This is a genomic window from Deltaproteobacteria bacterium IMCC39524, assembly GCA_029667085.1.
Taxonomy (GTDB): Bacteria; Desulfobacterota; Desulfuromonadia; order Desulfuromonadales; family BM103; genus M0040.
Window position 1 is genome coordinate 457,921 of sequence record JARUHJ010000003.1, and the last position, 50,851, is coordinate 508,771.

At 48.5% G+C, this 50,851-nt stretch carries 41 protein-coding genes, 1 pseudogene and 2 riboswitches; of the genes and pseudogenes, 20 read left to right on the forward strand and 22 right to left on the reverse strand.

Features of this window, described 5'->3' with window-relative positions; translation table 11 throughout:
* Positions 1-31: 31 nt before the first annotated feature.
* Entirely contained in the window at positions 32-655 is a 624-nt protein-coding gene (locus tag P9J64_10270; GenBank protein ID MDG5468700.1) for a LysE/ArgO family amino acid transporter, read from the forward strand.
* Positions 656-774: 119 nt separating this feature from the next.
* Here P9J64_10270 and P9J64_10275 read toward each other — a convergent pair whose 3' ends face one another.
* Entirely contained in the window at positions 775-1,827 is a 1,053-nt protein-coding gene (locus P9J64_10275; GenBank protein ID MDG5468701.1) for a TRAP transporter substrate-binding protein, read from the reverse strand.
* 156 nt (positions 1,828-1,983) lie between these two features.
* On the opposite strand from P9J64_10275, the gene P9J64_10280 reads away from it, so the two are divergent.
* A complete protein-coding gene (locus P9J64_10280) occupies positions 1,984-3,321 on the forward strand; it encodes a multiheme c-type cytochrome (GenBank protein ID MDG5468702.1) in 1,338 nt (445 codons plus the stop codon).
* Positions 3,322-3,475: 154 nt separating this feature from the next.
* On the opposite strand, the gene P9J64_10285 is transcribed toward P9J64_10280, so the two are convergent.
* From P9J64_10285 to P9J64_10310, 6 genes are all read right to left on the reverse strand, one after another.
* A complete protein-coding gene (locus tag P9J64_10285; protein ID MDG5468703.1) occupies positions 3,476-4,657 on the reverse strand; it encodes a HAMP domain-containing sensor histidine kinase in 1,182 nt (393 codons plus the stop codon).
* Positions 4,658-4,827: 170 nt separating this feature from the next.
* Positions 4,828-5,868, reverse strand: coding sequence for an ethylbenzene dehydrogenase-related protein (locus P9J64_10290; GenBank protein ID MDG5468704.1), 1,041 nt, complete (start codon positions 5,866-5,868; stop codon positions 4,828-4,830).
* Between the two features lie 369 nt (positions 5,869-6,237).
* Positions 6,238-6,828 carry a flavodoxin family protein gene (locus P9J64_10295; protein MDG5468705.1) on the reverse strand — a complete coding sequence of 197 codons (591 nt, stop codon included), beginning with the start codon at positions 6,826-6,828 and terminating at the stop codon, positions 6,238-6,240.
* A 43-nt stretch (positions 6,829-6,871) separates the two neighbouring features.
* On the reverse strand, positions 6,872-8,677 hold the full coding sequence (locus tag P9J64_10300) for an ATP-binding protein (protein MDG5468706.1): 1,806 nt from the start codon (positions 8,675-8,677) through the stop codon (positions 6,872-6,874).
* 4 nt (positions 8,678-8,681) lie between these two features.
* Entirely contained in the window at positions 8,682-9,431 is a 750-nt protein-coding gene (locus P9J64_10305; GenBank protein MDG5468707.1) for a transporter substrate-binding domain-containing protein, read from the reverse strand.
* A gap of 315 nt (positions 9,432-9,746) precedes the next feature.
* Positions 9,747-11,027 carry a hypothetical protein gene (locus tag P9J64_10310; protein MDG5468708.1) on the reverse strand — a complete coding sequence of 427 codons (1,281 nt, stop codon included), beginning with the start codon at positions 11,025-11,027 and terminating at the stop codon, positions 9,747-9,749.
* Between the two features lie 225 nt (positions 11,028-11,252).
* Here P9J64_10310 and ettA point away from each other — a divergent pair, with 225 nt between their 5' ends.
* Entirely contained in the window at positions 11,253-12,929 is a 1,677-nt protein-coding gene (gene ettA / locus P9J64_10315; protein MDG5468709.1) for an energy-dependent translational throttle protein EttA, read from the forward strand.
* Between the two features lie 493 nt (positions 12,930-13,422).
* Here the strand turns inward: ettA and P9J64_10320 are convergent, their stop codons facing one another.
* The 6 genes from P9J64_10320 to P9J64_10345 form a co-directional block, all read right to left on the reverse strand.
* A complete protein-coding gene (locus P9J64_10320; GenBank protein ID MDG5468710.1) occupies positions 13,423-13,929 on the reverse strand; it encodes a cytochrome C in 507 nt (168 codons plus the stop codon).
* Between the two features lie 247 nt (positions 13,930-14,176).
* The gene (locus tag P9J64_10325; protein MDG5468711.1) at positions 14,177-14,443 is read right to left on the reverse strand and encodes a hypothetical protein; all 267 of its coding nucleotides are present in this window, start codon (positions 14,441-14,443) and stop codon (positions 14,177-14,179) included.
* 284 nt (positions 14,444-14,727) lie between these two features.
* Positions 14,728-14,958, reverse strand: a complete 231-nt coding sequence (locus P9J64_10330; GenBank protein MDG5468712.1) for a hypothetical protein — start codon at positions 14,956-14,958, stop codon at positions 14,728-14,730.
* Between the two features lie 103 nt (positions 14,959-15,061).
* Complete coding sequence (locus tag P9J64_10335) at positions 15,062-15,526, reverse strand: thermonuclease family protein (GenBank protein MDG5468713.1); 465 nt, start codon at positions 15,524-15,526, stop codon at positions 15,062-15,064.
* 100 nt (positions 15,527-15,626) lie between these two features.
* Positions 15,627-15,714, reverse strand: a riboswitch (cyclic di-GMP riboswitch).
* Between the two features lie 655 nt (positions 15,715-16,369).
* The gene (locus P9J64_10340) at positions 16,370-18,997 is read right to left on the reverse strand and encodes a hypothetical protein (GenBank protein ID MDG5468714.1); all 2,628 of its coding nucleotides are present in this window, start codon (positions 18,995-18,997) and stop codon (positions 16,370-16,372) included.
* A gap of 246 nt (positions 18,998-19,243) precedes the next feature.
* A complete protein-coding gene (locus P9J64_10345; GenBank protein ID MDG5468715.1) occupies positions 19,244-20,008 on the reverse strand; it encodes a helix-turn-helix domain-containing protein in 765 nt (254 codons plus the stop codon).
* Positions 20,009-20,471: 463 nt separating this feature from the next.
* Between P9J64_10345 and P9J64_10350 the strand changes: the two are divergent.
* Positions 20,472-20,759 (forward strand): annotated as a pseudogene (locus P9J64_10350) (ArsC family (seleno)protein).
* On the opposite strand, the gene P9J64_10355 reads toward P9J64_10350, so the two are convergent.
* Together P9J64_10355 and P9J64_10360 are read right to left on the reverse strand one after the other, a co-directional pair.
* Complete coding sequence (locus P9J64_10355; GenBank protein ID MDG5468716.1) at positions 20,752-21,801, reverse strand: SO_0444 family Cu/Zn efflux transporter; 1,050 nt, start codon at positions 21,799-21,801, stop codon at positions 20,752-20,754. The pseudogene P9J64_10350 and the gene P9J64_10355 sit on opposite strands and share 8 nt — an antisense overlap.
* 10 nt (positions 21,802-21,811) lie before the next feature.
* The gene (locus P9J64_10360; GenBank protein ID MDG5468717.1) at positions 21,812-22,051 is read right to left on the reverse strand and encodes an RND transporter; all 240 of its coding nucleotides are present in this window, start codon (positions 22,049-22,051) and stop codon (positions 21,812-21,814) included.
* Between the two features lie 126 nt (positions 22,052-22,177).
* Here P9J64_10360 and sixA point away from each other — a divergent pair, with 126 nt between their 5' ends.
* The 8 genes from sixA to P9J64_10400 all read left to right on the forward strand — a co-directional run bounded on the left by sixA (position 22,178) and on the right by P9J64_10400 (position 32,948).
* Entirely contained in the window at positions 22,178-22,642 is a 465-nt protein-coding gene (sixA, locus tag P9J64_10365) for a phosphohistidine phosphatase SixA (protein MDG5468718.1), read from the forward strand.
* 30 nt (positions 22,643-22,672) lie between these two features.
* The gene (locus tag P9J64_10370; protein MDG5468719.1) at positions 22,673-23,245 is read left to right on the forward strand and encodes a hypothetical protein; all 573 of its coding nucleotides are present in this window, start codon (positions 22,673-22,675) and stop codon (positions 23,243-23,245) included.
* A gap of 178 nt (positions 23,246-23,423) precedes the next feature.
* Positions 23,424-25,463, forward strand: a complete 2,040-nt coding sequence (locus tag P9J64_10375; protein ID MDG5468720.1) for a DUF1302 domain-containing protein — start codon at positions 23,424-23,426, stop codon at positions 25,461-25,463.
* 18 nt (positions 25,464-25,481) lie between these two features.
* Positions 25,482-26,843, forward strand: coding sequence for a DUF1329 domain-containing protein (locus tag P9J64_10380; protein MDG5468721.1), 1,362 nt, complete (start codon positions 25,482-25,484; stop codon positions 26,841-26,843).
* Between the two features lie 120 nt (positions 26,844-26,963).
* Positions 26,964-27,980 (forward strand): YCF48-related protein, encoded by a 1,017-nt coding sequence (locus P9J64_10385; GenBank protein ID MDG5468722.1) that lies wholly within the window; start codon positions 26,964-26,966, stop codon positions 27,978-27,980.
* The gene (locus P9J64_10390) at positions 27,977-30,295 is read left to right on the forward strand and encodes an MMPL family transporter (protein MDG5468723.1); all 2,319 of its coding nucleotides are present in this window, start codon (positions 27,977-27,979) and stop codon (positions 30,293-30,295) included. The genes P9J64_10385 and P9J64_10390 overlap by 4 nt, the downstream gene beginning before the upstream one ends.
* A gap of 39 nt (positions 30,296-30,334) precedes the next feature.
* Positions 30,335-32,248, forward strand: coding sequence for a long-chain fatty acid--CoA ligase (locus P9J64_10395; protein MDG5468724.1), 1,914 nt, complete (start codon positions 30,335-30,337; stop codon positions 32,246-32,248).
* 346 nt (positions 32,249-32,594) lie between these two features.
* Positions 32,595-32,948, forward strand: coding sequence for a hypothetical protein (locus P9J64_10400; GenBank protein MDG5468725.1), 354 nt, complete (start codon positions 32,595-32,597; stop codon positions 32,946-32,948).
* 386 nt (positions 32,949-33,334) lie between these two features.
* Here the strand turns inward: P9J64_10400 and P9J64_10405 are convergent, their stop codons facing one another.
* On the reverse strand, positions 33,335-34,237 hold the full coding sequence (locus P9J64_10405) for an IPT/TIG domain-containing protein (protein MDG5468726.1): 903 nt from the start codon (positions 34,235-34,237) through the stop codon (positions 33,335-33,337).
* A 1,301-nt stretch (positions 34,238-35,538) separates the two neighbouring features.
* Here P9J64_10405 and P9J64_10410 point away from each other — a divergent pair.
* Together P9J64_10410 and P9J64_10415 are read left to right on the forward strand one after the other, a co-directional pair.
* Positions 35,539-36,981: a PAS domain-containing protein gene (locus tag P9J64_10410; GenBank protein MDG5468727.1), complete on the forward strand. Its 1,443-nt coding sequence runs from the start codon at positions 35,539-35,541 to the stop codon at positions 36,979-36,981.
* Positions 36,982-37,583: 602 nt separating this feature from the next.
* Positions 37,584-37,874 carry a GYD domain-containing protein gene (locus P9J64_10415; protein ID MDG5468728.1) on the forward strand — a complete coding sequence of 97 codons (291 nt, stop codon included), beginning with the start codon at positions 37,584-37,586 and terminating at the stop codon, positions 37,872-37,874.
* 226 nt (positions 37,875-38,100) lie between these two features.
* Here the strand turns inward: P9J64_10415 and P9J64_10420 are convergent, their stop codons facing one another.
* Positions 38,101-38,322, reverse strand: a complete 222-nt coding sequence (locus P9J64_10420) for a hypothetical protein (GenBank protein MDG5468729.1) — start codon at positions 38,320-38,322, stop codon at positions 38,101-38,103.
* 533 nt (positions 38,323-38,855) lie between these two features.
* On the opposite strand from P9J64_10420, the gene P9J64_10425 reads away from it, so the two are divergent.
* Positions 38,856-39,134, forward strand: coding sequence for a hypothetical protein (locus P9J64_10425; protein MDG5468730.1), 279 nt, complete (start codon positions 38,856-38,858; stop codon positions 39,132-39,134).
* 107 nt (positions 39,135-39,241) lie between these two features.
* Here P9J64_10425 and P9J64_10430 read toward each other — a convergent pair whose 3' ends face one another.
* On the reverse strand, positions 39,242-39,487 hold the full coding sequence (locus P9J64_10430; GenBank protein ID MDG5468731.1) for a hypothetical protein: 246 nt from the start codon (positions 39,485-39,487) through the stop codon (positions 39,242-39,244).
* Between the two features lie 301 nt (positions 39,488-39,788).
* Here P9J64_10430 and P9J64_10435 point away from each other — a divergent pair, with 301 nt between their 5' ends.
* Positions 39,789-41,498, forward strand: a complete 1,710-nt coding sequence (locus P9J64_10435) for a PocR ligand-binding domain-containing protein (protein ID MDG5468732.1) — start codon at positions 39,789-39,791, stop codon at positions 41,496-41,498.
* Positions 41,499-41,886: 388 nt separating this feature from the next.
* On the opposite strand, the gene P9J64_10440 is transcribed toward P9J64_10435, so the two are convergent.
* Positions 41,887-42,489, reverse strand: coding sequence for an outer membrane beta-barrel protein (locus P9J64_10440; GenBank protein ID MDG5468733.1), 603 nt, complete (start codon positions 42,487-42,489; stop codon positions 41,887-41,889).
* Positions 42,490-43,144: 655 nt separating this feature from the next.
* Between P9J64_10440 and P9J64_10445 the strand changes: the two genes are divergently transcribed.
* From P9J64_10445 to P9J64_10455, 3 genes are all read left to right on the forward strand, one after another.
* Positions 43,145-44,305 (forward strand): tetratricopeptide repeat protein, encoded by a 1,161-nt coding sequence (locus P9J64_10445; GenBank protein MDG5468734.1) that lies wholly within the window; start codon positions 43,145-43,147, stop codon positions 44,303-44,305.
* A gap of 660 nt (positions 44,306-44,965) precedes the next feature.
* Complete coding sequence (locus P9J64_10450) at positions 44,966-47,164, forward strand: hypothetical protein (protein MDG5468735.1); 2,199 nt, start codon at positions 44,966-44,968, stop codon at positions 47,162-47,164.
* Positions 47,165-47,796: 632 nt separating this feature from the next.
* Positions 47,797-48,165 carry a response regulator gene (locus tag P9J64_10455; protein MDG5468736.1) on the forward strand — a complete coding sequence of 123 codons (369 nt, stop codon included), beginning with the start codon at positions 47,797-47,799 and terminating at the stop codon, positions 48,163-48,165.
* A 171-nt stretch (positions 48,166-48,336) separates the two neighbouring features.
* Here the strand turns inward: P9J64_10455 and P9J64_10460 are convergent, their stop codons facing one another.
* The 3 genes from P9J64_10460 to P9J64_10470 form a co-directional block, all read right to left on the reverse strand.
* Complete coding sequence (locus P9J64_10460) at positions 48,337-48,900, reverse strand: hypothetical protein (GenBank protein ID MDG5468737.1); 564 nt, start codon at positions 48,898-48,900, stop codon at positions 48,337-48,339.
* 67 nt (positions 48,901-48,967) lie between these two features.
* Positions 48,968-49,054, reverse strand: a riboswitch (cyclic di-GMP riboswitch).
* A 248-nt stretch (positions 49,055-49,302) separates the two neighbouring features.
* A complete protein-coding gene (locus P9J64_10465; protein ID MDG5468738.1) occupies positions 49,303-49,857 on the reverse strand; it encodes an OsmC family protein in 555 nt (184 codons plus the stop codon).
* Between the two features lie 60 nt (positions 49,858-49,917).
* Positions 49,918-50,511: a TetR/AcrR family transcriptional regulator gene (locus P9J64_10470; GenBank protein MDG5468739.1), complete on the reverse strand. Its 594-nt coding sequence runs from the start codon at positions 50,509-50,511 to the stop codon at positions 49,918-49,920.
* Between the two features lie 206 nt (positions 50,512-50,717).
* Between P9J64_10470 and P9J64_10475 the strand changes: the two genes are divergently transcribed.
* Positions 50,718-50,851: IS1595 family transposase (locus tag P9J64_10475; protein MDG5468740.1), on the forward strand; the 134-nt coding region annotated here is incomplete at its 3' end.

Sequence of the window (50,851 nt, forward strand, 5' to 3'; positions counted from 1 at the left end):
TTAAATTGGCCTCTGCAGCTTTGCGAAACCTATGCTAACCCCAATCATACAAGGCTTCACCCTTGGTGCCAGCCTGATCATTGCGATTGGCAGTCAGAACGCATTTGTCCTGCGCCAGGGTTTGAGGAAGGAATACGTATTCACCATCTGCAGTATCTGTTTTTTGTGTGATGCGTTGCTTATTCTCCTCGGGGTCGGCGGCTTTGGAGCTTTGGTCGCATCGTCAGAAGGTCTTATGCTGACTGCCCGCTGGGGGGGAGCCCTCTTTCTGTTCGTCTACGGAGTGAAGTCTTTCCGATCAGCGCTTAAAGCGGAGGCCATGGAGGTTGATCCGTCAGATCAGCCGGCCTCAGGGTTAACCTGGGCCATTGCGACAACTCTCGCTCTGACCCTGCTAAACCCACACGTCTACCTCGATACGGTCATTCTTCTCGGCAGTATCGCGGGCCAGTTTCCTGAAAACCAAAGGACCTCTTTCGCCATCGGTGCTGTCTGTGCCTCAATGCTTTGGTTTTACGGCTTGGGCTACGGTTCCCGTATTCTGACGCCTCTCTTTCGTAAAAAGAGTGCCTGGAAAATCCTCGATGTATTGATTGGCGGGATCATGTGGGCGATTGCGGGAAGCCTGCTCTGGCCGATTCTGTTTGCGGCATAATCCATCATTTTGCAGTAATCAAAGGCTCAAAAGTTGGATCCTAGTACAAAGACAAGGAGCGACCCTGTAGGGTCTCTCTCATGGCGTTTATGGTTGTGACGAAGCTATGTTCTCCCGCCTTATTGCTTAGCCAGTTCGTCCCGCACCACTTTCAAATAATCGGCACCAATTTTCTCTCCCCATTTTTCGTACATCGGCTTGGCCTGTTCTATGAGCTGATCCCTGTCTTGCAAAGAGAGTGAATAGAAGGAGACGCCGCTGGCCTTGGCAGCCTCAATCTGCTCGGCCTGTTGCTTTTGAGTCAGAGAGCGGGCAACGGCACTTTCCTCTTTAATTGTATCGAGGAGGATCTGGCGAAGGTCTTGCGGGAGTTTGTTCAGCCAGCGTGTGTTGGTTAGGTGAATATAAAGGCCCTGTGCATAGTCGAGTTGGGTATAATTCTTCGCTACATTGAATTTGCCACTGATGTTGCAAACGATAGGCGTGTGGTCAAGGCCGGTAATGACGCCCGTCTGTAACGCTTGAGGGACATCAGGCCAAGGCATTACGGTAAATTTGAGCCCCCAGGCTTTGTAGAAGTCAATGTTGACCGGAGCTTGGGCGATTCGGAAGTTGATCGATTTTGCCTCAACGATGTTCTTGACGGGGGAATTGGTTGCCCAGCCATATGAGCCATAACCGGTGACGTCTGTGACGACGATGTTTTGTTCCAGCGCAGCATCCTGAAAGGGTTGCCAGAGTTTCGGAGTTTCCCGAAAATGGTCCAGCTTCTCAAAGGTGTCAACGACATAGGGAAGATTTACGATGCCGAGTGTGTCCGCTACATTGGCCGCGGCAACGGAAGAGCTCATCATGCCGTGAACAGCTCCCATCTGCAGTTTGCGAATGACGTCCTTCTCTCCACCCAGTTGTGAAAGGGGTCTGAAGTCAACGAAGAGACGACCATCACTTTTTTCCCAGACCTTGTCACGGATACGGTAGCCAACGCCGACACCTTCGATCGCCGGGTGTCCAACGCATGACAACAGGTAGGTGTGTTGCGCGCCGCTCGGATCGAACTTGGGTTTCCAGTTCGCTGTCGGGTCCTTGCCTTTGGCGGCGAAAGCTGAAGTACCCGTTAAGGTGGAGAGTGCGAAGAACAGAATGAAGAATGACATTTTCAGGGCATGCATCTGTGGGACTCCTTAAATTGAGAGGTTTTTCTAGTAGCGGCCTGATGCTAGTTCATTTATGAGAAAAAATCAATGGTGAGGTGGACAGGTGGCAAGCCTTCGGGATATTCTTTCTTGGTCTTCTCTAATGGTGTCTCTCGGTAAGGAGTTTAAGGTATGAAACATTTGGTCTTGTTTGTCATGTCCGTTTTCCTTTTGGTTCTATTCTGTGGAGGAGAAGGGTTGCACGCTTCGAGTGGCGCGGCACAGGCAGAGGCCGTTGCCACAGCCGATGAAACCAAAGCAGCAACACCCCAATTGTTTAAGCCTGGCGCATTTGAGGACCCCAAAGTCTGCTCTACCTGTCATCGTGATATCTATAATGAATGGTCGAAGTCCATGCATGCTTACGCATGGGAGGACAAGTGGTATCAGCCTGATTTTCTTCTGGCTCATCAGCAGACCGACGGTGCTACTGATGTCCTCTGTGGCGCCTGTCATGCTCCCATTGCGGCGCGCACAGGGTTGTTGCCTCCAGCAGATGGAAGCAAGTTCGATGCTGCCTCGCTTCGTGGTATCTCCTGTGACTTTTGCCACACGGTGTCAGGTGTGAGTAATATGTACAACATGGGGCATGTCTCGGCACCCGGTAACGTGAAAATAGGGCCCCGTGGAGATGGCAAATCACTTTATCACAAGGTGAAAAACACGAAAATTCATACTCAAGCAGATTTCTGCGGCTCCTGTCATATGGTCATCCATCCTGCCACCGGTACGCATATTATTGATACTTGGGACGACTGGAAGAACAACGAATATGGCAAGCAAGGTATCCGTTGCCAGGATTGTCACATGACACCCACACCCGGGATCACCAAATCGCCAGGTCGTGCGGCCTTGATGGGTAAACCACGCGAAAACCTCGCTTTTCACGGATTTATCGGTGGCAGCTCTTATGCTCAGGATGAGATGGGCAACCACGAGCAGGCGGAACTATCCCGGGAGTTCCTGCGTGCCGCCGCCGAGGTCAAACTTGCTGAGAAGATCACGGATGACGGAACTCTTGAGCTGACAGTGGATGTTCACAATGTTGGTGCCGGCCACAAGATTCCCACCGGAACCACATATATCCGCATCATGTGGCTGCAGATTGAGGTGGTCGATAGCGAGGGCAAATTGGTCTACAGCTCAGGAATGGTTGATGACAAAAATTACGTCGACCCGAACGCAGTCTTCTTCCGGGTTCTTTTCAAAGATGCAGAGGGCAATTTGACGGGTAAGAGCTGGCAAGCCCATGGTATTGGCTACGACAGGCGCATTCCCGCAAAGGGCAAGGACTGCGAAACCTATCGCATCGCGTTACCGGGTAAAGGTGATTACAAGGTCACCTCACGCCTCATGTATCGATCGATGACACAAGCTTCTCTGGATGCAATTTTTGAACAGACGGGTGAAGCTTTGCCGCCGGTTGTTAGTGTTGAGATGGCCGCGGCGCAAGCGAAGGTTAAATTCTAGCCGAATCGCTGCGATGTCGGGGGAAAGAGAAAAAGAGCAAACTTGGGCAGGCCGTTTGGATTAATGACAAGGTTCGGCAGAGTGTTAACTGTTCGAGTTGCCGTGCAGAGAGCAACAGATTGTTTATCTGTTGCTCTTTTTTTGTTTTGAACGGCTAAAGAAAATCGTCGGTGCGCTTACCGGCAGAGGCCAAACTTTTGCCCGGCCGGAGATCAGTGCAAGGGGGGGCGTCCTCGCAATCATGACCGTCGATGGTCACCGGGAGGCGAAGTGTAATGGTTGTGCCTTCCCCTTGTTGGCTCTCCACATAGACTTTACCCCGATGTTGTTTGACCAAGTTGCTAACGATGACCATCCCGAGCCCTATACCGAAATCTTTGGTTGAAAAAAGCGGGTTGAAAATCCTTTCTTTAACTTCTTCGGGCATGCCAATGCCATTATCCTTGATTTGTATCTCATACATGTCCTGCAGGGGCTTTAAAGAAATGCTCATGACCTTTTGGTCTGATGTTTTCGATTCAAGAGCATGTATGGCGTTGCTGATGAGGTTGACTATAGCCTGGCGAAGCTTGTCCTGGTCAAACTGCGCTTGCAGATTCACTCCCATGTCACGTTCGACAATGATAGTTTCCGGGATCTGCTGCTCTTCTATGACATTATTCAGCCAGAGATCAACAGAAGCTTTAGAAAGACTCAGTTTCTTAACTCGGGCATAACTCGTCAACTCTTCGATAATCTTGACACATCTATTGATGCTGCGCTCAGCTAACTCAATAGGGCGGGTTACACGTTGGCGGTCTTTGCTCTCAAGGCTTTCTTCTATAGAAAATAAGGCGGACTGGATCGTGCCTAATGGATTGCGAAGCTCGTGGCTGACCGTAGCCGTCAACTGGCCCAGGGTGGCCAGTCGCTCTTGTTGAAGTAACTCCGCTTGCGCCCCTTCAAGTTCTTGAGTGCGGTTCTTGACAAGTTGCTCAAGGTGTTCCCTATGTTCTGCCAATTCCTTTTCGGCCTCCTGTGCTTTTAACAGAGAGGGGATCATCTTATAAAAACCGACCAGAACCATGATAAACCCTAGGAGGTAGCCAGGGAGTTTTTCTAGGAACGCTTCAATGATTGTGTCGCCTATGATGACGAACCTTTCAAGCCCCGGGATCTCATCGGTTATATCCAGAATCGTTGCAAAAGTGATCAGGGTAAAACCTATAAGGATCTGCTTCCACCCCGGGTGGCCAGCAAGTGAAGTGAGCTTGCCCCTGTAAAAGAGAATTAACAGTAATGCGATCAGAACAAAGGCTCTGATGCATTCAAGGATTAAATCGTTTGTGCTCATCATGTCCATGTTTGAAGCCCACCCCAAAAGAATTTATCTTGTAAGCAAAGGCCTTAACCTACAGCAAGTTAGTATTGCCGGTCAAAGAAAGATGGGTCAGACTTTTTTTACAACAAAGCCCGCCAGAGAAATTCCCTCTGACGGGCTTTGTTGTTCTTCAATGTACGTGAGTTTTACTTGAACTTTAGAATTAAAGTGTCGTCGTGGTACAGGTGGTTGATCTGACTGTTGTCAAAAACCGAGATGCCAAAATGGTAGAGTTTGCTCAAGTCGTCAAACTGAACGTCCTGAACATCGGCTTTATCCCCACTGGTAACCAACTTTCTGCGAATTTCCACGCTCCATAAGCCGTTGTCCCACTTGCCGCGCATCTCGATATCACCACGCGGCCCCTGGAAGGCATCGATGATTATCCCGGGGACCACGTCGCCAGGCTTGAAAATGTCGACGAACGGAGTTTTCAGGCTCGGTAGAATATAGTACTGAGCTTGCGCACTGGGAGGGTAGTTCATGTAGGCTGGAGCGGTCTTGTCTTTATTGACGTTGTTTACGTAGCCGCCGCCGGTTTTGACGTCACCTTTTCGGCCCCAGCCTTTGTTGGTTTTGCCATCACTGGTGCTGTCGACAAATTGATCGTCAACTTGCCCCAGTGGGCTGGTCCTGACGTTCTTGACGTGCCACATGTCAATAGTTTCACCTTCTTTGTTGGTGAATTTACGACCTGCAGAGGTGTCACCTTCGATGTCCATGTGACAGGAGATCATACAACCCTCATTTGCGAAGCCATCGGTATTGATGTTCCAGAAGATGCCGACCTTGTCCTCGTAATAGGTGTTGTCGTGGCCTGTAGAGTCCTTGTTTTGCAACTGTTTCCATGTGCCCTCTTGCTGCTTGACCCAGGGGAACCGTGCCAGGCTCTCCGTGGGATCGTCGTATTGAACTAAGAAGTAAATGTAGTCATCGTCATAGAGCGACTTCATGGTTACCGTCGTCTCTTTCATGCCGTCATAGCCGTTGCTTGGCTCGTAGGGGAGGTTGTCGAGTTTCACCGTCAGTGGGGCAGCCTTGTTCCAGACCTTGTCTGCCGTACCTGAGAGCAGAACCGGTTTATCCGTTTTTACGCTCGTCAGGGTTGTGGCTGCCTGTGCCGTTGCCCCGATGAAGAGCAGACCCGCAAGCAGGGTTAAAGATCTAATTAGATAAATTGATTTCATGGTGTTTCCCTTGGCTGGAGTTGGTGCCTTTTTGTATTTCCGCATGTGAAAAAAGCTTACGTCTTAAAAGTGTGGCAAAAGGCGTTTGTGATTAATGGAATAGCTGCAAATACTATCCATTTACTGGGATATAATACCATAATAGTAATAATTGAGATAGCTGTGCCTCCGCCCTTAAAATAAATCTGAAACATCAGCTCTTTACGAAACGGTTTTTGGATGCTCTCGCTGGCGATAAATAAGGAAAGTAATGCCTCAGAAAAGGGCCGGAGAATAAAAAGTGAGAGAGTCCCTGCTCTCATAGGGCGAGGCAGCAGAGAATAATGAACACGTGCCTACCTGACGGATGGGGCTTATGTTGTGGATGGCTTAAATGAAAGATCTCAGCTGTTGTAAAAATCGCTGCCCTGCTGCTTCAGCGTCTGTCAAAGCTGCTTTTTCCTTTTGAATGCTTCCCGCCTCAAAGCAATTTAGAGCCTTCACTGAATCGACAACGTTTAAGCCGATATCTTTGGCAAAGTCCGTAAGGAGTGTCAGGGTGTTGCCCATACTTGCTTCCTGTTTTTGTTCACATACGGCTGCAGTCACACAGCTTTTGCCCGCCCCGTCATATTTCCCAATCCATTCACTACGATTTTTAGGGAATTGAACAAGGCTATAGCAGCGATCAATAAAGCATTTCATGTCAGAGGTTACTGTGTACCAGTAGGTTGGCGAAGCTAGAACGATTCCGTCCGCCTCGTCCATCATCTTTATCAGCGATTGAAAGTCATCCTTGATGACACACTGCCAAGAGCTGCTGCAGCATTCGCAGCCTGTACAAGCACCTATGGTGTAATCTCCGAGGACGATAGATTCAACATGCGTCGCACTTTGCTGAAGAGGCTTCAATATTGATTGAATGAGGAAATCTGTATTACCCTTTTTCCTCCTGCTTCCATTTATCGAAATGATTTTCAAATTCCTTCTCCATCCCTCACCAAATGTTTGTGAAATAGCTGATTTATGCTCTCGAAAAGTGGAGTGGTAATCGAAGGGTGACAGTCGTACCTTTGCCTTCTTTGCTCTCGATATATATCTCACCGTGGTGCTGTTCGACAATATTCTTTACAACCACCATGCCGAGCCCAACCCCAAACCCCTTTGTAGAATATAAGGGTTCAAATACCTTCTCTTTGATGTCTTCCGACATTCCGATTCCATTGTCACTGAAACGAATTTCATAATTGTCATCAAGAAGATGTGTGGAAATCCGCAGAAGCTTTTTCCCTGAGGTTTTATCCTGAAGAGCATGAACTGCATTGGTGATGAGATTGACAGCGACCTGGCGGAGTTTTTCCTGGTCGAACGATGGCCGAATCCCGATGGAGAGATCCAACTCGCAGGATATCTCCTCTGGGATGCTCTGCTCTTTTAATACAGCTCTCAACCAATCGTCAATAGATGCCTCTGCAATCTTCAGTTCTTTAACACGGGCGTAGCTGTTTAATTCCTCAATGATTGCGACACACCGGCCAATACTGCGCTCGGCCAGTTCCAGAGAGCGGGTCCCTTGGGAATAATCTTTGCGCTGAAGACTGTCCTCGATTGAAAATAGTGCGGTCTGGATCGTTCCGAGGGGATTGCGGAGTTCATGGCTGACCGTGGCGGTTAATCTGCCAAGGGTGGCTAGGCGCTCCTTTTGAATCAACTCCTCTTGTGCTTCTTTTAGCTTGGTCGTCCTCTCCTCAACGAGAAGTTCCAACTGCTCGCGGTATTTTGTCAACTCGATCTCGGCAAGTTTGCGATCCGTTATATCTTTATCCGCACCGCGGTAGCCGATGAGTTTGCCTTCCTCATCAAAAAACGGGGCACCGTTTGTCAGCAGGCAGACCTTAGCTCCCCCTTTGCTGATATTCCAATTCTCCAGATCAACTATCTGTTTCTTGTTGGCAACAGTCTCAGCAAAAAGACCTCTAATCCTGACAGCTTCGTCCTCAACCATAAAATCGAATGGCGTCTTGCCTAGCATCTCCTCAGAGGTGTAGCCCAATGTGTCGACAACATTGTCCGAACAATATTTGTAAACTCCCTCTACATCTGTTTCCCATACCCAGTTTGTCATCGCGACTTGACGAAAACGTTCTGAGCTTTCGGTTAATTCAGAGATCTGTCGCTTGATCTGGTCTTCCATCTCCGTGAGTACGGTCAGCAAGGGATGAAATTCTCGATAACTCCTCGGCATTGTGTCGAAATCCACGTGAGGCCCCTGGGCAAAGGATTTGGCGACCGCTGTAAGTTGTTCTATGGGGCGCCTGAGAAGACGGTTTATCAGGTAAACAGTGCTCAAGGAGATCGCCAAAAGAACAGCCAGAAGGATGATAACGTTGGCCCAGAGTAATTTTTCCGTTTGCAAACGCGCTGCTTCTGCGGAAAAATTTACCTGTACCGTTCCAACAACACTATCTTGATGCTCGATTGAAACGAGATGAGTCAGGGCAATGGTTCCATTGTCCTTGTGTTGTGTATAGATAGGGTTGCCATCGGAATCCTGAATATTTACAGCACTAAGCGTTTGATCTTCCATCAGGGTCTGGCCGATCATCTTGACCGCCTGGTCATCTATCTCCCAGAGAGGGAGAGATAAGGCCCCCTGGAGATAAGTGCTTATTTGTCTGGCTTTTGCTTCAATCCGGGTTTCTTCCTTGTGGGTGGCGTCGAAATAGAACCAGACGTCAGCCAGAAAGGTGACCACGGCAACCACTGCGGTAAGGGCCAGGGTCAGCCTGCCGGCAAGTGATATGCTTGATTTTTCTTGGTTGTTAATCACGATTTTATAAACTGCATTCAGAAATCAGGTTGTTAAAGTTGTCCATGAATATGGGCTGCGAATTTAAGAATTTTTTTGAAAAATAAACGGATAGCGGTTTGTTCATATTTAAATAGATCTTCACCCGATCTTCTGCCTCATGCTTTTCCAGCAGGGCTTGCATCACATAATTGTTTGCCATAACTGCATCAACGCGTCCAGCCAGAAGCATTTTCAGTAAGCCTTCGGTATCTTTGGGCGTGGTTGTTACATTGTAGTGATGCTCCTTCATCCATTCCAGCATGTTTGCCCCCAAGAAGCCGCCAACGGTTGCTGACTCTTTAAAGGAGGGGTCTTCAGGAGACAAGGGGTTGCCTTTAAGGAGATACCAGTTCCATTTCTGATCGGCGATAATGGCAGACTTTACGGCATATTCATCCCTGGAATCTTTTTGTGACGCGGCAAAAAATCCCTCTGCAAGCCCCTGCTGAACTAGCCGTTGAGCTCTTCTCCATGGGACGACCTGAATTTCCAGAGGAATGTCCATTTTTTTAAAAACACATCGTACCCGATCGACAGCCACACCTTTAAAGGTTTCATCCGCTATCATCTTTTGTTTGTCTTCTGTTGGATAACTGCCGTAAGGGTACAAATTATGCGTCGTCAAAATCACCTTTTCTCGTGATAATGCAAAACAGCTCTCCTCTCCCCCTATTAATATTGAGCAAATAAGGATTAACAATAGAGGGACTTTGTTTCTAACTGAATTTGACATGCTATTTGTCCTGCCAAAAAAGGTTCAGGAAGACTGGCATAAAAAAGTTTACATGATCCAATATGTTTTGTCGTTGAAGGAAACCCTATTTAATTCTGGCTCTCCCACGGAAAGCGACTTGTTCTACTCATTGTCAGTTAGGGCAGCCCACTGGGCCGGAATCAGTCCGGTGGGCAAAAAGAAAGAGCGACCCCTTAGAAGGTCGCTCTTTGCAAATACTGGTCGGGATGACTGGACTCGAACCAGCGCCCCCTGCGCCCGAAGTCGGAGCGAGCCTTGGTTTATAAGAGGTCCTGGTCGTAAGCCCGCGGGAAATCACTTCTGTTGTAGTTGATCTGCCACGTCTTTGACTTCTGCACGAATCTCTTCGGGGAGTTCTCCCTGGCTCATCAACCTCTGGACCTGTTCGGAGGCTTCCTTGCGCCACCCTTTCGCCAGGTAGACTTGCGAGATGCGTAGCAGCCAGCGTGGGTTATCACGCTCCTGGCGCATCGCCCCTTTAAAGGATTCGAGAGCCCGGTCCAGGTTCTTGCCACGGCGAAGCCAGAATTCTGCCAACAGGGGGTGCGCCCCTCCGCCACAGCCGCCGCCCGGCATACGCATCAGTAAGTCTTCGGTTTCATCGAAGCGTTCCGCCTGCTCCTGGAGTTGAGCACAAAGCGAGATCAGGCCGGGGTCCACGATACCTTCGTCGAGGGCTTTGAGCCCAGCCGCCAGGGCCGGTTCCAATTCTCGCCGCTGAGCATGCAATTCAGACAGACGGGCCCACGAGTAGCCGACAAAACGCTCTGCAGCCAGGTTCTGTTTAAGAGCGCGCTCCATTTCATCAATGCGACCTGTTGCGGCCAGCACGTCAACCAGGGCCTCGAACGCCGGGAAAAGGTCTGGCTCGATAGTCAAGGCCGCCAGCAGGTCTTGATGGGCTTTTTTGAGCTGCCCTGCGCGGATCATCAGCGCGCCGCGCTCAAAGAGGAAGAGGCCATTGCGTTCTGCTTCCGGAACCTTTGCCAGCAGCTCCAGGGCACGTTTGTCTTCACTGTCCTGAACAGCCAGCCACGCTTGACGAAATTCCATGCCGGCAGTCATGTAGCGCTCTGCGAGTTCGGCGGGCATGGTCGCCAACAGTAACTCCAGGCGGGCTTCTTCATCAAGATCGATTTCCTGAGGGTCAATTTCCGGACCTGTCGCTGTCGAGCAGCTACTGTTGCAACCGGCATGGATGGCAGGACTTTCGATGGCTTCCGGTTCTTTTTCTTTCGGCAGCTCACCACGTTCCAGGGCGATCAACGCATCTTCGGCGCTCTTGCGCAGCTCGACTGATCGGGCCTGGCCAATCGCCAGCTGGTAATCTTCACGAGCACGCAACAGATTCCCCGACTTTTGTGCCCAGGTTCCTTCTTCAAGGTTGAGCTTAGCTAGAGCATCGCCGGCCCGCTCTTCCCACTTGCCGATCTCGGCAAGGACGGCGTCCTCCAGCTCAATACGATCAAGCTTTTTTGCTGCACTCAATACACCCGCCCAATCCTGACGGGCAAAGAGTTGACGCATCTCCTCTACAGGGTTTTTCTTGCTGAACATCTTCTTTAAAAAACTCATTTATCCTGACCTCTCGATGGATTTTTACCGATGATTGAACTCCTTCAGGAAGAAAGTGTCAACCTTGTAAACCAAAAACAGGAATTAACGCTGCGAAAGGGTTCGAGGGGACATTGGTCACCGGTTCTCTGATAACCGGGCGAATCTGCCTGTGGACCTTGCTCCCAAGCCGCAGATGGTGTATAAGCCGATGATTCAACAACACTTTAATCAGGAATTAACCTTATGAGCGAAGATACCAAAAAAATCATCTACTCGATGATGGGCGTCAACAAGAGCTACAACAGCCAGAAAATCATCAAGGACATTTCCCTTTCCTACTACTACGGCGCCAAAATCGGCGTCCTCGGTCTTAACGGCTCGGGTAAGTCGACCTTGCTCAAGATCATGGCGGGCATCGATAAGGAATACAATGGCGAGACCATCCTCTCCGAGGGGTACAGCGTCGGCTTCCTCGAGCAGGAGCCGTTGGTTGATTGCGACAAGACCGTTCGTGAAGTGGTCGAAGAGGGCGTTCAGGAAACAGTCGATCTGCTCAAAGAGTTTGAAGAAATCAACGCAGCGTTTGCTGACCCTGATGCCGACATGGAAAAACTCTGTGATCGTCAGGCGGTGGTGCAGGACAAACTCGATGCACTCGATGCCTGGGAGCTTGATTCGAAACTTGACCATGCTATGGACGCCCTGCGCTGCCCTCCGGGAGACACCAGGGTGGGTGTCCTCTCCGGCGGTGAAAAGCGACGTGTCGCACTCTGTCGACTCCTGCTGCAAAAACCTGACATCTTGCTTCTTGATGAGCCGACTAACCATCTTGATGCCGAAACTGTCGGCTGGTTGGAGCAGCACCTGCAGCGTTATGAAGGCACCATTATTGCGGTCACCCACGATCGCTACTTTCTCGATAACGTGGCCGGCTGGATTCTTGAACTCGATCGTGGTCACGGCATCCCCTGGAAAGGCAACTACTCCAGCTGGCTGGAGCAGAAGCAGGAGCGCCTGCGTAAGGAAGAGAAAGCTGAAAGCAATCGTCAGAAGACTTTGCAGCGCGAGCTCGAGTGGATTCGCATGAGCCCCAAGGCGCGCCATGCTAAGGGCCAGGCCCGTATCAACTCCTACGAGAAGCTGCTTGGGCAGGACGCTGCAGATCGTGAGAGCGAAATGGAGATCTACATTCCGCCGGGACCACGTCTTGGCAACATCGTTGTCGAAGCGAATGACGTTGCCAAGGGCTATGGTGACAGACTGCTCTATGAGCATCTTAACTTCATGCTACCTCCCGGCGGGATCGTCGGCATCATCGGAGCCAACGGTGCCGGTAAAACCACACTGTTTCGCATGATTACCGGCCAGGAGCAGCCCGATAGCGGCAGTTTCAAGGTCGGTGATACGGTTAAACTCGCTTACGTTGACCAGGACCGCCCGCTTGATGGCGACAAGACGATCTTTGAGGAGATTACCGGTGGCCAGGATCAGATGATGCTTGGCAACAAGCTGGTCAATTCCCGCGGCTATGTTGCCCGCTTCAACTTCTCCGGGGGGGATCAGCAGAAGAAGGTTGGTGTCCTCTCAGGCGGTGAGCGCAACCGCGTACACCTCGCCAAGATCATGCGTGAAGAGTCGAATGTGTTGCTGCTTGACGAACCGACCAATGACCTTGATGTCAATACGCTACGCGCTCTGGAAGAAGCTGTTGAAAACTTTGCCGGTTGCGCTGTTATTATCAGCCACGATCGCTGGTTCCTTGACCGCATCGCCACGCATATCCTTGCCTTTGAAGGAGACTCCCAGGTGGTCTGGTTCGAAGGGAACTATTCCGAGTACGAAGAGGATCGCAAGAAACGCCTCGGCAAAGATGCCGATCAGCCGCACCGGATTCGATATCGCAGCCTTACCCGACAGTAATTCTGAGTTTGTGGAGAGTTGCTGGAACAAGCGTGAGAAGGAAGCCGGCAGTAGGGTTGTGGAGGCTGCTTGAAGGTTAGCTCAAAAGAAGTTTACAAAATGTTTATCCTGCCTTGCAGGAAAGGCCATCAGGGGCGAACCCTGGTGGCCTTTGTTTTGTCGTTACCTGTAGGAAGAAGATGCCGGACATCACCAAGCAGCAAAAGAGGCTTGGCCCCCGGCAATACCATTTACACGTTTGTCCTCTTGGAAAAAAACACAAACAGGAGAGCAAAAGGTCCGACAAGGAAGCCCATCATCGCCCAAAAGTTCTTGTTTGCTCCTCGCTTCCTGGCAATAAGATAAAGGATCCCGGCAAAAAAGAGGGAGGCTGCAATCGTTATCCCCCACAGAAAGACTTGTTCCATATCCAATCCTTAACCATCTACTGAGATTTCACCAGCCTACACTTGAACGGGGGTTTAGGCAAAAGACGTCCCTCGTGACTCTGTGTTTAATGCGGTCGGATCGGGACGTCAATATATTGGGTCGTCGGCTGCACTCCCTTTGGCAAGGAGGCTGGTGCTGGCGTCCCTTTCGGACCGAGATACCTGATAAATCTGTAGATTGCCCGCAGGTCCTGATCCGCAGTCTCGGGCAGCATGACATCAGCCATCACCGACCCCTCACGCATCTTCTTGGCGAGGATCAACCAATCCTTTTCTGACATGTTCCAAACCGCTAGCCGCAGGTTGGTTGGGTAAGTCGTACCGAAATAACCGCGGAACCCCAGGGTACTCCCAACCAACCAGTCTTCTGCCGGGAGGTTAGACCTTCTAACCAGGTAGCCTGGGGTATGACAGTCATTGCAACCCATTATTTCAACCACATAACGGCCACGCTCTACATCGGTCATTTGTTGGCGTAGACTCTCGATGTCAGACAGCGGCTTATCAGGTTCTGCGCAGCCGTAGGCCAGGATGAGCATGACTATAAGCGAGACAATAAGCTTGTAATACATCTAACTTTCCTTAGCTCCTCACTGATGTCAAAATTCCGGGTGTTTTCTATGTCACCTGATAATGAAGATCAGGTCTGCGGAAGCTCTACTGGAAATGATCTGGCGTTTTCATCGACGGCCTGAATATCACTCGCGAATTGAATTTGCGGCGACCAATAAGAAATCGTTTTTCCTCGCACATATCGTGCAAGGCTAAGAAATGGCCCATCCATAGGATAACAGGCCATTTCTTATGATCTCTCTCTTTTTAGTGAGCGCCCTTGGTTCCGACACCTTTTGGCCCAGCTACCGCTGCGGCCTGTTCGCTGTTTTTCTTGAGAATTTCTTCCCGAACCTTGGAAAACTGTTCCGCCATCTGCATAAACGCCTCAAAGGGAAGGGCAAGACGTAAAGAAGGCGACATTGTTACTTGTTTTTTCTCGGCATTAATATTTTCAACCCTTACAAAATCAAGACGGGCGACCCCATCGGCAATGTTCAGGTTCGCGAAACGGTCAACAAAAAAGTCACGCATTTAATGTTCCTTTCTATCGGTTTAGATTTTTATTCAATTCTGCCATACCCTAAAGTTATGCTATCGAATTTCAGTTGTCAATTTCATCTGATTCGGGGTGTGAGCCAGAACGACGGCATTACAAGAAAGACCGCCGGGGATCGAACCCTGGCGGCCATAAATTTGCTTAATAACGAGGAGCCTGAAGCTCGCTGCAATAAGAAGTGAGCTTCCTCTCCTGGGCAGAGCCTAACGAAGAAGACTGTTGGCCTGAAGATTGAGGACCAGGCTTTTAACACCTTCCGTTACGGTTGATCCGTCGAAATATTAATCCAAGCCATCATGCGTGAAACGTGACGCTCGCTTGCGAGCTCTTTTTTACTGTTTTTACCCTGAAATTCAAAACTAGTAATCGCTCTATTTCCCTGATCAGAAATCGATAGTGGCTCTGGATGGGGTTCTTTTCCCGGAACGATTCCCATGCAACCCGATAACGCAACAGACAGTCCAAGGGCAATTAAAAATTTAATTTTCATGTGCATACTCCATTTGAAATCGCATATAAGCATATAGAAAATTAAACAGGTGGTGTAAGTATTCTGTTGTATGAATACCTACCGTGAAATTTCAAAATTATATTCATAAGATCGAGGCCGCGTCTTTCCATACGCCGTATTTGTTTTTTTTGGCAACCCTCTCTAAATGGCTCAGCTCAGGATCGGAGCTATAATAACTGTCCTGCAGGGCATATCCTTTTGAGACCAGGAGTTCTCCCAAGCTCGACCCATCGGACAGAAAAACCTTGCAAACAATTCTACCGACAACATCTGTCGCCCAAAATTCTAAGGTAACTTCCTTTCCAGAAGTCACTTCCAGGAGAAATTCTTTTGCCTGCTCTTTGCAACTGATGGAACCAAACCTTATGTTCGGACTAATGATTTCAGCCAGACGGACAAGCTTTACCTCATCATCAACAAGAACTTTAAGCGTGTAATCATTGACCACCTCCACGACATGTCCCGTAAAAAAATTTGCACAGGCTTGACTGGCGAAAATCAGTATTATGAAAGTCAAACAAATGGAAAGTTTAGATAAGCATTTCATGCCGAGGCCCTTTAACGAGAAAACCTGAAACAGATAAATGATTGGTCCACCGTGTTATGACCAATTCCCAAAATAAAAAAGCTGCCAATACATTTAATGTTTTGGCAGCTCGGCTATCTTCAGCAGGAAAAGATGCAAGACCCGTGGCTTTCCGTCCCTGCCTCACGGCAGGTTTGGCTATTTCTACTCAGCTTGACGAATAGTGGATTAAAGATAACATTTAATCCGCGAACGTAAACCAATTTTAATCAATTGCTGTAGTCTGCGTTTTTTTACCTCATATGGGTGGCCTTGAGTCGACTTGAAGAATTCTTCTCAGCTAAACATTCAGTTCCTGGACAGCTCAATCCACGCCAACATGCGGTTAGTGCGCTGATCGCTTTTCCCTTTGGTGTGATAGTGCTTTTTTGTAAGAGAATGATTCATTATTAAGTGCTTAATCGCTTGTTCCTTGTTTGCAGAGGGTTCATTTATTACTCTCATCCCTCCGGTACAGCCTGCCAATGCGAGGAGAAGTGCCAAATAAAGAAGAGCTTTAACGTTCATTTCCTCAGGCGTTCCTCTTTAAGAATGACAAGACCTTGAACAAAAAGCTGCCAAAGTATCAGATGCTTTGGTTCATCATGGAATTAATTTATAGCATATGCCTCTCAAAAATATCTCATAGACCTTTTAAGGAGTCTGGCCTTTGGATCGAAAGAGATTTCTTTTTTATCCTCGCATTTTCTTGATGCCACTAGATTCACAGAAATGCCAAAAAAACGGGGACAGATCATTGATCTGTCCCCGTTTCTCATCTTCAGGTGTCGCCAGTTATCGTCACTGGCAACTATTTGGTTTGAACTATTGCAGGGTAAACGCTGTGGTCGTCATGACACCATCCCAGGTATAACCTGATGCCGTCACATCGGTGGTCGTTGCCGTATAATTACCAGGCGTCGTACCTCCCTGTCCTTTCCGATTCGGCGCCTGCGTCTGCCAGGTTGCCTCAGCAACACCATTGCTATCGCTTGGCCCGGTCGTTAAGGAGGCTGCCTGCGGACCGCTGATGTCGATATTAACCGTCGCATTGGGAACAGGTAGCCCTGTCGCCTCATCGAGTACGGTAGCGCGAAGGATTACTCCATCACCCACGGAGAAGATCGTTGTGGTCACAAATGTAATGACCTTGGTCTTGCCCTTACCCGTGGTCTCATACCGACCGGTGGCTAAAGTTGCTTCAAGGTTGTTCTGGCCGGGATTATTAGGGATCGCGCAAAGGATATTGCTGAAATCCGACTCACACTCGGCGGTATATGAGGAGACCTTGTAGCAGTATTCCGAGCTATTAGTCAGGCCTGTATCCGTAAAGGAGGTCGCAGCCCCAACATCGGCGACCAATTGCGATTTGCCGGCCTGATCATAGTAAACCTTGTAACCATCGACGCCGGCTTCAGCTGTCCAGTTCAAGCTGACCTGAGCGTTGCCTGGTGTGGCCGACTCAAGTGTCGGTGCCGTCGCGTTACATTGCGGCGGGGCACTCCCCCAGGTTGCAGAAGCCATGACATACGGCTCGGCCATGCCGGTGTTGAGCCAGGCTTCGAGCATGTAGGCGCCTTCATTGGCGAGGAAGCTCCCGGGCTCCAGGGTGTTGGCAAGGTCAAGGAACTGGATGTATTCCCAGCTGGTCGGCTGGTAGAGCAGCTCGATGGTTGCGCTGGTCGCCCCCTGTGGCGGGTTCAGAGCGACGGTATCGAAGTAGTCATAGGTCTTGCCCGGGCCACCATTATACTGGTCAGCGGGAACCGGGAGGGCGTTGCGCAGTCGCGCTGCCTCGTAGTCCATACCGTAGGGTGGGATCCGGTTGTCCTTGTGCACCACGTTGTTGATCACGAAATGGAAGGTCTCAAATGCGGTGCCAACAGGGGCCGCTGCCAGCTCACCGAGGGTATGCTCAACGGCACCGTTCGTACGGTCAAATCCAAGGGGAAGATCCGCTGGATAACCGAGGTCGATAAGCTGTGCCGCCCACCCCTGATCGAGGCCGTAATGCGCTTCGTAAATCTTGGTGTTCGGATCGTCCAGGTCCTTGATCGAGCGAACCTGCACGCCGTTGACGGTAACACCGATCTCGCCATAGTCGCCATCGGTTCGAACGACAGTGTCGCTGGAGTCCATCCAGGTAATCTTCAGCCACATACGGCGACCTTCGGGGTAGCCGGAGATCAGTTTGTGCCCCGTGTGATTGACCACCTTGACAGTATGTGCATTGTTATCGACCGTCAGGGAACCTGCCAGGTTCAGTTGTTCTTTGGCGCGCAGTGCGCCGGCATCCAGCGCCGCAACCTGGAGGCTGTTAAGTCCGCCGCCAAGACGCAGTTTGTCCTGGGTATCGAGGTACTTGATGGCTTGCGGCATCCAGTAATTGCCACCGGTCATATCATGCAGGGGCAGGTCGTTGCGGAACGGCGGGTTCTTGTTGCAACCCTGGCCGAAGACCGGGCGCATGTGACAAGTCTGACAGCTGTAATAACGGGGGTCGCCATCGGCGTAGTTGCCGCTCTTGGTGCCGAAGTCCGTCGCCGCTTCATAGATTGCCTTTAAAGCCCCGCCCTGAAGGTCCGTCGGCAGGTTGGGATAATCATCGACCAGGGTTTGGGAAACTAGCCCCGCCTTATATTCGCTGAAGGTCCTTTCGACAACACCGTACTGGTAGGGCTTGTTGTTGAAAGCGGTTTTGCTCGTATAATTCTTGGGGCTTTCGTTCGGCGATATATCCTGAACGAGTTTAGCTTTCTCTGTAGCAAGGAATTCCGGCTGGGCACCAAAATTATGGGCCAGATTACCGACCGCTGGGTTGGAAACATCGTGACAGGTTCCGCAGAAATCGACCGAACGGATAAAGTCGTTCTTCATGAACTGATGTCGTGCTTCAGCATCGCTGTAGGGGCCGAGTTTTTCGGACCCGCCCCAGATGGATGACATGCCACTGCCATAGAAGGGCTCGCCGTTAAGCTGGTCATTGGCAGTAAAGGGGGCGGCCATGACACCCTTAAGGATCGGGTCGGTGTTGCTTGGATCGGTCATCTTGTGGCAGAAGTCGCATTCCACACCATCCGAATCTCCCGCGGCCAGACCTGATCCATCGGTCGGAGTGGAGCGTCCACCCAACCAGCCCGCCGTGCTGTGACAGCGGATACATAAGTCGCCCGCGCCATCGAAGTCCTGTTCGGCTACTGCCAGAGTGGCCCAAAAAATTGGATCTCGACCGGCGTTGGCCATCATGCTTCCTCGCCAGTTGAAAGCGGGTTCGGTCGCAGTATTGTAGCCGCCATGACAATTGTCGCATTTATCTGGCGACTCAAGGTTGCTGACCTCCTGCGGTTGAGTGCCCGGTTGATCAATCGCCGATGGCACAACGTCGGCAGTAAAGCCATAAGTGACAAAGCAACTGACAAACAACAACGACAGCAAAAGAGCCCTTCTCATCATTACACCTCCGAAAGTAACATTGCCGGGCTGTTTCAAAAGCAGCACCGAGATAATTATGGGTGAAACAAAACCTGCTTAGGTCGACTTAAGTCACGCTGACGAACAGGAAGCGTCTCAAAACAGGATAATAGTACTCTTAATTAGAGAATTGATCATGGTCGTAATTGCTTGTTTCTTGGCGATAATTGCTTTTAATCTCAAGAAGAAGAGAGGGGAAGCTACAAGAGAGCGCCTACAGTAACAGAATCAGAACAGCCTTGCGCGATACTGGCTGGGCGTGCAGCCTTCGATGTTTTTAAAATTCTTATTAAAGTTGCTTACATCCTGGAACCCGACCCGATGCGCGGCTGACAGTACGGACAGATCTGCCCTCTTGAGCAGCTCCTTGGCTCTCTGTATGCGTACGAACTTCAGATAACGAACCGGGCTCATGCCGGCCTCGCGCCTAAAAAGCCTGACAAAATGGTACTTGCTCATGCTTGCCAGGGTGGCCATCTGGTCCAGACTGATCGCCATATGATAGTTTGACTCGATGTGACAAACCACTTTCATGATAGAAGGCTGAAGGACCCCGATCTGGCAAAGAGTGCCGTTTGCTGGCTGCTCGCTCTCGCTAACGGTGGGAACTCGTAGATGTTCTCGCACCTCACGTTTGGCTTTCAGCAGTTCCATAGTGGTACGGCTCACATTGAATACCGACAAAGGTTTTTGAAAGAAATCCCGGGCGCCGAGCTTGAATGCCCGAAGGATAATCTCCTCTGAGCTCTGTCCTGTCACAAACAGAATGGGAACACTAGAGAAACGCGCCTTGAAATCTTCCAGCAGTCGCAACCCCAGCCGGGGATCAAAGCCACAGTCGAGTATTATCAGGTCAATCTCTTGAAGCAGGACAGAGCAGAAGGCCTGGCCATAATGAACAACCTGGAGCTCCTCACTGGGCAAGGGGAAATTGCGGTAAAATGAAACGTCTTCTGGTGCGCAAGCAATAATAATCGGGAATTTACGGATCATCTGGTAAGGCCTGTTTCCTTGGTTGAGTAACACAATCTGTATTCTCAGAAAGCTATACAAATAAAGTGATGCCAATTATACCTGGTCAGGATTTGAGGTCAAAGAAAAGGGGTGTCCCTTAATTATAGGGACCATCCCTTATATTATTTAGCCCTCAACGCCGTGCTCGAACATGGGACAAGATGTTGATACCCTTTCATATTCAGTCTAAACTAAAGTTATGACATTTTTTTACAATCTATTGACCTCCCCATGACGACACGAAAACAGGCGAATGCTTTACTGGGTGTATCAAAAGAGCCCGGCTTCGCCACAGTTCTTGCTCACGGTACATGGGGTCCGAAACAAGTATTATCCATAGGCTTTTCCCCGCACCATGAGTCACATGGTGGCCAACTAAAAGGAGACCGAAATGAACATTGATTGGGCCTATTTGAGAAAAGGTTGAACGTCTTGTAAAAATGCTCAGGAGTTTCTTGAGACAAAGCAGGTGAGCACCAGTGAAGTTGTTGATGCGAGAAAAACTCGAATTGATGAGGAAGAGGCCTGGACTTTACTGAAAACCGCAAATTCAGTAATCGTCGCCAAGGGCAAGAAGGTACAGACTTTTACAACGGGTTCTGAAGAGAAAGAGGCCCTCCTTCAACAGGCGATGGGGCCGAGCGGCAACTTGCGGGCACCAACCTACAGAATCAAGGATCAATTCGTAATCGGCTTCAACGCCGACCTTTACGAAGATACGTTTAAGTAGCTCTGCCGCGGGAGAGGTAAAACGCTCTTGCAATCAGGGCTAGCAGAACAATGGCCGCAAAGGTGTGCCAACCGCCGGCAGAGTGATCCTCTGCCGGTGCAACCCAGCGGCTGATATCGATACCTGCCCAGGCGTAGAATTCGTTAGTCAGCCAACCAAGAGAAAGTGAGCAGCAGGAGATTACGGCAAGATACACCATGGTTGCCTTTCTTCCCCAGAAACGTGCAACAACCGTCAAGGTGGCCGCGTTGGTCGCCGGCCCGGCGAGCAAGAAGACGAGAGCGGCCCCGGGCGACAGTCCTTTGAGAACCAGTGCTGCGGCAACCGGAGTCGAGGCACTGGCGCACATGTAAAGAGGGATACCCACCAGCAACATCAGCACGAGAGACGCGGCCTGATGCTCAAAGAGCAGGGCAAAGAAATCGTCCGGTAAAAGCGTCGCCACCAACCCGGCAACCAGTACACCGATCAGTAACCAACCACCGATATCTTTCAGTAATTCACCAAAGGCGTAATGAACACCAGCAGCCATGCGTCTGGCCAAGGGCGCCTCAGCATGAGACTCTGATTCACAACAGGAGCTCTGGCATCCGCAATCATTCTGCTCAACGTCAAGTTCCGTGGTCTCTTCCGGCAATAGATTGATCAGGATACCGGTTAGGGTTCCGGTAATAAACGCAGCAATGGGGCGTATGACCGTCATCACCGGATCGAGCAGCGCCCAGGTGATGGCAATTGAATCAACCCCCGACTCCGGAGTCGACACCAGGAAAGCAGCCGAGGACCCCCGCCCCGCCCCCTGTTTGCGTAAACCGATCGCGGCCGGGATCACACCGCAGGAGCAGAGCGGCAGAGGTATGCCAAAGAGAGAAGCCTTGATAACCGCCATGGTTGAACGACCACCCAGATGCCTGGCGACGGCATCTTCGGGTACGATGGCCTTGATTACGCCGGCGGCAAGAAAGCCGAAGATGACATAGGGGGCGGCTTCGGTGAAAATACGCCAGGTCTCAATCAGCTGATGTTGGAAAAACTCTATCATTACCTAGCCTTCAGTTCTCATTTGCTGGTGTATTGTTGCGCACGATAAGAAGTTTAGCAAAAGCCAGCAATATGGGCCCGCCGTGCATAAACAGATCAAAGATATCCACAGGGCGAGTCAGCAGGCCATTGGCAAGCATGCGTAATTTCTCAACCAAGTGGGGTTCAGGTTTGAAAGGCGTCAGGGCCAGAAGGATTGCCACAGGCAGCAGAAATGTCCAGGGTATGGCGTTGAAAAACTTTCTGATCATATTTTACCCTTCTCCTCTCCGGTTTTGTCGATTGCTATCATGCATGATTGAACAGTCCTGTCAAACAGGTTAAGCTGTGATATTGAATCACCCTTTAAGCCTCAACCTTATGAAAGGCACCTCTCAATGAAAGTATATCTGATGCAGCATGCGCTTGCCTACTCTTCGGAAGAAGATCAGGCAAGACCCCTCAGTCCGGCGGGTATTAATCAGGCAAAAGCTGCCGCAAAGGGTATCAAGCGTCTCGGCCTGACCTTTGACCTGATCGTGACCAGCCCCAAACGGCGCGCGCACCAGACGGCAGCGCTGATTGCCGAGGGAGTGCGTTTCCCGCATAGTGACATCCTGACCACGGAGGCCGTGTTGCCGCAGAGCCAACCGCAAGAGCTTCTCGACCTGCTACAGAAAGAGTCGCCACAAAGCAGCGTCCTGGTCGTTGGTCACATGCCCCAGCTGGGGAGATTGAGTTCGCAGCTATTACAGGGGGGAGAGATGCATTTCGAAAATGCCGGTCTGGCCTGCTTCGAGATCTCTTCCTCACACCCCGCCCGCCTGGAATTTTCGCTTACCACACAACAGCTGGCCGTCTGATCGGGCCCCTTATATCAGGAGATTTTCATCATGACCAAGCGACCACTTTTTTTGCTATTCCTGTTTCTGGTCTTCACAGCCGGAAGCATGGCCTCGACCGTCTCTGCTGCAGGCAAAGGCTTCTATGACGATGGACAGACCAAATGGGAGTATCTTTTTGAAGAGGGTGTCATTAGTGAAGCCAGGTGGTATAGCGAGACCGGTGAACTGATCTCTCGAGAGACCTACGTTGCCGGACAAGCGGATAAAACGGAAGGGTATCGTGCCGACGGTTCCGTGGAGTGGCAGGTCAAACCGCTCGAAGAGGGGCGTCAGGAAGTCACCCGTTTTGACCTGGAAGGTCAAAAGACAGAACTCTACCAGACCGTTGCAGGTCAGGTTGATGGTGTCTATACGACCTTCTACGGAACGGGTCAGGCAAAGCAGATGGTCACCTACAGCCAAGGTGTTCTCAATGGCCCCGCAACAACCTTCTTTCCCTCAGGACAGGTGGAGCATGAATTCTCTTACAGCAACGGCGAAGTGGATGGCCTCTATCGCACCTATTCAGAAGAAGGAAAGCTTCTCTCTGAATACACTTTTTTATCTGGACAACTGCAATAATGTTATTGAGTTACAACAGCTTTCTGCTGTGGCAAGCGTCAATAGAATAACGTTTTGTTTTAAAGTCTATTGTTGTATAAAGGACGTTGCTTCGAAAATTTGAAGCAACGTCTTTGACGTTTTTTATGGTCTGGTTTCGATTGGGTTGGTTGTTTTCGGTACATAATCAGGAGGTGACATGATGAATCTGCAAGGGTTGAAGAGTCACGGCCGGCTGGGGGTTGTTCTGCCCGTTCTGCTGGCAATGCTTTGTGGAACTCCGGCAGCGGCGTTCCAGTTCGATTTTGGCGAGGTGGAGGGTAGTCTCGACAGTACAATTTCCTACGGTATGAGCTGGCGGATGTCAGATCAGGATAAGGATATTGTCGGCTTGGCCAATGGCGGACGAGCTTATTCCGTTAACGGTGACGACGGCAATTTGAATTACGACAGGGACGACGCGTTCAGCAGTCTCGCTAAAATCACCAGTGATCTGGACCTCAGGCATGACAATTTTGGCCTCTTTTTACGTGGTTCTGCTTTCTACGACTTCGAAAACTATGATGAAGATCGGGAAAGAACCCAACTGAGCGATGACGCTAAAGACCTGGTCGGTAAGGACGCAGAACTTCTTGATGCCTATATCTGGGGGAACTTCGAACTCGGTGATATGCCTGCTCAACTTCGCGTTGGTGACCAGGTCCTGAGTTGGGGTGAAAGTACTTTCATTCAGAATGGCATTAACATCATCAACCCCTTTGATGTTAGTAAACTGCGTGTTCCCGGCGCTGAACTCAAAGAGGGTCTTGTGCCGGTCGGCATGGTCTCGGCCTCAATCAGCCCGACAGAAAACCTGACCTTTGAAGGTTTTTACCAGTACGACTGGGAAAAGGTCGAGATTGACCCCACCGGTTTCTACTGGAGTAGCAACGATATTCCCGGTGAAAGTGGTGACAGGGTCCTTCTCGGTTTTGGTGACTGGTCGGATCTCGGTACCAGTTGGCAGGGGGGAGTAATACCGTTTGAAATCACAGATGATCGCTTCATGATGGTTCCTCGTGCCGGAGATGAAAAACCCTCCGATGACGGTCAGTATGGTTTAGCGATGCGTGTCTATGCACCGGGCCTGAATGACACAGAATTCGGGTTTTACTTCATCAATTATCACAGCCGACTGCCGACCCTGAGTGGCGTGACGGGAACTCAAACTGGCTTCGCCAAAGCTACGGGGGCGTTGACTGGAATTGGGACTTTTGCCGCTGTCTATGACCCGAATAATCCAGCATCCATTCCTCCTGCGGTTACAGCTGGTATAACGAACGGAACGTTGGCGGGTATTGGTGAAGGGCTTGACCCTGCTGAGGCCCAAGCGGTTGCAACAGGCGCGGTCAATGCGGCAACAACTGGCAACGCTAGCCTAGCAAACGCTTATATCGTCAACGAGTATGCCCAGACGGCAAAATACAAGGTTGAATACCCGGAGGACATTAAAGTTTACGGAGTGAGCTTCAATACGGCGCTGGACAGCATCGGCGCTTCCTTGCAGGGTGAGTACTCGTATCATAAGGACGCGCCATTACAGGTTGATGATGTTGAATTGTTGCTGGCCGCCCTGAGCCCTCTAGGGGATATTAATCCGTTGTTCCCCTTTTCAGACAATCAGCTCACAAATGGTGGGAATCTAGGACTTGACACTTATGTCCGTGGTTATGAAGAGAAGGATGTCTCTCAACTACAGATGACCATGACTAAACTTTTCGGCCCGACCTTTGGTGCGGATCAGTTCGTAATGGTGGGTGAAGCCGGTGTGACCCATGTCCATGGGATGCCCAGCAAGAGCGATATGCGCTTTGAATCGGCGGGCACATACGTAACAGGTAATCCCGATCAGGCGGCTGCCGGAGGAGCGCATGCGGGCAAGTCAGCTGAATCATCAGACGTCTTTGCAGATGCGACCTCATGGGGCTACCGCGCGGTTGCTAAGATGGATTTTAATAACGCGGTAGGTGCAGTCACCCTCTCTCCCCGGATCGCTTGGTCACACGACGTCGATGGCAACACTCCAGGTCCGGGAGGCAGCTTCATTGAAGATCGCAAAGCGGTCACTTATGGTATTGGAGCGAGCTACCAGAGCACCTGGTCTGCAGACCTGAGCTATACAAATTATTTTGGTGCAAGTCGCTATAATTTGTTGAATGATCGCGATTTCGTTGCCCTCAATATTAAGTATTCCTTCTAATCCGAAGGAGGGAGAATTATGAAAAAAACAATTTGCAAATTATCGATATTTCTAATGGCCGGCCTGCTTTTGACCAGCCAGGGCTTTGCGGCGGTTTCTGCCGACGAAGCCGCTCGACTTGGCAAGGACCTCACTCCGATGGGTGGCGAAAAAGCCGGCAACGCCGATGGCACCATTCCTGCCTGGGACGGTGGCATCACCACACCACCAGCCAGCTACGAGAAGGGCATGCATCATCCTGACCCTTATGCCGCCGACAAGATTCTCTTTACCGTTACAGCCGACAACATGGGCCAATACGCCGACAAACTGACGGTCGGGCAACAAGCCATGCTCGAGGCTTACCCGTCGTACAAGATGAATGTCTACCCGACCCATCGCAGTGCAGCAATGCCACAACGCATCTACGATGCAACCAAAGCCGTTGCGGTAACAGCAACGCTGGCAGAGGGTGACAACGGCGTGAACGGAGCCATCAACGGCATTCCTTTCCCGATTCCGGAGAAAGGGGTCGAGGTCATCTGGAATCATATCCTGCGTTGGCGCGGCAATGCTTTCGATCGTAACTTCGGCCTTGCACCGATGACTCGCGGTGGTGATTTCACCATGGTCGAGTTCAATGAAAAGGGTGATTTTCGTTACAGCCATGAAGGGATGACGGAAGAGAAGTTCAACAACACTATCGCCACCTTCAAGCAGGAGATCTTCGCTCCCGCCCGTGTCGCCGGGCGCATCCTGCTAGTCCATGAGACACTTGACCAGAACAAGGAAAACCGTCGTGCCTGGCTCTATAATCCCGGTCAGCGTCGTGTGCGTCGTGCTCCAAATGTTGCTTTCGATAATCCAAAAGAGGGCGGCGATGGCCTGACCACCAGCGATACGGTTGACATGTACAACGGCAGCCCCGAGCGCTATAACTGGGAGCTGGTTGGCAAAAAAGAGATCTATGTTCCTTACAACAGCTACCTGCTGCACAGCGACAAACTCAAGTACAAGGATATCCTCACTCCCTTGCACCTGAACCCCGACTACCTGCGCTACGAACTGCATCGTGTCTGGGTGGTTGAGGCAACGCTCAAGGAAGGCACCAGCCATATCTACAAAAGGCGGACCTTCTATGTTGACGAAGACACCTGGCAGATTCTGGCCATGGACCAGTACGACAGCCGCGATCAACTCTGGCGTGTTTCCGAAGGTCATTGCATCAACTACTACGAAGTACCGACCTTCTGGTCGACAGTTGAGACTCATTACGACCTGCAATCGGGACGTTATATTGCAATTAATCTCAACAATGAGCACTCAATGTACAATTTTGATGTAAAATTCAGTGGTAAGGAATTTACAGCCTCGGCATTGCGTCGTTCCGGCAAGCGCTAACAGCGTATAACCTTAGCTGAAACGGCCGGGCTCAGGCCCGGCCGTTTTACTTTTTAGAATGGAAATTGCGTGAAAAAGCTTTTTTCAGCATTTTTGCATTTACTCCTCAGGTCAATCTTGATGACAGGATTGATTCTCCTCCTCACGTTTTGCCTGATTCCAAATCCTGCCCTTGCTGTAAACAGTCAAATTCTGCCCCTGGCGGAGAAATCATTGCTGCTCGATGGACAGGTTCTTGGAGACCGCATCATTGTCGTTGGAGAGCGTGGTCATATCCTGATCTCTGAAGATCAAGGCGTTTCCTGGCAACAGCAGGAGGTGCCGACACGAGCGAATCTGACCAGTGTGTTCTTTGTCGACCCCGCCAACGGTTGGGCAGCAGGGCATGACAGCGTTATTTTACAAACCAGCGACGGTGGCCACCACTGGCAGCAGGTCTACGCCGACCCCGAGGACGAACGACCGATTCTCGACCTCTGGTTCCGAGATATAACCCATGGTTACGCCGTGGGCGCTTATGGCCTTTTCCTGTTCACCGAGGATGGTGGCAAGAGTTGGCAGCCTTTCGATTTTAATCCGGCAACCCTTAGGGCGAATGGCGATGGCGTCGGCGAAGACCGGGCTGACGGTCTCGAAGAAGAGTCCTGGGGAATTGATTTTCATCTCAACCAGATATCTGCAACACCTAATGGCCGAATCCTGATCACTGCCGAAGCAGGCAACATTTATCGTTCCGACGATGGCTGCCGCTCCTGGCTTAGCTTACCCTCGCCCTATGAAGGCTCCTTTTACGGCAGTCTTCCTCTCTCGCAAACCAGCCTTCTGGCTTTTGGTCTGCGCGGGCACCTGTTTCGTTCAGAGGATACCGGTAACTCCTGGCAGCCGGTTGCTTCAGGGACCCAGGCTACCATCAATGACGGCATCCGTTTGCGCGATGGTCGCATCGTCCTAGCCGGACTGGCCGGAACCCTCCTGATCAGCAACGATGGGGGACACAGTTTTAGCTTGCACCCCCAGGCAGGCCGGGCAGGAATCGCTAAAATTCTGCAGGCCGATGAGCAAAGTTTGATCCTGATTGGCGAACATGGAGTCAAGCGTTTGAACCTCACGGTTGCAGAAGAGGAGGTCGGACAATGATTTCCAATCTCCTTGATCGAATAGAAAACTTTATTTTCGGAGTTCGTCCTCTGATCGTTGGCATATTTGTCATCATCACCCTGATCATGGGCTACGGTCTGACCAACCTGCACGTTGATGCCGGTTTCTCCAAACATTTGCCATTGCAGCACGAATACATGCGAACGTTTATGGAGTATCGCAACGAGTTCGGCGGCGCCAACCGGGTTTTGGTTGCCCTGCGTGCCCGTGATGGCAACATGTTCAGCGCTGAATTTTTCAACGCCCTTAAACAGGCCACCGACGAGGTTTTCTTCCTCGACGGTGTTGATCGCAGCCGGGTCAGTTCACTCTTCACACCGAACGTTCGCTTTACCGAGGTGGTCGAGGATGGTATCGCCGGTGGCAACGTGGTCCCGGCTGATTTCCAGCCCACGGCAGAGGGCCTTGATCAGGTCCGTAAAAACATTCTCAAGTCGGGCATTGTCGGTCGTTTGGTTGCGAATGATTTCTCGGCTGCAATCATCAGTGCCGAGTTGATCGAGTTCGACCCTCAGACCGGCAAGAAGGTCGACGTCATAGAAGTCGGTCATCAGCTGGAAGCCCTGCGGGAAAAAATCGAGAACGACCAGATCGAAGTCAATATCATCGGTTACGCCAAGGTCATCTCTGATATTGCCGACGGCGCCAAACGCGTTGTGCTCTTCTTTGTCGTCGCCTTTTTCATCAGCGGTCTTCTGGTCTATCTTTTTACCCGCTCGCACCGGGTGACAGCGATGGCCCTGATCTGCTCGCTCATTGCCGTCGTCTGGCAACTTGGCTTGCTCACCTATCTCGGCTTTGGTATCGATCCGATGGGCATCCTGGTGCCCTTCCTGATTTTCGCCATCGCGGTCAGTCACGGTGTGCAGATGATCACAGCCAATCGGGCCGCTGTCTTTAACGGTGACGATGGCCTGACTGCGGCACGCAGCAGCTTCCGCAGCCTGCTGGTGCCGGGAGGTGTCGCTCTGATCTCAGACACCATCGGCTTTATTACCATCATGCTGATCGACATCGAAGTGATCCAGCAGATGGCGATTACCGCAAGTCTCGGGGTGGCGACGATTATTTTCACCAATCTTATGTTGCTGCCGATCCTGCTTTCCTACATCGGTTTCCCGAAAGACTACAAGCAGCGCCTGCGCGAAAGTATCGAGAAAATGGATCGTTTCTGGATGCGCGTGTCGCGAACCGCAAAGCCTTGGCCTGCTGCGGCGCTGATCATCTTTGCTACAGGGTTGATGATCTTCGGCGCCATACGTGGCAGCGAGATCAAGATTGGCGACCTGCACCAGGGGGTTCCGGAGCTACGGCCGACGTCGCGCTACAATACTGACAGCAAAACGGTCACCGAGCACTTCTCGATTGGTGTCGATATCCTTAATGTTATCGTCGAAACGGTTGACGATGGTTGTATCGACTACGAGGTTATGGAGAACATTGATAACTTTGCCTGGCAGATGACCAACACCAAGGGTGTGCAATCCGTTATCGGTTTGCCGGGAATCGCCAAGGTCATTAACGCCGGATGGAGCGAGGGTGCTCTCAAGTGGCGGGTTTTACCACGTAACCGCCAGGTTCTGGTCGAAGCGGTCCAGTACATTCCGACCAGCAGCGGCCTGCTCAACGCTGACTGCTCGGTTATGCCGGTGATGATCTTTACCGCGGATCACAAGGCGGAGACCATCTCCCATGTTGTTGATACGATCAAGAGCTATCAATCCGAGAATGGTACGGAAAAGGTCAAGTTCCGTCTCGCAACCGGCAATGTCGGGGTTATGGCGGCTACCAACGAAGAAGTCTCAGCGGCACAGTTCCCGATTCTCATTTACGTCTTTAGCGCAATTATCATTCTCTGTCTGCTGACTTTCCGTTCCCTGCGCGCGACCCTGGCGATCACCCTGCCGCTTGGCCTGGTTTCGTTGCTGGCGTATGCATTGATGACGCAACTGGAGATCGGGTTGAAGGTTTCGACTTTGCCGGTTGTGGCTCTTGGTGTCGGTGTCGGTGTCGATTACGGCATCTACATTTACAGTCGTTTCCAGTCTCACCTCGACGAAGGCATGACGATTTACCAGGCCTATCACGAAACCCTCAAGGTCACCGGCAGCGGCGTGCTGGTCACCGGGATTACCCTGGCCATAGGAACGGCGACCTGGATCTTTTCTCCACTGCAGTTCCAGGCGGACATGGGCATCTTGTTGACCTTCATGTTCCTGCTGAACATGCTTGGCGCCCTGCTGCTATTGCCGGCTCTTGCGAGTTGGCTGCTCAGGCTCGGAAAGCGCACCTGATTGCGTCAGATGGCAACTTCAATAACAGGGTAACTCTGAATGGTAAGTTCCTCCAACTGGCAACCACGTTCTCCTTCGGTGATCGCAGCGATCATGGCGACCTGCGCGAAATTCCCCGATCGGCCGGCATTTGTCTACCGGGTCGCCAAGCAGGAATTTACCGTCGATTACGCCAAGCTGCGTGAAGACGTCATCCTGCTGGCCAGGGCCTTTGAAGAACGCAAGGTCACTCGCGGCTGCCGTGTCATGTTGCTCTCTGACAATCGCTATGCCTGGATTGTTACCGACCTTGCGCTCATGGCGCTCGGCGCGGTCAGTGTGCCGCGGGGCAGTGAAACGCCGACCCAGGAGCTGGAATTCATCCTCAATCACGCCCGCTGCTCTTTCATGGTTGTTGAGACCGATGCCTTGCTGGCCCGTCACCAGGAAATGCTCAGTACTCACAAGGAAGTCAAAACCCTGTTCATCATCGAGGGCAGTCAGAAACACACCCTTTTCAATCGTCTTTACGCCTACAACGATATTCTCAAAGACCGCACCCTCAGCGATGATGATTTCAAACGATTTGATCGCATGGTGGCTAAAATCACCCAGAAAGACCTAGTAACGATCATCTTTACCTCAGGCACCACTGGCAAGCCTAAAGGCGTCATGCTTAACCACCGCAACATTCTCTTTAACACGGAAACCCTGCCGCCGATAATCGCCATCACCGAAAAAGATGTATGGGTTTCCATCCTGCCCAGCTGGCATATTTTCGAGCGGGCCCTCGAGTTGCTGGCTTTGAGTAGCGGCAGTTGTATTGTTTACTCAAACCTGAAAACCTTCTCCAATGATCTGGTGACTTATCGTCCGACCCTTGTGGCAACGGTACCGAGGCTGTGGGAGTCGCTCTACACCAAGGTCACAGCCACCATTTTGGAGAAGGGTCCCCGTGCTTTTGCAATTTTCAACCTGCTGGTCAAAACTTCAGTCAGGTTTCGTCATGCCCGCCGCCACCTGGCTGGTCATTTGCCGCAGTTCAGTCGTTCAAACCTGCTCGTGCGAAGCTGGCGAAACCTGGTTGCTCTGGTCGAGATGTCTCTTCTCGCCTTGCCCTACTGGTTAGCGCAGAAGAAGCTTAAGCCCCTGCGGGATAAATTCGGCGGCCAGTTGCGAATGGCTGTGAGTGGCGGCGGAACCTTGCCGACCTACCTGGAAAGCTGGCTCGATGCCATCGGCATTCGCATTGTCAACGCCTACGGCATGACCGAGTGCGCGCCAGCCATCGCCGGGCGTGGCTACAACAGTAAAATTTTCGGCACCCTGGGGCGACCGGTCGGCGTCACGGAACTGCGCATTGTTGACGGTGAGGACCAAGAGGTTGGTCCCGGTATCGAGGGCAATATTGAAGTGAGAGGGCCGCAGGTCTTTGACGGTTATGACGATAACGACGAAGAAAATCGTAAGTCGTTTACCGCTGATGGGTTTTTCCGTACCGGTGATCTCGGTAAGCTGACGATTTCGGGAGAACTGGTCCTGACCGGACGCTCCAAGGAGATTATTGTCCTTGCTAGCGGCGAGAATATCGACCCGTCTCGCATTGAAGGTGCCATCGGTCAGTTGCCTTTCGTCAACGACGCGGTTCTTGTGGGCCAGGATCGTAAAGGTCTGGGCGCACTGATTGTGCCGGACTGGGACAAGCTGAAGGATTTCATGACCGAGCATTTCGGGCACACCACTGAGACCTCCGAAGAGCTGCATGATGATCTGGCCATGCGCGATCGAATCAAAAATGAGATCAACCGCTTGCTGCAGGCCAAGAATGGTTTTAAGCCTTACGAGAAGTTACAGAAGATCGATTTCCTCAAGCATGAGTTTACCGTTGGTGAGGAGTTGACGAATACTTTCAAGAAGCGGCGGCATGTGATTGAGAAGAAGTATCGGGAGTTGATTGATCGGTTGTTTAAATAACCTTTCCATGGCCGGCAATGCTCATTGCAAACAATTCTATTCTACCTGCGCTTGTATTGGCTTAATCCCGAAAACTCTCTATTACCTTGAGTCCTAAGGCTTTTCTTAAATTCCAGGGTCAGTAAGAATTATGCGCTTTGGCCAATCTGAAGCCTTAAAATTAATGTGAGAGGACAAATAAGAATTACGGCTCTTTGACCTTAACTCTTCCTTGATGTAAATTGGCATTGTCTTATTTATATACCTATTTGATTAACTGTTGTCAGGAGGAAGCGAGCAGTATGTTCAAAACCACTCTTGTAGAAATGTGATTTTTAATGGGGAAAACGCAGTTGGGGGAATGCAGATGAAAAGATTGTTTTGTTTAGCTGTAATCGGTCTTTTTTTATTCAATGCGAACTGCTGGGCAGAGTTCACATATAAAGAGTTGCAGCATATTTATGGGACATCTGAAAAAGGCTCTATTCGTGTAGTAGATGACTACCTCATGGGACTATATGAGGGGATTAATGCTGCTAGCCTTGCAACCTATATGCAAACTAAGCGGCCTCTTTTCTGCAAACCGAACAATTTTGATCTGAATACCAACGACATCAGATCAATTATAAAAGATGCCCACGTTGCTCATAATTCCAAGGGTACGATCCCAGTGTCATATCTGTTGTTCGTAGGTCTCACAAAAACTTTCCCCTGCCTCTGAAAAATGATTTAAAAAAAAGGAAAGTTGTTAGGTGAAGTTTAGTTCTAATGATACGTGGGGGAATGTATCTCGAAAGTCACGACTTCCGAGAAGAAAACCGGCTTATTATTGATAGAGGTATTCAGTAAGCTCTTTAATACACAAATCTATGGCCACCAGGGTTCGATCCTTGGTGGCCTTTTTTACTGGAATGCAGGGTTTCTAGTAAACACCTCAAACACGCCTCTTCTTATCATCAAAACAATGCAAGAGGACTTTTAGTAAACATCTCACATTTACTGCAGAGCCCAATATATTTAACAGATCCATTCTTAAATACCGTGTTCAGTAGGAATCTCTAATCTTAGGAGTAGTGACAATGCGCCCTCAACTTCTCAGTGTTTTTTTTATGGCAAAGCCACAGAATATTGGTCCGACTTGCGCCCGTCTGGATTGAAAACTTGTAGCCCCAGGTCTTTTGTCCGTGAAGTGAGGTAACGGTAATAGATCAAGGTCTGGCAATCAACATAGACCAATCGATTCCCTTGCGGCGAGATGTTAACCTGTGACATGGCACTTTTGGGGGACAAGGAGGAGAGTCGCTGATAGGTCTGCCCGAGGGCGCTGTCTTCCGGTTCCTTGACCACAAGGGTTGAATTGAGGAGGAAATTCTTCCCATGAATGATTACTTCATAATGATTTACGAAGTCAGCACCCCGTTCGACACTATTGATTTCAGGGGTGCTATTAACCCAAAGAGAATGGGGCAGAGACGTCGCACCATCCCGGTTTCTAACCGAAACGCCATACACTCCTGGTTTCTGGAATCCCGGCAGTTGAACGTTAATAGTGGTTGAGCTTATGACGCGGCTCGGCACTACACGGTCGTCCACTAACAGGACAGCACCCTGCAGAAAATTGCGTCCATTGATTTGTAGCTGATTTAGGGGGTCCATGGAGCAGGCATCGAGGATGCTCGGATTTATATCGGTCACCTGAGGTGTCGGAGACATCACCTCGAATTGATAGGGTTGCGCTGCAACCATGGTGTTGTCTTGGACCGTCAGGGTATAATTACCTGGTGGTAGATTGGGAACCGTGAAGTCCATGTAGTTTTCTGAGATTATTCGAGGGGCGACATACCTCTCACCCAGAAAAGTTTGGGTCTTTGGTGAAAATGGGCCTCCACTGATGCCCACCTGCGTCCCTGGTGTGCCGCGTATAGGAGCGAGAGAAGTAACCTCGAGGGCGAGTGTTTGCCCTGTTATTAGAGCTATACAGGCAAAAGTTACCCATTGAATTTTTTTCATCTTCGTCTCCGCAGTTCTCAGATGCTTAACTTTAACAAAGTAATTCCCATCTTGCAGAAAAGGGAGACGCCTTACTTGCTTTTATTGTGAGAGGTTTGATGATTAGAGATATAGCTAAATATCGGTAGCGGTGCGTAGGTACACTGGCTGGGTTCGTTTGTGGGTAACGCGACAGCGCAAGCAGTCGGTGTGACTAAAAATATTTTCGGGAGTTTTCCCTCCTATGAAGACTGGAATTAAAGACTAATGCCTTATTCCATCGGTATCTTAACGCTTTCAGAATAGGTACAAGGTAGGTTGTGAAAAGTGGACTAAAACTGATGATGAAAGGTATTATGAGAAATTAGTAGCAAATGGTGACTCATCAACTGAAACACGAGTCGTCTCTGGTGCTAATTCCAAGCGAATCATTGTAATTAAGATTCGCGGTTTTCAAGGAGATTATTGATATGCATAGAACGGTGAAAAATTCAAACGAAAGGTACTTAAATAGGGCTGTTGCTGGCGGAGCGAAAGGTGAACCACCTGTGAAGTCGCATCCACAAAAAAATCATGACACTTTTGTCGAGGATATCGCTGGGTATTTTTGTTGGTTAAGCAGAGAATAAGAGACATGTAGCAAATAATGTTTTTTTGTTTTTGCGTAAATTGTCACAAAAGGTTGCATTTTGGTTGCAAGCTTCGGAGTCTTCAGACAACTAAACTTCTGCCAACTTTTTCATGATTCCGGAGGATTATTTGTAGAGGGGGGGATTACGTGTATAAGGGCCTCATAAAGGAAGAGGTGACTCCATTCTTATAAATAACGACATATGAGAAGAAAACCGGCTTCTTATTGATAGAGGTATTCAGTAAGCTCTTTAATACACAAAATTATGGCCACCTGGATCAACTCTGGGTGGCCATTTATTATTTATCAGCGTTTGCAGTAATTCCACATTTCTGACCAATATTCCCATCCAAAACAATTCAAGAGGACTTTTAGTAAATATCTCCACTTCACCGCTGAACACTACAGCTCCCACAGGTGCATTCTTAAATATCAAGGTTTATAGAACACTGGAAATTTGGAGAGACAATATCTCCAGGCTAGAAATAGTAGGACCTTTAGGACGATCATTTTGTGGCCGTTTTTTTTGTTGCTGGGGGGGGGCTACAGTCTCTCGTTTGTCTTTGTGAGCAGTAAATTTAAGGACTTCCCTTAGTGACCCTATTGTTGCAAAGTGATATATAAATAGAAATACGGCTATTTAAGACTTGTCTTTGCATAATGTAATGCTTAATGAAGGAGGAGTTCTGTTGTGTCTACTCAGCCTCAGAAAATCATAAGTGACATCGAGATGTTGCCTGAGGAAAACCCATGTCCTGTATTGCGTATTGACGGAGGTGGCATCTTATTATTTGCCAACCATGCTTCGAGAGACCTTTTGACACAGTGGCGATGTGCCGTCGGCGAGGCTGTGCCTGGTTTCGTTTGTAATAAACTCTCTCTGGCTCTGGCAAGTGGTCTCAGGCAGGAGTTAGAGGCGGTTTGTGGAGAACAGACAATCTCATTGGCAATGGTTGCTGTCGCTGAACGTGGTTATGTCAATTTATATGGTAGCGACATAACACAACGGAAGAGGATTGAAGAGCAGCTTGCTAAAAGCGAAGAGAGGCTTAAACGTGCTCAGGAAATTGCCAGTCTTGGCAGTTGGGAACTCAACTTGGCTGACAATAGCCTCAGTTGGTCGGAAGAAGTTTATCGATTATTTGGTTTGCAGTCAAACGAGTTTGAAGCTTCATACGATGCATTTTTAGCGGCTGTGCATCCAGAAGATCGTGATGCGGTAAACGAGGCGTACACAAACTCACTCAGCGAAGGACGAGACTACTATGAAATTGAGCACCGAATCATACAACAGGGGTCAGGAAAAGTCCTATACGTTCATGAAAAATGTGAGCATGTTAGAGATGAAACCGGCAAAATAGTTCGCTCGTTCGGCATGGTTCATGACATTACGATTCGCAAACAAAAACAAATGGAAGTTGAGAGGCTCAATTCCGAATTAGAAGATCGAGCGAGGGAGCTAGAAAACATAAATAGAGAACTAGAAGCATTTAACCATATGATTGCACACGATTTGCGTAAACCGCTGACTGTAATCGGTGGATATAGCCAAATTCTACAGGATTTATTAACTGACAAACTTGATCCCCAGGCGATTGATTATCTCAGAAGAATCACCAACAGCACCTTCAACATGAGTCATCTTATCAATGCCCTATTGGACTTTTCGCGTCTTTCACATACTGAGCCGAAGCTAGAAAAAGTCAACATTACTGACTTGGCAAATTTGGTTATTACAGGATTGCGATTAGCTGAACCCAGCCGTAATGTGACATTCCGAGTTGAGGAGAACTTGGTCGCCAGTGTTGACAAGGTGCTTATTGAAGCCGTTCTGACAAATCTCTTTGAAAATGCGTGGAAGTTCACTGTAAATCAACATGAATCTATCATTGAATTTGGAATGAGCAAAAGGGATGGGAAGAAGGTATTCTTCATTTGCGACAACGGTATTGGTTTTTCTATGGAGGAGTCTCAAAGACTGTACGAACCGTTCCAGCGGCTTCGTGGTGCCGATGGTTTCACTGGGTTTGGTGTTGGATTAGCTACAGTTAAGCGTATTATACATCGGCATAGAGGGGAGGTCTGGGCTGAAGCCTCTCCCGGTAATGGAGCGACGTTCTACTTTAGCTTGTGATTGAATCAAGCACGACATACTCCACATTTTTTCTATAAATCACGACATATAAGGCGAAAACGAGCTTCTTATTGATAGAGGTATTCAGTAAGCTGTTTAATACACAAAACTATGGCCACCAGGGGACGATCCTTGGTGGCCTTTTCTTATTTGTCAGGGTCAGCAAGAATTTCGTGTTTTTGCGAATTTGGAGACTTCAAAGCAATGCGAGAGGATAAATAAGAAAGATAATCCTCTGAAGGAAACCTGACGCCATCAAGATAAAAATTATCAATTTGTAGTAGATAATTAGAATCGGTTGACAACTTTGCTTATAGAGTTAACGTGAACAGCACAGGTAACAGTTTCCCGACAAAGCCAACCTTCTCGCAAGAGTGGTCGGAAAGTGGCGGATCTTTACTCCTCAAAAACGACACGAAGATGGCCGAGCCGCTGAAGGATATTTGTCCTTATGGTGGAGTCGGTCTTTTTGTTTTTGACCTCCGATCATTTTCAGAAGGAGGTGATATTAAAAGCAGAGTTACAAACATGTGATTGTCTAGAACACTGGTGGTGATTCATATCAACCGCCAGAACACATCTACTACTGGAGGAGGAAGACTATGGCAACGTTTGTTACCCTTATAAATTTCACCGATCAAGGCATTCGGAACGTGAAGGATTCACCGGCACGACTTGAAGCATTCAGGGCGTTGGTGGAAGCTCAGGGCGGTACAGTCAAGAGCGCTTATTGGACTCTGGGTAATTACGACTTGGTGGTTACCGTCGAGGGGACCGAGGAAGCCGCAATGACTACATCCCTGACGGTTGGCTCGCTCGGCAACGTGCGCACACAGACATTACGTGGCTTCTCTGCGGATGAGATGAAGAGCTTTATTAGTAAAATGCCTTGAGCATTACGACATATGAGATGGAAACAGCCTTATTATTGATAGAGGTACCCAGGAAGCTCTTTAATACGCAAAACTATGGCCACCTGGTCTCAACCCTTGGTGGCCTTTTGTATAGCCAAACATCGACTCAATTAGTGCTCAAAACTAATAAAAACCAAATAACCAGTGCTATGCCCATGGTAAAAATACTCAAGTTTCAAAGTTAAGCACTAAGGAAATGTCATCTTCAAAAGGTGCTTAACCGTCCAGTGTTTTTGGTTTTCTCCACATCGATTTCTTTACACTTCGCCATTGGCCAAACCTCCTCACCACCTTCAACCTTCACGTTGAAGTAACCATGGCGACACATATCCACTTTACCAACTACGTTTCTCTCGATGTTCAGAACCATGTGTTCGACACCTGACTCGACATCTTTGACAATTTTTTCGTATTTATAGGTATCCATGACGTTACTCCTTTCTTCCCATAGGCACATTCTCATTTTATCATGCTTATCTACTTCCTTTAAAGTGGCTAAAACTAACATGATCATTATTCCTAATTATGACGACTAGCTGGAAGCTTTTCGCTTTACTGGAATACAGGGTTAGCAAGAACTTTGCGCTTCTACTAATCAAGTTCACTTAAAACAATATGAGAGGATTTACGAGCAAGCACACATTTGATTTCAACTCCCAAACGTTGTAGATTAGCCGTGACTTATTTGTATGGACTTCTGAGAATGGTAAGGGATTTAAATAGGGTAAATGCTTTATCATTTTCTTGGCCAAGTAATGGCCTAAAATTTAACCGAAGGGATCACCGATGAAGAACGAAATTTAATTTGACGATGATCGAAAAATTATAGGTTGCTCTTTAGAGGGAGAGCTAGATATTGATAAATCAATTGTTTTATCGAAAGATCTTCGCAAGAAGGCATCAGAATTAGGCTTTAATGTGTTTTATGATGCACGGAAGCTATATCTAAATTACAAAACCTTGCCTGATGATTTTACAACTAAGCTCTCCACGCTTATTGAAAAGCTCTCCAATCTTCTTGAAATTCCTAGCCAACGTATTGTTAGGGGCGCTATCCTTTACGAGATGGGCAAATATGAAGAGTACTGGAGGTTCTACGAGGCTGTGGCTTTTAACAGGGGGCTGACAGTCAAGATTTTTACAAACAAGGAAGAGTCAATAAAATGGTTGTCTAATGCGACGTTCATAAACCACCGCTGTCGAGACAAAAACGGGCGTGTGATTGATAAAGACATTTGAGAGGCTCTTTAATCCAAACGAAAATGGCCACCTGAAAATGGGTGGCCATTTACTATTTCTAGAGTTAAAGGCTTGAGGTGTGAGGGCTGATTGAGCGCCACAGTTCTTTATTTTTTCTCCATATGTGGATCAACAACACAATATGGGCAATGAACATCGGTTCCTACAAAGTAATCCATGCACTCACGGTAGATACTTTCCACATCTGGAGATCCTATCGTTTTTTCCGCATGTTCTTTGCAGTGGGCATCATACTTATCATACAAGGATGTGATTCTGGCATCTTCTTTAACTGGTGCGCATGCTGTCAGAATCAGAGCCAATGCTATGAGGCTACTGACTAAGATCTTCATGAATATACACCTCCTTTTTTGGCCTTACACCTCTTGCTTATACATTAGCACCCACTAAGACTATTTCAATCCTGGCGCTATATTTAGTTCTTAGATGTCACAACTTCTGAGAAGAAAACCGGCTTCTTATTGATAGAGGTCTTCAGTAAGCTAATACTATGGCCTCCAGGGTTCGATCCTTGGTGGCCATTTCTCCCTTGGCAGATTCAGTAAGAATCATGCCTTCCTGCAAACTTAGACAACTGAAATAATCCAGGAAAATTATGATATATTTTTAGTCAAAGAACAGGAGCAGAATATCTTGAAAACGACTTCAAACCCTCCAAATGAAAGCACAAACATTAAGTTTCAGGATTTATTTGATCTTGATGAAATCCAGAGTCTTCAAGACGCTTTTGCCAAGGCATCAGGGGTCGCTTCCATAATAACTAATACTGATGGACGCCCAATCACAAAGCCCAGCAATTTTTGCCGACTTTGCATAGACATTATCCGCAAAACAGAGAAAGGCCTGAATAATTGCATGACTTCCGACGCCTTATTGGGGAGGGGCAACCCTAATGGGCCAACCATGCAACCCTGTTTAAGCGGTGGTCTTTGGGACGGCGGTGCCAGCATCATGGTAGGCGATAAACATGTTGCCAACTGGCTGATCGGGCAAGTTCGCAATGAAGAACAGGATGTAGAGGGAATGCTGGACTACGCCCGTGAAATTGGTGCAGACGAGGAGGACTTTCTAAGTGCGCTGGCCGAAGTCAACATCATGTCGACCGAGCAATTTAGTAATGTGTGCCAAGCTTTGTTCCTCATGGCAAAACAGCTTTCCACATTGGCATATCAGAACATTCTGCAAGAGCGGACTATTGATGAAAGAGACGTGATTGCAGATGCTTTACGGGAGAGTGAAGAGAGATCTAGGTTGTTACTAAACTCTACTGCAGAAGCCATTTACGGGCTTGACAAAAAGGGGAATTGCATTTTTTGCAATCCAGCTTGTTTAAAAATATTAGGTTATGAAAGTGACACGGACCTTCTTGGAAAGAATATGCATGAACTGATTCACCATCATCGGCAGGATGGAACAGAATATCCCGAGAAGGAATGTAAGGCATACCAGCCCTTTCTGAGGGGTGAGGGGCTTCATGTAGATGATGAAGTTTTATGGCGGGCGGATGGGAGTCACTTTGACGCAGAATACTCTGCTTACCCGATACGCAAGGGGGAAGAGGTGATCGGATCTGTTATCACCTTTCATGACATTTCCGAGCGAAAAAAGGCTCAAGCAGATTTGATTGAAGCGAAAAAGTCCGCAGAGGAGGCTAATGCTGCCAAGAGCAATTTTCTAGCAAACATAAGCCATGAAATCAGAACGCCAATAACAGTTTTCATGAGTGCCATTGAGCACCTTCTGGAAATTGACAAAGACCCAAAATGTCAAGAAGTTCTTGACTTGGCACACATCTCGTCAAAGCGTCTTTATGTATTGTTGAACGAAATTCTGGATCACTCAAAGATTGAATCCCATCAATTAGAGCTAGAAGAAGAAATATTCAAGGTGAGAAAATGTTTGAATGAAACTATCGAGATGATGAACGATAGAGCCCAAAAGAAACATCTAAATTTGGCACTCGACGTTTCTCCATCAGTTCCTGAATACATGTTGGGTGATCCATACCGTCTTGGCCAAATCCTCCTGAACCTTATAGGTAATGCGATCAAATTCACAGAGAAAGGCGAGATCACGGTAAATGTCATACGCCATGATGGCAACCTGCAATTTAACGTGATTGATACCGGCATGGGAATCTCCGAAGACATGTTGGAAGATATATTCGAGTCTTTTAGGCAGGTGGATAGCTCTTCGACTCGCAAACATGGAGGTGCTGGATTGGGGTTGGCTATTTCAAAAGGATTGACCGAGTTGATGGGAGGGGAGATCAGAGTTCAAAGCGAGCTTGAACAAGGTAGCGTGTTTAGCTTTACGCTGCCTTTAAAAAACATAAAAAACTGAACGGGTTATTATTGCCCTATTGCATGGCCCCTCGAGAAATACGAGAGCCCGAAAATACGGATCAGGGCATTTCTTTTAAGTCACCATTTATAAAACACTAAAGCCCTCAATCTTCGGATCGGGGGCATTCTTACATCGCAGGCATTCTGCCACCGGGCCTGCGAGGGCTTTCCTCTACACTTTCAAACCATATGGGACAACATGCAATACCATTCCGATGATCTCTGTGGTCAACCATTAATTTGCGGAAAATTCGACTGGAACGCCGGTCCAGATCCGGTCCGGAGGGGAAATTTAGGGGCTACGCAGGGAGTGCTACTGAGGGGGCGCTGCAAAGGGAAAGGCCGAGGTGGGAGCCCCGGCCTTTGGAATTTAATCTAATGGATTATTAGAAACTATAGCGCACACCTAGCATCGCGTTGTGGGTGCCGTATTCAACTTCAAGATCATCGAAATCACCATCATCTGTATCGAAGTATCGATATTGGACGTCAATTTTCGTTTGCGGATTTATAGCAAAGGCAACACCTACGGCAACTTGATAGGCAAAAACATTATCATCTTCGCTGCCTAGTTCATCGAAATCACCTTCAACATTCGCGTAACCAATGCCAGCGCCTATGAAAGGACAGATCGTTTCTTCTGGCATAAAATCATAATAGCCATTTACCATCAAAGAAACAGTCGAAATATCCCCATTATTTGATCCAGATCCTAAATCTGAGTCAAAATCATCCACATCACTCGTTCTGTACCCAAATTCAACCTCACCACGAAGTCCATTTTCGTAAGCGTTGCCAATTGCAGCAGTAATTCCAAAACCAGTATCAAATGAAATTTCAGCTTCGTCACCGACATCATCTTTAGTGTCCGAATCCTCAACCCATACCGCACCCACGTTGCCTGAGACATATGGTGCAGCGAACGCAGCAGACACACCCAACCCGATGAACATCGTCAGTGCCAACAGAACAACGAACTGCTTCTTCATGAAACCCTCCCCTGATGAGTGGAAATACATCGTCGCTCCATTGTGACGATGCAAATCGACATCTTCAACTTTAACAAAAAATAACGGGTTGATTCCAGATGTCAAGAAGAGAGTAAGAGGAGACTGTCAGTGCCAACCTCGCCCCAGAACGCCCGCCCCGGACCGGCCATGCTATAGCTGGAAAGGGATATCCCTGGAGACAGGAGAAACGGCAACCGAACGGCGACCAGCGGACCGGATGGGGACCGCAGAGCGAAAAAACAAAGGCCTCCTCGTTTGAGACGGCCTTTCTATAGATGGTCGGGGCGAGAGGATTTGAACCCCCGGCCACCTGCTCCCGAAACAGGCAGCTAAACATTCCTACAAGTCACGACTTATGAGACGAAAAACGGCTTCTTATTGATCGACATATTTAAGAAGCTCTTTAATCCGCAAAATGATGGCCATCTGCTAACGAGTGGCCATTTATTATTTATCAGGTCTTGTAAGAACCCCGTGCGTGGGCGAATATTTTGGTTTGGGTTGGTAGGCCTGTCTCTTAAAGGCCGACCAGTGAGAACCATACCCTGATTTAAAAATTAATGCTTAAATGTCAGGTGTCTGATAAGTTTAGTTTTCTATTAACCACATCACAACAAAGATAACGTGAGCTAAAATGGACCCCAAAAGCCATACGCAGCGTTCCAAAGACGAATTATCAGAGCATAGAAAGGTCTTAGAACTCTCCAGGCAGGGTCACCGCCTATTTAAAGAAAAAAGATATCTTGAGGCCTGCTCTCTGTTCGAGGCAGCGTATGAGCTGGAGTCAGACAACGTATATATCCTCACTGGTCTAGGCGATACTTTGAGCCGGTTGAAATGCTTTTCTAAGGCAGCCCAATACTACCAAAGAGTTCTAGAAATCGACCCTGACAATCTCTTTGCTCTGCGCGGTATGGGAGACACCTTCCGCGGCCAACGTTTGCTTGATAAGGCATTGACACTCTGGGAACGTTACATCCAATTTAGACCCCGGGACATTTTCGTGTTAACTCGAATTGCAGATGGACATAAAGCTCTCGGCAACCATCACCGGGCTAGGACCTTCTACCACCAGACTCTCAGTATCAAAAAGGAAGACAGTTACGCCTTAATGGGACTTGCCGACCTTTACCAGAAAAATGGGCAAGATGAACTGGCCATCCAGAATTACGAGCGGGTATTGGAAAAAAACCCCAAGATGATCAACATTCTGACCATTGTGGCCAATCTTCACAGATATCGCGGGGAGTATGAGAAGGCCCGCGGATATTACGAGAAAGCCCTCAAGTTGGAATGTAATAACGTCTATGCCCTGTTCGGCCTCGGACACTACTATCGGTGGCAGCGCAATTACCCGATGGCCATATCATTATGGGAACGGCTTCTTGAGAGGGAACATGGCAGTGTCGATATGCTCGCCCGACTGGCGGACGCTTATCGGAACATTGGTAACTTGCCCGCTGCTGAGGCAACTTACCGGAAGAACCTCAAGAGTGGTTACGATAAATTCAGCCTGCTGGGCTTGACTAAATTACACGCAATGCGCGGTGAAATGGATGAGGTCTTAAGCTGTTATCGTCAACTCGTGACCAAGAAAGAAGAGGACGGCGGGATTTTGAGTCAGATTACTTCTGAATTGATTAAGCATCAAAGATTTTCAGATGCTGCAAGCTTCTGTCAGGGCGCCTGCGAACTGCAACAGAACAATCCTGATATTTACCGAAAGCTGGTCGAGCATGCTGAAAAAATCGGGATATCATTATCTCGCAATACATCATTAGAGAGTCCATACTAGTACCATGTAAACTCTTAATAACCGTATCTTGCTGGTTATTTGTCACGACTTCCGAGAAGAAGGCCGGCTTATTATTGATAGGGGTATTCAGTAAGCTCTTTAATACACAAAACGATGGCCGCCTGGATCAATTCCGAGCGGCCATTTTTATTTATCAGAGTTTACAGAAAATCGGCATTTTTATCAATCTGATCACATCCAAACAATGCAGCAGGAATTATAGGAAGAAATCTTTGGCTAGATATTGATAGAGGTGCTTGAGACATTCTTTAATCCACATAATTATGGCCAACTGGTAGCAGTTGGTCATTTTCTTTGATTGATCAGGGCATCACATTACATTGATACCGGGAGGAGGAAATGGCTGGTATATGTAGAAAGGCGAGTATTGAGTGGATTTAAACAGGATTATTACTTTGACAGATTACGTAATTTTAATGTATAGGTTTTATAAGTAGGGGTAAGTGAGATGTGGGTGTCTATTGGCGCTCTCCTGCCGTCACCTTTCGCTATATAATTCAAATTTCAAAATGACAGTGGATATTAGCGCTCAATTCAAGCTCTTTAAGCTTATATTAGTTTTAATCGTAGGCTCACTGTGGGCCATGTTTCAGTTAAATATGACAGGTGACGGAATTTCTTGAAAACGGGAGGTTTACAATGAAACATTGCATGAGGCTTTTAGCGGGAGTGATGTTCGTCGGTTTGATGCTCAGCGGAGGGACAACGTATGCTGATGAACTTGTCGAAATTCTACAGGATGATTTTAGTAGTAACACACTGAGCAATTACGTCGTTAACAAACAAACTAATTACGGCAATGTTTCTTATGACTCTGCTAATCAGCGACTCCTGATTACCTCGGGAGACAATGCAAATGTCGGAATAGAGCGGCTATTACAGGTCGCATCGGACACTGGTTATTTCGAATATCGATTTTTCCCTTTGAGGGTTTTCCCTTTCGATGGTTTAACACGAATTTTCGCCACGGACGGTTCTAATTCTTACTATAATTTTCATTTCTCCCACGATAGCGCTAAAGCTTCCCCTGGCAATTGGAACCAATATCGCGCTATTTTGGAAAAAGTAGTAGACGGTCAGATCGTCTTTCAAAAAATCTTTATTCCAACCCCGACAAGCTATGCTCTAAATACTTGGCATACTATCGCCCTCCGGTTTAGCCCACAATCCGTTACCGGTTACCTTGATGGAGAAGAGATTGTTACTGTAGCCGATCCCGACGCACAGCAGATTTCTGTCAACACGATTAAACTCGACTTCCCACAGCAAGATCAGTATGTCGACGACATTCGTGCACTAATCAAACCGCCACTTGTCGAAATTCTACAGGACGATTTTAGTAGTAACACTCTTAGCAATTACGTCGTTAACAAACAAACTAATTACGGCGATGTTTCTTATGACTCTGCTAATCAGCAACTCCTGATTACCTCGGGAGACAATGCAAATGTCGGTATAGAGCGGCTATTACAGGTCGCATCGGACACTGGTTATTTCGAATATCGATTTTTCCCTTTGAGGGTTTTCCCTTTCGATGGTTTAACACGAATTTTCGCCACGGACGGTTCTAATTCTTACTATAATTTTCATTTCTCCCACGATAGCGCTAAAGCTTACCCTGGCAATTGGAACCAATATCGCGCTATTTTGGAAAAAGTAGTAGACGGTCAGATCGTCTTTCAAAAAATCTTTATTCCAACCCCGACAAGCTATGCTCTAAATACTTGGCATACTATCGCCCTCCGGTTTAGCCCACAATCCGTTACCGGTTACCTTGATGGAGAAGAGATTGTTACTGTAGCCGATCCCGACGCACAGCAGATTTCTGTCAACACGATTAAACTCGACTTCCCACAGCAAGATCAGTATGTCGATAACATTCGTGCACTAGTCAAACAGGCTAATGCTGCGCCAATAGCCTTGGCCGGTCCAAATGTGTCTGTCACTAGCAGTGCTGTTGTCACGACCATTCTGGAAGGCCGAGCTTCCGATTCTGACAGTGACCTCCTGAATTACCGTTGGAAGGATAGTGACGACGAACTCATAGGGTTTGCTCCTGCGGGGCCTAACGGCGAAGCAGACCTTCCACTTGCGATCGTACCCCAGTTCAGCATTGGCCCACATATTCTGACCCTCGAAGTCAGTGACGGACAGGTTACATCCACGGACCAAATGGTCTTGACGGTTGAAAATGCAGCTCCTGTCGCGGCCATTGACGGTGGTGCAACCATTCAGCTGGGTGACACCCTCACTCTCTCGGGAACGACCTCTGATTTCGATGGCGATCTCCTTATTTACCGTTGGCTAGAAGCTGATGCAGTACTCGATACCGGCACGGTAGCTACTTTGCAGGGTGGTTTTCCTGTCTCCGTCCCTGAGATTTACCTTGCCGGTTTAGATTTGGGTGACCATGAAATTACACTTGAAGTATCAGATGGAATTAACTCAACGTTTGCGACGATTGCAACGGTCACGGTCATTGACACACTGGCCCCGGCACTGAGCGTAAACACAGCAAACAGCCTTCTCTGGCCCCCTAACCACCAGCTTGTCGAGGTTGCTATCAGCACACAAGTTTCAGACAATAGTGACTCGCAAGTCCAACTTTCGGCCCTTGCAAGCTGTAGCGAGCTACCTGATTCTGAAGGTGATGGTTCGACAATTCCTGACATTATTGGACCTACAATTGATCAGAGCTCTGGGCTCATAACCTTCCAACTCCGTGCTGAACGATCTGGAAAGGGGACTGGGCGTGTTTATACCGTGGTAATAACTGCCACTGATGAATCAGGAAACTCCAGTACCGCGTCTCTTAACGTTAGGGCACCACATGACTAAGGCCACTTGAAGTAATCGAGGGGTCGACCCTCAAAGAACTGTCGACGTTCGCTGTCGAGTTCTAAGTTTAGTTGATAACCGATATTTTGTTTACTATAGCGAAAAGTTAGTCGACAGAGTTACTTAGGGCTTATTGAGCTCTTGCCATGTTGTTAGGTCAATGACAACCCCCGCTTTCTACAAAGAGGGGGTTGTCATTGACAACTTTTCTAAAAGAATTAAGAGACATTATTCTTGTTTTATTGTTTTAGCTCCACAAACCAACCTACCTCCATTCCGTAAGCTACCCCAAGAAGGTCGCTCTAGGTAAATACTGATCGGGTTGACTGGGTTCGAGCCAGGGTCCCCAGCGATCGAAGCAGGTTCGCCAACAGGCTGCGTTATATTTTCAAAAGTCACGACTTCTAAGACGAAAACCGGCTTCTTATTGATGGAGGTATTCAGTAAGCTCTTTAATCCACAAAACTATGGCCACCTGGGTTCGATCCTTGGTGGCCTTTCTTTGTAATACAGGAGTGATCTGATTCCCATGGACAGCACATTCTGTTTTATATGTTAAAGCGAACTAATGGTTCGGTTTGAACGGGAGGAAAAATATGACAATCGAATCAGACTTAAATGTGGAGGTTCCTGTGATTAAGAAGAAGATTTTGGTTGTTGAAGACGAAGAATCTCTATTGAAACTTCAAAGTATACTGCTGACCTTGAGGGGTTACAATGTCGAAGGAGTAATGGATGGTCAGGCAGCATTAGAGGCAGTGGTAACTACGAACCCAGACCTGATTCTGCTTGATATTATGCTTCCCAAGATTGATGGCTTAGAGGTTTGTCGGCAGGTAAAGAATAACGAGGCGACCCGTCATATTCCAGTGGTCATGCTTACAGCAAAAAAGAGCATGGAAGACCGTGTCATGGGTAAGGAGGCTGGCGCCGACATGTATATAACAAAACCTTACAAGTCATCGATGGTCATTGAAACCATTCAGAGGATCCTCTCTTGAATCTAAACCTCCGTGGATTATTCCCAGGGGTCGTTTCTTATTTGTCACGACTTCCGAGAAGAAAAGCGGCCTCTTATTGATAGAGGTATTCAGTAAGCTGTTTAATACATAAAACTATGGCCACCAAGGTTCGATCGTTGGTGGCCATTTTTAACACAGCTCCTTGATCCGTTACTTCTGAGCCGCTACCTTAACCATGATGTGGGCGTAAGGAGTCCCTTTCCACATCACGTAGACCGGATCGTTCGTGTCAGTGGACAGCCCTTCAAGCAAGGCCTGATCGGGCACCAGAATCATCAAGTGTGGCCCTTCCTTGACCCAGTCATTATCGTTAGTCGGCTTGGGGGCAAAGGGGTCAGTGTTACTGACTCCAATGGCGTCTCCTTCACCGGCCAGCATATAGGAGACACTAAGCTCATCGACCGTGACCGGTTCCTGCTTCATCAGAGCACCTAGCACTTTATCCCATTGAGCTTGGTTGCACATTGGTCCGGTTGTTGCGGTTTCAGGGTAGCAGTTCCATCCGTTTGTTCCCTCTCTAAGAACTTTGCCATCCATCGTCTTAATGGTGGCATCCTGAGTGATCACCTGCGGGGCAGCACTAACCGCATTTTCGATCAGTGCTTTTGTACTTTTTTCTGCATGAGCACTTCCTGCCAACGTGGCAATAGACGCTGCGGTTAACAATAATATAGCCAACATAATGGAAAGTGTCGCCTTGATAGAGCTTTTCATGATTGATCCCTTTCCGCTCCGCTTACACTAAAAGAGAAAAAGCCGAGCCTACCGTTAGAATTTGTCCTTCGGTAGCTCGGCCATCTTGTAGTGAAAGGAGGTGAGATCCGCCGCTTTCCGTCCCCACTTTTCAGCAGGTTTGGTTTTATCGAGACCTGTTAGAACAATTATCCTCTCCTGTTAGTTCTGGAGTCAAGGGGGGGGGGGCTAATTTAACAAAAGTTATCGATACCTGATTCTGTTTTTATTTGTCACGACTTCTGAGACGAAAAACGTCTTCTTTGTGAAAGAGTTATTCATGAAGTTGTTTAACCTATAAAATTAAGGCCACCTGGTAATCAAACCAAGTGGCCATCTTTATTCCAGCTAGATCCAGGCAAGGGCGTCCTTTCCATTTTAGGATTAGTCAGCTACGGCCTTGACGGTGACTGGACAAGTAATTGTATTAAATACCGGTGAGTATTTCTGTGCCATTTCTACCAGCTCTTGCTTTTCCTCATCGCTTATATCTGCTTCGATTTTGAAATGTACACGGATTTCTTGATAAGCTACCGGAATTGTTTCAGAGAGCCCGAGAAAGCCTTGTACATCAAGATCACCTTCAAGACGTGACTGGACTGACTTGATCTCAATCCCCCGGGCTGCTGCATGGGCAACCATGGACGTCGTTAGGCAACCTGAAAGCCCGACCAGCAAGTATTCAACCGGATTAGCCCCTTTGTTCTCTCCAAGCAGAACCGGTGGTTCATCGATCTCGTAGACCAGCGGCTCCCGACTGTTGTCTTCCTGGAGTGCGCCATAAAATGATTTAACAGTAGCCTGGTTGTGGGTTCCTGCTTGCCACTTATTGGTTGCACGAAATTTGAATTTAGAGATTTCCGGGTTTCCTTTGATGGCATCAATAGTATCGAAGAGTTGTGTAACGTTGACGCCGTTGACGACAGTTGTTGTTTTCATGATGATACTCCTTTATGGCAGACAGACATGTCTGTCTTACTGTGGGGTAAAAAAATATATCTACCCCGGGTTGATTAGACGCTCAACAAGCTTCACTCCCTGAATGGCAGGCCATATATCATGGTAAATCTCAGTCATGGCAATTGCCCCGCCAAGAATTAGCATATAGTCATCAGCTAGTACCTGTACTTCAAAACCCTCATAGGACTGGGTATCCGAATTGATCAAGTCCTCGGTAAGGGTACGTATCAATTTCCTGAGGCTCTCATAGTGATGCAGACCTTCTCTTCGTAGAGTATTTTTCGGATCGGGAACCTCTGCCACCATGTTGAGAAATGCGCAACCGCGTAAATTGTTTGCTTCAAGCCACGGTTGCACTGATTTCATGACTGCCATAAACCGTTCAACTGGGGTGTCATGGTCATGGACAAAGGCGTTTATTGCTTCATACTCTGACGTGTTGCGGTCTCTAAGGTATGCCAGGCATAAGTCATCTTTTGTCCTGAAGTGATTGTAGAAGGTCGCCTTGGCGACTCCTGACGTGGCAATCACTTCGTTGATGCCTGTCGCACGGAAACCTTGGTGAAAAAAAAGGTCGGCTGCCGTTTCAAGTATCCGCTCGCGAGGAGCTATGTTTTTGTCTTTCTTTGTCATGATTTAAAATTAGCATGTACAGACCTGTCTGTCTATATCAGTTTAAATTATTTTTCTCTTATGCTTAGGCACGTCGAGCATATGGCAAGCATTGATGACTAGGTTCTCAAAAGTCACGACTTGTGAGACGAAAAATCACTTCTTATTGATAGAGGTATTAGGTATTCAGTAAGCTCTTTAATACACAAAACTATGGCCGCCAAGTTTTGTTCCTTATTTCAGGGTCAACGGCCCGAACAGCCGCTGCCCTGGTTGATGTTAACAAGAACACTGCAGCCTACTATTTTCACCGGTTGCGCCAGTTGATTCATCAGGCCGTAGAAGACGAAACTCTCTTCGC

What these genes read in the sequence shown, in the direction of transcription:
- P9J64_10270 (MDG5468700.1), top strand. Translation starts at nt 32, where the DNA reads ATGCTAACCCCAATCATACAAGGCTTCACCCTTGGTGCCAGCCTGATC.
- P9J64_10275 (MDG5468701.1), bottom strand. Translation starts at nt 1,827, where the DNA reads ATGCATGCCCTGAAAATGTCATTCTTCATTCTGTTCTTCGCACTCTCC.
- P9J64_10280 (MDG5468702.1), top strand. Translation starts at nt 1,984, where the DNA reads ATGAAACATTTGGTCTTGTTTGTCATGTCCGTTTTCCTTTTGGTTCTA.
- P9J64_10285 (MDG5468703.1), bottom strand. Translation starts at nt 4,657, where the DNA reads ATGATGAGCACAAACGATTTAATCCTTGAATGCATCAGAGCCTTTGTT.
- P9J64_10290 (MDG5468704.1), bottom strand. Translation starts at nt 5,868, where the DNA reads ATGAAATCAATTTATCTAATTAGATCTTTAACCCTGCTTGCGGGTCTG.
- P9J64_10305 (MDG5468707.1), bottom strand. Translation starts at nt 9,431, where the DNA reads ATGTCAAATTCAGTTAGAAACAAAGTCCCTCTATTGTTAATCCTTATT.
- P9J64_10310 (MDG5468708.1), bottom strand. Translation starts at nt 11,027, where the DNA reads ATGAGTTTTTTAAAGAAGATGTTCAGCAAGAAAAACCCTGTAGAGGAG.
- ettA (MDG5468709.1), top strand. Translation starts at nt 11,253, where the DNA reads ATGAGCGAAGATACCAAAAAAATCATCTACTCGATGATGGGCGTCAAC.
- P9J64_10320 (MDG5468710.1), bottom strand. Translation starts at nt 13,929, where the DNA reads ATGTATTACAAGCTTATTGTCTCGCTTATAGTCATGCTCATCCTGGCC.
- P9J64_10325 (MDG5468711.1), bottom strand. Translation starts at nt 14,443, where the DNA reads ATGCGTGACTTTTTTGTTGACCGTTTCGCGAACCTGAACATTGCCGAT.
- P9J64_10330 (MDG5468712.1), bottom strand. Translation starts at nt 14,958, where the DNA reads ATGAAAATTAAATTTTTAATTGCCCTTGGACTGTCTGTTGCGTTATCG.
- P9J64_10335 (MDG5468713.1), bottom strand. Translation starts at nt 15,526, where the DNA reads ATGAAATGCTTATCTAAACTTTCCATTTGTTTGACTTTCATAATACTG.
- P9J64_10340 (MDG5468714.1), bottom strand. Translation starts at nt 18,997, where the DNA reads ATGATGAGAAGGGCTCTTTTGCTGTCGTTGTTGTTTGTCAGTTGCTTT.
- P9J64_10345 (MDG5468715.1), bottom strand. Translation starts at nt 20,008, where the DNA reads ATGATCCGTAAATTCCCGATTATTATTGCTTGCGCACCAGAAGACGTT.
- P9J64_10355 (MDG5468716.1), bottom strand. Translation starts at nt 21,801, where the DNA reads ATGATAGAGTTTTTCCAACATCAGCTGATTGAGACCTGGCGTATTTTC.
- P9J64_10360 (MDG5468717.1), bottom strand. Translation starts at nt 22,051, where the DNA reads ATGATCAGAAAGTTTTTCAACGCCATACCCTGGACATTTCTGCTGCCT.
- sixA (MDG5468718.1), top strand. Translation starts at nt 22,178, where the DNA reads ATGAAAGTATATCTGATGCAGCATGCGCTTGCCTACTCTTCGGAAGAA.
- P9J64_10370 (MDG5468719.1), top strand. Translation starts at nt 22,673, where the DNA reads ATGACCAAGCGACCACTTTTTTTGCTATTCCTGTTTCTGGTCTTCACA.
- P9J64_10375 (MDG5468720.1), top strand. Translation starts at nt 23,424, where the DNA reads ATGATGAATCTGCAAGGGTTGAAGAGTCACGGCCGGCTGGGGGTTGTT.
- P9J64_10380 (MDG5468721.1), top strand. Translation starts at nt 25,482, where the DNA reads ATGAAAAAAACAATTTGCAAATTATCGATATTTCTAATGGCCGGCCTG.
- P9J64_10385 (MDG5468722.1), top strand. Translation starts at nt 26,964, where the DNA reads ATGACAGGATTGATTCTCCTCCTCACGTTTTGCCTGATTCCAAATCCT.
- P9J64_10390 (MDG5468723.1), top strand. Translation starts at nt 27,977, where the DNA reads ATGATTTCCAATCTCCTTGATCGAATAGAAAACTTTATTTTCGGAGTT.
- P9J64_10395 (MDG5468724.1), top strand. Translation starts at nt 30,335, where the DNA reads ATGGTAAGTTCCTCCAACTGGCAACCACGTTCTCCTTCGGTGATCGCA.
- P9J64_10400 (MDG5468725.1), top strand. Translation starts at nt 32,595, where the DNA reads ATGAAAAGATTGTTTTGTTTAGCTGTAATCGGTCTTTTTTTATTCAAT.
- P9J64_10405 (MDG5468726.1), bottom strand. Translation starts at nt 34,237, where the DNA reads ATGAAAAAAATTCAATGGGTAACTTTTGCCTGTATAGCTCTAATAACA.
- P9J64_10415 (MDG5468728.1), top strand. Translation starts at nt 37,584, where the DNA reads ATGGCAACGTTTGTTACCCTTATAAATTTCACCGATCAAGGCATTCGG.
- P9J64_10420 (MDG5468729.1), bottom strand. Translation starts at nt 38,322, where the DNA reads ATGGATACCTATAAATACGAAAAAATTGTCAAAGATGTCGAGTCAGGT.
- P9J64_10430 (MDG5468731.1), bottom strand. Translation starts at nt 39,487, where the DNA reads ATGAAGATCTTAGTCAGTAGCCTCATAGCATTGGCTCTGATTCTGACA.
- P9J64_10440 (MDG5468733.1), bottom strand. Translation starts at nt 42,489, where the DNA reads ATGAAGAAGCAGTTCGTTGTTCTGTTGGCACTGACGATGTTCATCGGG.
- P9J64_10445 (MDG5468734.1), top strand. Translation starts at nt 43,145, where the DNA reads ATGGACCCCAAAAGCCATACGCAGCGTTCCAAAGACGAATTATCAGAG.
- P9J64_10450 (MDG5468735.1), top strand. Translation starts at nt 44,966, where the DNA reads ATGAAACATTGCATGAGGCTTTTAGCGGGAGTGATGTTCGTCGGTTTG.
- P9J64_10460 (MDG5468737.1), bottom strand. Translation starts at nt 48,900, where the DNA reads ATGAAAAGCTCTATCAAGGCGACACTTTCCATTATGTTGGCTATATTA.
- P9J64_10465 (MDG5468738.1), bottom strand. Translation starts at nt 49,857, where the DNA reads ATGAAAACAACAACTGTCGTCAACGGCGTCAACGTTACACAACTCTTC.
- P9J64_10470 (MDG5468739.1), bottom strand. Translation starts at nt 50,511, where the DNA reads ATGACAAAGAAAGACAAAAACATAGCTCCTCGCGAGCGGATACTTGAA.